We start from the raw sequence: 56391 nt of genomic DNA on the forward strand, positions 1-56391 counted from the left end.
TTCTTGTGAGTATAATTACTCAGTGCCAAACTGAGATGCTCCCAAAGTAACCCTCCTCCTGCCTGTGCTTCTATTACCAAACGAAAAATGTTAGATTTTCGTATTGAATTTTCTCGTGTTACCACTGTCTCAGTATGAGACTCACCTAAGTTTTCTGCACCACTAAGGTATAGGTCTAAGAACTTCCTGTCCATACCTTTTAACCTCTTTCTGAGTCTATCTTTACCCTACTCTGCTTTCCACGTAACATCAGTGATAAGCCTGAGCCTGTATTTGAAATTCTTGATATTCTGAAAGAGGATAGCGTTAAATTTGTTAAAAAGTCTGTTGCGAATAATATAACTGACTATTTAAAAGTTAATTATGAAGCGGCAAGAACATTATTGCTTGAATGGTCTAAATCTGATGATGCAAATACTAAATGGATTATAAATCATGCTACAAGAAAAATATCAATCTAACAACCGCTTCAACTTGACTCACGGGACAAGTCAGGTTGAAGGTTAAGCAAATGTTATACCGAAACCGATAAGGTTGGCTACTTTTAGCCAAGTTTAAGCAATCAAAAATTATTGGCTTTGTTGATGAGTTCCGAGAAGTTATCGGCGATCGCAAAGATAAATAATAGTTAAGCGATCGGGGCATAACACATCATTGGAGCGGACAATATTAGGGATTTTGATGTTGAGTTGAGAAGCGATTGCTTGCCGCTCAACTAGAACGTCATACCAAAACCGAAGCGCCCGTTAAGTTTGTTTGTTTCTAGCCGAGATTAGACAAGCAGAAATGGTTCGCTTCGTTGTTGAGTTTGGAGAAGTTATTGGCGATTACTTTCAGGATGCGTCCAGCCGCAAAGACAAATAATTTTTAAGCGATAAAGTTAGAACACACAATTGGAGCAGACAATATTGTGATATTTTGGAGCTGAGTTGTAGGCGAGCTATTGCCGCTCAATTCAACCGTAATAATTATTTCTGCTTGAAGTTACGCTTTCTTGAGACTTAGCGAGTGGGGTATGGAAGAGAGGTTAGACTACGATTATTGTTAATCACTATGTAGCGAATGATTAATCAATTCTTTGGTAGGTTGCGATCGCCGAAATTAAAAAATGGCGAATATTAACCAGATATTTATCTTTCATCAACTTGCTTATTCATTCTTATGCTACTCACGAAGTTGCCAGTTCTATTCAAACAATTCGTTTGCCTGTTTGCAGGCATCTGCTTAATGCTGTCGCTGTGGTTGAGTTGGGTACCCATTGCTATTGCAATCACTGTTCAAGATGTTCCCAACCCACGCCAGACCTCTGAGGGGTGGGTAACTGACATGGCAGAATTGCTTTCGCCTCAGGCGAAAGCCCAGATCAATCAAATTGCGACGAATCTGGAAGCCGATACGAAAGCTGAGTTAGCCGTCGTCACAGTTCCAACGACAGATCCTGCATTTTCTCCTAAAGCCTTTGCTACGGAACTATTTAATATCTGGGGAATTGGCAAAGCCGATCAGGACAATGGGCTCCTAATTCTTGTCTCCCGCGACGAGCGTCGAGTTGAAATTGAAATTAGGACGAGGAACAGCTAATATTCTGCCAGATGCCAAGATTGCCGCGCTCATTGAAACGGTCATAGTACCGCGTTTCCGCCAGAAGGACTATGCAGGTGGAATTATCCAAGTAACTCAGCAACTAGCAGACGAGATTCATAACCATGCCGATCGCCTTTGGGAGTTTGTGATCCCCACGGTGATTTGGGAATTACTCGGGCTGGGAATTGTGGGCTTGATGGGAATATGTGGGCTTTTGATCTGGCGATCTCACCAACCTACGCCTCTTAAGATGGGAGAACAGCAAACGCGACGGGACGTTCTTGGTCAGACCGATATTCAAAGCTGGTTTGGCGATCATCCCCCGTATCAATTGACAAGGCTATTTCTGGCTCCAGTTCTGATTACCGTTACAGTTGTTCTCTATAGCCTCACCTTTATTGTCTTAATTTTCACTCGTTACTGGGGCGGCTCACTTTTTCACTGCAGCTTGCTGATTCCGATCATAGCTGCCTTACTGATTTTTGGCTGTCTCCTGAAGTTCCTCATTGACTGGCTGATAGGTAAGGAGGGTTTCCTAGTTGCGCTGCGGAAAGCGACTCAACTTGAGCGGGAAGCAGCGCTGGAGATCCCAGTACTTTCGGCAATATTACTATTCCCCCTTCTGGGGTTTTCTGAACTTGGTTGGTTTCCCATCCAGAATATCTGGTTGTGGATTCAGAGGCCAGTTCAAGCGGCTGGGCTGACTGTAGCATTCAGTATTCCGCTCAGTTGGAAGTTGTTGCAAGCGTTTGAACATGATAGTTTATGCTATCTCAGCCAACATCAAGCGTTTTGTTGCGATCGCGACCGAACCGCGCTAAATCTTTTGCAGCCCAACCAGCTAGAACCGCTGCTCACATCAGAGCAAAAAACGTCTTTAGCCGCTAAAACCGTCAAAATTTATGGCTGGCACTGCCCAACCTGCAATGTGGCAATCAATCGAAAAACTACTAATCTTCAAATCGCTCGGATTTATCGCCCATCTCAACCGTTTGGTTCTGAATCATCTGGGCGATCGCGCATGTCCTCTGATTCAAGTTCCGCATCAAGTAGCACCTACGAACCCAGTTACTATCCCGATACGTCGAGCAGTAGTTCTGACTTTGGTGGTGGCAGCAGCGATGGTGGTGGGGCTGGAGATAACTGGTAGAGGTTTACTTATGCCTAATATTTCAGAAGAATGCTGGCAAAGTTTAATCACCCGTTATGGACCGCCGTTGGAGCCAGACAACTTAGATGAAGACACTCTGAAGCTAGCAATTGCGGAACGACGAGCCTTAGTGACAGTCCGAGTATCGGATGGATGTGGGGGTGGTGATGTATATTTCTATCGTGCCCAAATGGGTCATTACAAAGAACGGGCAATATTTGTATTCCTTCGACCTTGTGAAATCACAGATGAGGAAGTAGCAGCCCTAGATTATCCCAACCCTTGGGAGAGCGATTCAGATATTCAGAGATTCACCTGGAGGATCTTGAGTCTAGGTTGCTGGAAAAGCTTGATTACCCGTTATGGCGCTCCCCTCGAACCAGACAGCTTAGATGAGGACACCCTGAAACTGGCCATCGCGGAAAAACGAGCATTAAAAGTAGCCGAAGTACGGAATTACTATCTAGGTGAGTATAAGAGCGGATATGTGCTGTTCTGGCGCACCGAAGTAGGTGATACGATCAAGGGCTTCTATATGCGGAATGGTACCTATTTCTGCATCGCATTCCCTCAACCCTGTGAAATCACTGACAATGAAGCCAACATACTAAGTGTGCCTCGCTGGAAGTCGTGGGAGGAGGTTTGTGAGTTCACTGATGCGATTCTGAGTGAAGGGCTTAATTCTCCATAGCTTTGTAGTCTTGAGGCGAGTCCTCATAAAACGTCAGAACTTGAGGGAAGACAACAGATAGGGTTAAACTTTAGAAGCGGAAAAACAGAGAATTCAAGGAAAGAAAGCTAAGCAATGAATACTGAATCCAGCAATACCCTAGAGGCATTATTTGACCAGATGACTCCAGAACAAAAGCTTTGTTTTAAGCAAGCCGTGGTGCAGCAGACGATTTATTACGTCACCCAACACCTGCCTGCTGAGAACAAGGACGATGGCGAGAGAAATTTTATTTGGGCTGCACAGAAATGGATTGACGAACCCACTAGCGAAAATGCAGCCTTTGCAAACAATATGGTTACTTTAGATTTAATTGATGGGGGGGCAAGGAATCGGGACTACCCATCCTATTTTTTGACACCTGCTGACGCGGCAGGTGCTAACGATGCCATTGCTGCCACAAGTTATGCATTGGAGGCAGCAGGTAATCGAACAGAAATCGCTCGCCAATGGCAAATCGCGGCTGCTGAGGCTATTTTGCAAGTGCAGGCATTGCCTGAGTTGGATCATGCCTAAAAAGGCTCCACCATTTACTTCGTTTCTGGGGAGATTAGCTTTTATTTCCAGTTGGTTGTAGTCCCATCATATTTGCTGGTATCGAATCAGCGCAGATGATCAGTTGCTAAAGCGAATGTAGCATGAAGTGATCGGGAAACTAGGCGAATGGTTTCAAATTGCGATCTTACACAAATCATCCAATTTGCTCTTGGGTAATATTGGGATACGGAGTTACATTGTTACATTAAAAATCCAACAATCGCGGAAGTGGAAATTGGTTTTACTTTGTCTACTAAATATTCCGTCCAGCGATTAAGCCACCTTCTACATTCCATATTGCTCCAGTTACCCAAGCAACGCGATCGCCAAGTAAAAAAGCTACAGTCTCTGCAATATCAATCGGCTATCCAACCCGTCCAATCTGATAGAAATCATTAAAACCTTAAGCGTGTTATGAATTTCTCCACGCTTGATAAAAGCACCATAAAGTGGAGTTTCAACCACTGTGGGAGCAACAGCATTAACGCGGATTTGGTATTGAGCAAGTTCTATTACTAAATGCTGGGTAAGAAAATATAAGCCAGCATTTAGCACCGCTATTACCACCAATAATCAATACGTTCTGCTACTTAAATTCTATATGATCGGTATTTAAGTAACTGTGCAGAATAAATTACCCAAAACCACAAGGTTTCGCCCCTCATGGGGGCGCAACCTTGTGGTTTTGGGTTTGTAATTAATTATGCCATCTACTTATCAGGAATATCTAGGCAAATCACTCGTTTATGTTTAATCCAAGCCAGAAAGTTTGTGTAAATTTTCCTGCGATGAGATTTCTCCATCACAAAAACTAAATTAGCCTAGATAATTGCTTCGCCACTTCAAGGTGTGTCGGCTTCTTGCCCTATTCCTGCTGAATCCACTTCTATACCTCCATAATCCGCAAATACCTTTTCCGCTGTGGGGCTTCGTAATCTGTTTTTCCCACAAACAAATAGCAATTTCATAAAACCAGAAAGTAACATTAGTTAAAATACAGACATAGAGCTTTGCATAAGTAGCTAAGCAAAATTAAATATAAAGCTCCAAAACCTGTACCGCCCACTTAGCGGGCGGTACAGATTTTGAGCCTGTTTTTTTAATTATGCTGAGTTACTTAGATATGTGTTGGGAACCAATATCTAATATTTTGATTCAGAAAGCTACCAGAAGTATTTATGAAGCGATCGCGATTTAATACGCCAAGATTTTGGCTAAAAGTTATATTTCTTATAGCTTCAGTACTTATATTGATAGCAGTTTTTCAGAAGCTGAGCATCAACGATAGAGTCAGTAATCTGCTTCAAAATACTTTGCTTTGGGTCAAGATGCTTGGTGCAATGGGCGCGATCGCTTTTATTGTTATTTTCAATCTAGCAACGATTTTATTTATTCCAGCATCGTTATTGACTTTAGGCGGTGGAGCGATATATGGCGTGGTATGGGGATCAATCTATGTATTTGTTGCAGCAACTTTGGGCGCAATTTTTGCTTTTTTAATCGGTAGATATTTTGCGCGAGGCTGGGTAAGTGAAAAGATTCGCGACAACATGACTTTTCGGGCAATCGATGCGGCTGTAGCGAACGATGGATTCAAAATTGTTTTGCTGACAAGGCTATCACCAATTTTTCCGTTCAATATGCTGAATTATGTTTTTGGTGTCACCCGTGTGGCTTTAAAGGATTACATTCTAGGCTCAATCGGCATGATTCCTGCCACAATTATGTATGTTTATCTGGGTTCTCTAATTGGAGATGTCGCTTTATTGGAAATGCAACCGACCAGCATAGTTGGTAATCCACAAACTCAAATTGCTCAATGGACTATTAAAATTTTTGGCTTAGTTGCAACTTTTGCTGTAACCATTCAAGTTAGCCGCTTTGCCAATAAAATTCTCGCCAGTAAGTTATAACCCTAAAGAAAAGTGGCAGCGTGAAGCGCTGCCACTTTTCTTTAGGTTATTTGGCTAGACTGCGAAGTAGCGATCGCTGATTTTCATTCATACTTTGCAAGACTTGTTTAGCATCGCTGTTTTGTAACATTTGTAGAAGTTCCTCAATTTCTGCATTTAGCGATCTAGAAATTGGCTCTTTTACCTTAGATTTTTCATGGGCTGAAGATGTCTTGTGTGATTCTGCTTGAGGAGCAGGCATTACACAAGTACCGGTTTCACAATCCATACCCAACTCTTGCCAGTAGAGGGTTGGCACGGCTTTTCCATGCTGCCCCATATGCTCATGTTGGATCAAATCACTTTGTAAATAGTTGCGAGGGGAGTCATGAAACTTGACATCACGGGAATAGGGAACTGTATGGCAGCCAAACGCCTTGCGATATTCCTCAGAATAAAAGATTTTATGGAAGAATGCACCTATACCATGCTTTGTTAATACATCCGTATAGACACTAATTTCTTCCTTGTCGTGAGGAGTTCTGCCGAGAAGATGCTTAAAACTCAATTCCATAAACTTCAAATTAGAGCTGTCACGATAAAAACTATCGAGATATAACTCAGATACAACTAGCTCACCGAGAAAATGACGTACATCAAGTTTGCCAGATAGAAAACCTTGCTCTAGATGAGAAATTCCTTTACGTTCAAACTCGTAAGGTTGACGTTCTAGAACTTGAGTATAGATTTGATTAAGCGCATTTTTACGATCGGCAGCAGAATGTACAGAATGGCTCATCGCTGCTGGGTCATGCATCATCTCTTCTGGTATTACACAAGTACCTGTTTCACAATCCATACCTAGCTGTTGCCAATAGATTGTGGGAATTACTTTGCCTCGTTGACCAACATGCTCATGTTGGAGAAGATTCGTTTGTAGATAGTTACGAGGTGAGTCATAGAACTTGACATCACGGGCATAGGGAATTGTGAAGCAGCCAAATGCTTTACGATATTCTTCAGAGCCAAGAACTTCATGGAAAAATACAGATACCCCCTTCGTCATCAGCAAATCCATATACTTGGCAATTTCTTCTTTACCTTGTAGCGCTCTGCCGAGAAGATGCTTAAAGCTCCATTCCACAAATTTGAGATTTGAGCAATCTCGATAGAAACTATTGAGATAAACAGATGACATGACTAGCTCCCCGATGAAGTGGCGCACACCAAGCTTCCCTTTCAGGAAATCCTTTTCGATCTTGGCGATTTCTTTGCGTTCATAGGTATAGGGCTGTCGCTCTAACACTTGAGCATAAATCTGATGAAGCGCGATTTGACGCTCTACTTCTGTGGACTTGCGATCGATGGTTATGGGGGTATAGGTATCCATGGCATCTTCTCCAAAAAATCTCTAAAAAACTTCTGAACATTGATAAATCTGGCTATTAATCACCTAGAGTCTCGAAGGGGTGTAATTAAAAGTGAAATTCGGGATAAAAACAGAGTCTTGAAAACCTTGAAAACTCGTATGCGAAAAGCAACTATTTATTGGGTTTCTTGGAAAAACTTTCACCTTTAATTACGCCCATCTCGGAGGTAAATCTCTATAGATGATGGAGCCAATTCTGGTAAATTGATCTAACTAAGCATTAAGCAATGCAGATGTAGCCATTTCTGAATAAGGCTTTACCAAGGCTGCACATTCAGCAGGTAACATCTCGTCAACGACTGATTGAAATAGGCGATAAGCGGTAGAACATTCTTTAGCAATTTGATAGGAATTGATGATATTTGCTAACCAATCCATCAAAGTTTCACGGAAGAATAGTTCGTCATCACGCAATACTGATAGCGATGTGTAACGAATCATGTTAGACATGTCATATTTGCAGCGTTGCAACTGTTTTTGAACTAATTCAGGATATTGCTGAGCCAAGAGCCGAAGTGCTTTGATCGTGATTTCATCAGCATGATCGCGCAAAATATTGTAGGTCTTGACACGTACTGAAAAACTATTAGCAAAACGTTCTAAATTGTAAAGATCATTATCAGTTAGATAAATATGATCCATATTCGCAATTTTCTCATCCAAAGTCCGATTCATTGTTAGCATAATCTTCTTGTTACCCCTCAAATAAACTCAGTAAATATACTTGTTCGGCTGCCCCAAACTGGAAAAACAAATTCTCGAAGTCCCCTATCACTAAACAATAGAGCTGTATCTACTTATGCATTCAAAAATGAAATCAAAGTTAACTTAAAAATATATTTCGACATATATAGCAATGCAAGAGATAGATAGGACAAATCAAAACCCAAAAGATAAGTGGCGGCGCTTCGCGCCGCCACTTATCTTTTGGGTTTTATGTCCTAAGCAAAACTTACATTGCTATCTCTGTAAATAATTTAAAACTGGTGACAGCTATATGAGAATTTCTGAGAGCTTGCAGCAATTCTCATTATGAAACCAATTTTGGGGTTTGCTTCGTCGAAGGCGGAGCAAACCCCAAAATTGGTTTTATTGAAAGTCCGCCTTCGGCGGACTTTCAATAAAACCAATTTTTATAATGAGAATTACTGGAGAGCTTGAGATTTTATTGCAATTTGAAGAACTACACGGTTAAAATGGTTGTTTAACAGAACGTAATATTTAGATACCTTCATGCAATCGGCAGTACGAATTGAAAATCTTAGGAAAACTTATGGCGATACCGTTGCCGTAGATGGAATTTCTCTAAATGTTACACAAGGGCAAATCTATGGACTATTAGGTCCAAATGGGGCAGGCAAAACTACGACTATGCGTTGCCTTTGCACTCTTACTAAGCCTGACTCAGGGTTGATCGAGGTGGCTGGGGCAACTGAGGCAAGAGCTATTCGCAATCGGCTAGGCTATGTTGCCCAAGAAGTAGCATTGGACAAAGTCTTGACGGGGCGTGAATTATTACAGTTTCAAGCTGCTTTGTATCATATTTCTCCAAAACAAATTGGCGATCGCATTGCCAGTGTCTTAGATTTACTACAACTAGAGTCTTATGCCGATAAACTTTCGGGGACATATTCGGGTGGGTTGAAAAAACGTTTAGATTTAGCTGCGGGTCTACTACATCAACCATCGGTGCTCATTCTTGATGAGCCGACCGTGGGCTTAGATATCCAGAGTCGGTTCGCGATTTGGGAGTTTTTACGCAAGCTGCGAGCATCGGGTGTGACGGTATTAATCTCAAGTCATTACCTTGAAGAAATTGATGCCCTCGCCGATCGCGTGGCAATTATTGATAAGGGCAAAATTATTGCTGAAGGTACGACTGACGAACTAAAAACTAAGGTAGGAGGCGATCGTATTACGGTGAGAATACGTGAGTTTGCGGATCGGCAAGATGCGGAACAGGCGAAAAAGATTTTGCAGCAGTTACCAATCGTGCAAAGCATCACAATTAATTCAGCTCAAGGTAATGCAGTCAATTTATTTGTTACTCCTGATGCTAATGCAATTAACGAAATTCAAAATATGTTAGCAGCGGTTGATATTGAAGTATTTAGTTTGTCCCAGTCACGTCCTAGTCTTGACGATGTATTTCTAGCAGCGACGGGGCAAACTATTCTTGATGCCGAAATCGCGCAGTCAGAGATAATGACAGGAAGTAAAGGTAAAAAGAAGGTCAAGAAATAGATATATAGGACTTACGCAAAAGAACGAAATGTAGGGCAATTCATGAATTGCCGCTACTAGGATAAAATGCGGGTTTAAAGTCATTTTTGTGTAAGTACTAATATATACCCAAAGACGAGATGTGGCGCTAACTGCCGCATCTCGTCTTTGGGGTTTTATGGCGTAACAAGCATTAGGTTTTTAGTAAAGTTTTCTATAGCAAGTACAAACAAAATCTTAACTATTGCTGACTATTTTATAGCTGTAACTGCATTTAATATACGGTGAGGGATTCTTTCCTTAGTTCTTTACATTGAGGTGCAGTATGCGCGAGTTAACTTCTTTCGTCTTGGCTCAAGCCTCGACGACAAAAAGTTTTTCGATAGAAGATGTACTGAGACCAGAAGGAATCGTATTCCAACTTGTCTTTGCGATCGCTATCTTAGTTGGTGGTTGGGTAATTGCCATATTTTTCTCTTCTATGACCGAAGGATTACTGAAACGTACAGATATTGATAATAAACTGTCGAATTGGTTAACAGGTTCTCGCACTAGTAGTCTATCAATTGAGAAATGGGCAGGTATTACAGTTTTTTGGATCATCATCCTATTCACTTTGGTAGGATTTTTCCAATTTCTGAGATTAGATGCAGTCGCGACTCCGCTAAATAGTCTGCTAGCGCAGATTGCGTCGTTCTTACCGAAACTAGGAGGAGCGGCGATTATCGCAGGCATCGCATGGGTCTTAGCAACCATTAGCAAAGTCATTGTCGGACGCTATTTGCGATCGGCTCAAGTTGATGTCAAGGTGAATGAGAGCGTTGGTGACGCAAATACTGAAGTGATGCCTCTTAGTGGGACGCTATCTTCGGCTTTGTATTGGTTTATCTTGCTGCTCTTTTTGCCTTTAATTCTTGATACCCTTGGCTTGGTTCAAGCACTTCAGCCCATTCAAAATCTTGTCAATCAGGTCTTGAGCGCTCTACCAAAAATCCTCAAGGCGCTAATGATTGGTGGGATCGGTTGGTTGATTGCTCAAGTAGTAAAGCGAATTGTCACGAATCTCTTAGCTACTAGTGGTGCAGATCGGTTTCTTCAGCGTTGGACTCCTAATCAAACTGAATATACTCTGTCTCAAGTGGTGGGGAACTTCATCTATGTATTGATTCTGATCCCCACAGCTATATCTACATTAGAAGCATTAGAAGTTGGCGCAATCTCCCGCCCTGCGACAGCAATGCTCGATCAAGTATTGCGCTTCTTACCTCAAGTTTTTGTGGCTAGTGCAATTCTCACTGTTGCTTATTTCCTTGGTCAATTTGCTAGAGACATTATTTCTGGAATTCTTACAGGATTGGGCTTTAACAATATCTTGCAATGGTTGGGATTCTCGACGATCTCATCAGCACCGACTGAATCACGGGTAGATGTCGATTCTGAAAATAGCCCGATCACTTCTCTGCCGCCACAAACACCTTCACAAATTGTCGGTATTATCGTATTCCTAGCAATTATGCTAGTTGCGATCGCTACAGCCACAGATGTTTTACAGATTAATGCACTCACCCGTATTGTCTTTGGAGTGCTGCTAGTAGCAGGTCAAGTTTTAAGCGGCGTAGTTATTTTTGCGATCGGCTTATACCTTGCTAATCTTGCGTTTAACTTGATTACGAGTACTGGCGGCCGCCAATCCCGAATCCTCGGTCATGCGGCTCGAATTTCGATTGTCGCGCTGATTACAGCGATGGCTCTCAAACAGATGGGTATCGCTAGTAATATTGTCGATCTCGCCTTTGGTTTATTGACTGGCGCAATTGCAGTTGCGATCGCAGTTGCCTTTGGTATAGGCGGCAAAGATATTGCTTCCCAACAATTACGTGAATGGCTAGACTCATTCAAACGGAACGACTAAAAACAAAAAAGCGGTAGGGGCAATTCATGAATTGCCCCTACCGCTTTTTTATGCAGTCTAAATTAGCATCGAACCTGAGGAATACATGCCTGAAGCGATCGCGCGATTGACCAGCGAATTTGCTCCGATTAAAGTTTGCGCTGGAATCTGAGCGTCTTTGCCAATGGAAGCATCTTCTCCCACATAACAAGGTGCATTCAAAACTGCTCCCTCGGCTACCTTAGCTGTTTTCGCAATCCAAACACCCTCACTTCTCTGCTCAACGCGATCGCCAAAATCATAGGCAACCTGACCTTCCAAAACATCGACTTGCGCTTGGAAATACTTCTCAGGCGTTCCCATGTCCATCCAATAGCCATCCCATACAAATCCCATCATCTTTAATCCTCGTTCTAAAACATTGGGGAAAACCTTCCGTTCAAAGCTTAGCGGTTCACCCGTGGGATAGATGTCAAAAATCTTTGGTTCGAGAACATAGGTTCCTGCGTTAATCGTATCGATCCCTTGAGCAAGAAATTCTACGGCTTGCTCAGCATTCGGTTTTTCACGAAAAGCTTGTACCTGACTTTGTTCGTTAATCTCTACTAAGCCAAAAGGCGTAATATCGGGGACTTTAGTCAGGGTCAAAGTTGCATCAGCTTGAGTTTCCTTATGAAACTTTATTAGCGCCGTCAAGTCTAAATTAGTAAGAATATCGGCATTGAACACGATCAATGACTCACCTGTGAAATATGGCTCGGCAAGCTTAATTGCACCTGCGGTATCGAGTGGGGTTGACTCTTCGATATAGCGAATTTTCACCCCAAAGCGATCACCATCTCCAAAATAATCGATCACTTGTCGCGCTTGATACTGCACGTTTAGCAAAATGTCGCAGACACTAGCTTCACGGCAACGATTAATCATCCATTCCAGAAATGGGCGATCAATTAGAGGTAGCATTGGCTTAGGACAGCCATAGGTCAAGGGTCTGAGGCGTGTTCCTTTCCCACCAGCAATAATTACAGCTTGCATAGAGTTGTTGACTTGCGGTATATGTTGTTTGTTGAGCATTATAGAAGTTATGGAGTGGTGTGTGAGTAATAGACCGATAACTGCATCCAAAATTCGGTCAGGCGATATCACTAATCGTGCTGATTTGTCTGTTAATACACCACAGCCAACTCTTACAAAAACTATTAATAAAATTAAGCGCATCCCCTTTGCAAAAATTGGTTTTACTTTATCCCTATTAATCTCTGTCGGTGCTGGTGCGTTTTTAGGTCGGATTATCCCAATTAATGCCTTGGATTGGGGCGGTTTGTTGTCGGGGCGCAAACCTGAAGAAGTCTTGATGGAGGGATTAGGTCGTAAGCTAGAGCGTCCCTATCAGATTTTGGTTATAGGTGTAGATCGAGTCCTTGATGCTCGCCTAGGCTCTCCCGAATCTTTTAATGGTCGTAGCGATAGTATGCTTCTAATTCGTCTCGATCCCGTCGATCGCTCTGTACAGATGCTATCAATCCCTCGTGATACGCAAGTGCCTATTCCTGGCTATGGTGTGACCAAAATTAATGCAGCGAATGTCTATGGTGGTGCGTCGCTTGCCCAAGAGGTTGTTTCTGAGAAACTTAATGGTGTTGAAATTGATCGCTATGTGCGTATAGATACCTCTGGGCTATCAGCTTTAGTGAATGCCCTAGGTGGTATTGAGGTGAATGTACCAAAGCGAATGAAGTATAAGGACAATACTCAAAAGCTCAATATCGATCTTTATGCAGGTGTGCAGACTTTAAATGGGGAACAGGCTGAAGGATTTTCTAGATTTCGCAATGATGAAGATGGCGATATCGGGCGGATTAAGCGGCAACAGATTGTATTGAAGGCGGTGAAGGCAAAAATTGCTAATCCTGCGGTTGTGCTGCATCTTCCCGATCTGATTAACGTTATGCAAAAACATGTGGACTCTAATCTCAGCTTTGACGAGATGATGGCGATCTCAACTTTTAGTATGACTTTAAAGCCTGACCAAATCCAATCTACTAGTCTCAAGGGCAGACCCAGTGAGCCAAATGAGTTTCGCTTTAGTTATTGGATTGTGAGTCCTGAGGATGTCGATCAGGCGATCGCGGATAAATTTACAACCAAACAAAAAACTCAATAAAAAAGCAGCGCCTAGCGCTGCTTTTTTTATTATTTAGAACGGGCCAGGAGGGATTCGAACCCCCGACACCGTGGTCCGTAGCCACGTGCTCTAGTCCACTGAGCTACAAGCCCTTAACTCGCGAATCTAATGATAACACAGTGTGCAATATTGACAAGCAAAAAATAAATTTTCTTTTTCCACATAATGAAAACGCCGCCTTCATTATGTGGGTTACAGCAATTTTCGATCAAACGAACCACAATAATTTTTTGAAAGTGTTGCGAACCAACACTTTCAAAAAATTATTGGTTCGGGTTTGAGCGCAAAGCGCTGTAAGTATAATCAGAGCTTAGCCTGCTAAAAAATATGGTTAGCATAGCGATCGCCGATCCACCAATCCCTCCAAAAATCTCTCTTAAGGAATGGGCGATCTCCCACCGTCTGGAATAGAGTGGGTTAATGTTTAGCGGAAACCACTATGTTTTGTTTCAAAACGATCTTTGACGGTTCTTTTTCGCCTACCTACGATCGCTGACGTTTTGCTTCATATAGCAGCAGAGCCGCACAAATAGCCACATTTAAGGATTCCACGCGATCGCTTTGAGGAATCGAAACAGATTCATCCGCAAGTTCAATTAATTCTTGAGACAGTCCATTGCCTTCATTACCTAGCAAAATTAAAGTCGGTTGCGTAAAGTCATAATCCCAATAGGTTTTAGGAGCATTGGCTAATGTGGCGATTATTTTTACACCCTGTGTTTGCAATTTGCGAATATCGGCGGCGATATCTGTGGATGTTTGCATCGCACAGCGAAACCATTGTCCTGCGGTAGCCCGAATAATTTTAGGATTAGTCAAATCCACACTATCACTACTCACCAACATGCCATCAATTCCAACTGCCACAGCCGATCGCACGATCGCCCCGATATTACCTGGATCTTGAATTGTTTCTAACGCCAAACCCAAGGACTTGATCTTGGCAATTTCGCGAGATGGCATTAACGCAGCAGCGATCGCCCCATCAGGATTTTTTGTGGTGGCGATCGCCTGAAGCACTTCTTCAGAAACAATTTCTAATCTTTCAATTTCATCAATGGCAGCAATCTGCTCATACAAATCGGGGTTAACCGCAATCCATTTTTCAGTACAACAGACTATTGAGAGTGGATAAGCTGTGGCGATCGATTCTATTAGAGCATGAGTTCCTTCTACTAAAAATAGCCCTTGTTCCTTCCGATCTTTAGCACTCTCACCAAGCGATCGCAGTTGCTTAACTAATGGATTTTTTGTACTGGTGAGCAATTGCTAATTCCTACAACAAATGTTTTTTATACGCATTTTAGTATATAGCAATGCAAGAAATAGCTAGGACATAAAACCAAAAAGATGAGTGGCGGTGCTTCGCACCGCCACTCATCTTTTTGGTTTTGATTTGTCTTACCGCAGGTTGTTACAAATATGGTAACGGGGTTAAGCAAATTATATTTTGCGGGGTAGTATACAAAATATAGAGTTTCATCAATAGTCTAAAGAGGATTGAGTATGTCTAAAAAATTCTGGAATTCTTTAGCGATCGCTGCTGCCGTTATCATTCCGACAATCTCTGTGGGAGCTTTAGAAGCCTTCGCTCAAAACAGCTATGGAGCGATAGCCCGCTCTCCTTCAACTCAAGACAAAGGCTACTCTTGGAATTATCAAACTCGCGCTGCTGCTGAGAATAGAGCCTTGCAAGAATGTGAAGCTAGCGCTGCTCCAGGGGATTGTGAAATACTGATGTGGACTCGTAATGCCTGTATGTCGATCGCAGAGGGTAGTAATGGTGCAGCGGGAACAGCTTGGTCAACTAGTAGTAGACAAGCAGAATCTAAAGCTCGCCAAGTTTGCCGTGATTATGATGGCGTAGATTGCAGAGTAACTCGCACGATATGCTTGCCTAAATAAATAGACTAAGCCAAGCGATGCTTGGCTTAGTCTATAGCTGTTGCCAACCGTATCGATAAAACAAAAAAAGCGAGTGGCGGCGTGAAACGCCGCCACTCGCTTTTTTTGTTTTATTTTGTCCTAAATCAGATGGCGACAGATATATTATTGATTTAACAACCAGTTTTAAATTTTTTGCTATTAATTGAATCTCTCTTTTTACAATGTTTGGCGATCTCGATTGGGGCTTGTATTGGTAGTTTCTTAAACGTGGTAATTTATCGCGTCCCTGCGGGCTTATCAATTCTTCATCCGCCCTCTCGTTGTCCCCATTGTCTACGTCAACTTGCACCACGCGATAATATTCCGATTATTGGCTGGTTTCTGATTAGAGGCAAATGTCGTTATTGTCATACGCCCGTATCATGGCGCTATCCTGCGATCGAGGCGCTAACTGCATTTCTGTTTTGGAGCGTAGCTGCATATTTCGGAACTTCAGTATCAATTCTGACTTTATGTTTTTATGCTGCATTTCTCAGTTGGTTATTAGTACTTGCTCTGATTGATATCGACACGATGACCTTGCCCAATTCCTTAACGCAATCAGGGCTAGTATTAGGTCTAATTTACCAAGTCAGCCTCGCTTCTCTTGGTAATGGCGATCGTCTAGCTTTTCCTAGTTTGTTGCTATTTGGCATCGGTGGAGCTGTACTCGGTATATGGCTTTTAGATATCATGCGAATTTCTGGCAAAATTTTTCTGCAAAAAGAAGCAATGGGTGGCGGTGATCCCAAGTTAGCTGCGATGATTGGTATGTGGCTAGGTTGGCAAAATGTTTTGCTGACGCTCTTGATTGCTTCAGCGATCGGCACACTTATTGGAGCGATCGCTATAATTACTAAAGATTTAGGAAAACAGCAGCCAATACCCTTTGGACCCTTTCTAGCTCTAGGTGGTGCAATTTCTCTATTCTTTGGTAAGTCGATTCTTTCAGTTTATCTTGGTTGGTTTGGACTAACTTGACATCAAGAAATAAGATGCGGCGTAAAGCTTTGAGCGCAAAGTGCTGTAATGCTCAAGAAGCTTTATGGACAATGGGCAAAATCAAAGTAATGAAGTAGTACACCAAAGGTGCAGTAAAGACATAGCTATCAGCGCGATCGAGAATGCCGCCATGTCCTGGCATAATCTGCCCAGAATCTTTGACCCCAGCATCACGTTTCATCATCGATTCAGTCAGATCGCCTAGCAACCCTGCAATACCGATCAATAATCCTAAAATTGCACCCAACAGCCACCATTCCGCCCATCCCAGACTAAAAACCCAGATAATTGCTGTCACGCAGCAGCAAAGCAACCCTGCGATCGCACCTTCCACTGTTTTCTTCGGACTAATGTCCGAAAGTCGCGTGCGTCCAAATATCTTGCCAAATATATATGCGCCAACATCTGAAGCCCAAATGCAACAAAATGCCATCACTACATAAACAGAGCCATCGGTCACGGGGAAAGTAATTCGCAACCAAGAAAGCTGTTCAATATTGCGTAACTGATTAAAGAAATCAAACTGGTGTAAGCGATCGCTAATTTCAAATATATTGCCATCACCTAGACCTCTGATTCTTACCCAAAAGCTAGGTAAGTATCCCCCATAAAACAAGCCCAATATCGATGCAGAAATATCGGAAATCGTCGCAATTCTGGTTTGAAACAATAGATAAAAGCATATAAAAGTGCCTGCAATAGGGATCACAGCATCCGCGAGATCGACTCTCACTTGCGAAACAATCAGTAATGCTAAACTAACAAAAATTGTAATCTTGCTTGCTGGGACAATCTCCTTGGCTCGTACCAATGCAAAATATTCCATCTCACCAAAAATCACCAGCAATGCAAATGCGGCGGTGAACGCCCATCCACCTAGGGCGATCGCCGCTAGTACGAGTGGTACGACTAATAAAGCACTGATAATGCGAGTCCATTTCATGAAAATAACACAACCGAGGAAGTGGACAATTTATGAAACCGATTTTAGGACTGTTAACGTCGTCGGTGCGAAAAGTCCTAAAATCGGATTCATAATTAAAATTGTTGTTATTAGGCTTTGTTTGTAGATTATATCTGTAAGTGCTATGTCTAAAACCTATTACGCAATCCTAGGTGTCACTCCTTGGGCTAGTGAAATCGATATTCGTCGAGCCTATCGAGATCTCAGCAAGCTCTACCACCCCGACACGACCCAATTGCCTAAAGATGAAGCAGTTGAAATTTTTCGACAAATTAACGAAGCCTATGCCATGCTCAGTAATGCCGATCGCCGCAGTGACTATGATCGCCGCATTCAGTTTTCACGATTTCAGTACACAGTAAATAAAACACCGAAAAACCTCCAGACCAACGACGATGACGGTTTGCCTAGTGAGCGTCCATTATCTGGTGGCGAACTATTTGCACTCATGTTAATTGGTGCTACGCTAGTTGCTTGTTTAGTTCTAGTTGTTTTAGTAGCATGGCTACGTGGCGATCGCCTTTTCCCCGAAGCGATCGCGCCCATATCAACTTTTTGGCTATACTTCCCGTAACCATCCAACAATCATCCCCATAAACTCGTCTGCTATGGCGCTTCCCTCTCCTACTACACCACTCTACAATCATCCCTTGCCTGCACTTGAAGCATGGTTAGATGAGCAAGGATGTTACCAAGATCAGTCTAATCCTAATGTCTGGCGAGTTACGCGATCGTCATGGCAAGCAGAAATTGTTATGGATATTGAAGATATTCGTGTACGCTACATTCAAGATGCTTACGGCGGCAAAGAAATTCAACGGGCATTTCCCTATTCTCTCAGTCGCCAAGATGTCGAAGATGCAATTTTTACAGGACCCTAGTAAAAAATATTAGCAATATTCTGAAAGTTTGTTAATATGTGATTAAGCAAGACATAGAATCAAACTATGAATGATGAAACTATACATAAGTCATTTCATTAAGTAATTTCACGGTCTTAGCAAAAGTTTTCCACCCTAACTTGATGTTTTTATTTTGGAGGTTCATTGAGCAAGAATTATAATGTTGCCATTCTCGGAGCAACAGGCGCAGTTGGTACAGAACTTCTAGCCTTGCTGGAAGAAAGACATTTCCCTTTAGGTAAGTTGGAGCTTCTGGCTTCGGAGCGTTCCGCTGGACAGTCGATTAAATTTGCTAGCGAAGAATTAATCATTGAAGCCGTCACTGAATCTTCTTTTGATGATGTAGATATTGTGCTTGCTTCCGCAGGTGGCAGCATCTCTAAGAAGTGGCTACCGATCGCTACCAAAGCAGGAGCAGTATCCATTGATAACTCCAGTGCTTTTCGGATGCATCCCGATGTGCCATTGATTGTGCCAGAAGTCAATCCTGAAGCCGCCGAGTATCACAAGGGTATTATTGCTAACCCCAACTGCACGACAATTTTGATGGCTGTGGCAATATATCCACTACATCAGGTGCAGCCGATTCAGAGAATTGTCGCCGCTACTTATCAATCGGCAAGTGGCGCAGGCGCAAGAGCCATGGAAGAAGTAAAAGTACAGTCACAAGCAATTCTCAATGGTGAACCTGCCGTAGCTGAGATTCTGCCCTATCCCCTCGCTTTTAATCTTTTCCCTCACAATTCGCCCATGACGGATAACTCCTATTGCGAGGAAGAGATGAAAATGGTGAATGAGACTCGCAAAATCTTTGGCGATCATGATATTCGGATCACGGCTACCTGTGTACGGGTTCCCGTATTGCGAGCGCATTCTGAAGCGATTAATCTAGAGTTTGCCCATCCATTCAGTCCAGACAAAGCTAGAGAGATTCTGGCTAAAGCCGATGGAGTAAGGTTGGTAGAGGATTTCAGTAAAAATTATTTCCCAATGCCCATTGATGCTAGTGGCAAAGATGACGTGTTAGTAGGACGAATCCGTCAAGATATTTCTCACCCTAACGGTTTGGAATTATGGCTATGTGGCGATCAGATCCGTAAAGGAGCTGCACTGAATGCTGTTCAGATTGCCGAATTACTAATTGCCAAAGCTCTTATCTAAAAGTTTATCGACTTTTAATAAACTTTTAGCAAGCTTCTATTTATGAGTATCTATGAGTGAAATCGATTTCGGGCGTTTACTAACGGCAATGATTACTCCCTTTGATATAGAAGGGAATGTTGATTATGCGAAAGCAGAACAGCTTGCCATTCATTTGGTTGAGACTGGAACCAATACGATTGTTGTGTGCGGTACAACAGGAGAGTCGCCAACGCTTAGTTGGGATGAAGAATATAAATTGTTTTCGGTGCTACAACAGACGATCGCTGGTAAAGCGAAAATCATGGCAGGTACAGGATCTAATTCTACTTCTGAGGCGATCTCGGCTACCATAAAAGCCGCGCATCTCGGATTAGATGGTACACTACAAGTAACACCGTATTACAACAAGCCTCCGCAAGAGGGTTTATATCAACATTTTCGAGCGATCGCTGAAGCTGCGCCAGAGCTTCCGATTCTTCTCTATAATGTTCCTAGTCGCACGGGCTGCAAACTAGAACCTGAGACTGTTGCCAAGTTAGCCGAAATCTCTAATATTATTGGGATTAAGGAAGCGACAGGTGATTTAGATCAAGCCAGCCAAATTCGCGCCCTCACACCAGCCGAATTTGCGATCTACTCGGGTGATGACTCGCTAACATTGCCATTAATGGCTGTGGGTGCAAAGGGAGTTGTCAGCGTTGCCTCGCATCTGGTTGGTACGCAACTGCAAGCAATGATGCAATCCTTTGCCGCAGGTAAAGTGCAAGAAGCTTTACAAATTCATATTCAGCTTTTTCCTTTGTTTAAGGCTCTGTTCTTAACCAGTAATCCTATTCCTCTCAAAGTAGCTTTGCACTTGTTGGGATTAGATACAGGCGTGGTGCGATCGCCTCTAGTTGCAGGTAATGCCGAACTCGAAGCCAAGCTGAAAGTTGTATTACAAGAAGTTGGGATTCTTGTTTAACAAAAGTTGACAACTTCAGTCTAGAGACATAGAACTTGATTACTTCTGATCATGATGAACTTGTGGGGGAACTAAACCTTTCTAGTCATTCTATCTAGGTATTTATAACCGCAAAGTTTTCCATCACCAATTAAATTGAATTATTTTCAAGATTCAATTTTCTCATTTTTACCTTTTACCTTTTACTTACCAAACAATATGCCTACAACCAACGCTCCTGCTCTCAAAATAATCGCTCTTGGCGGACTCCATGAAATCGGCAAAAACACATGGGTATTTGAATATAACGACGAAATCATGCTGCTTGATGGTGGTTTGTCTTTTCCCGACAACATGATGCCAGGTGTTAACGTGGTCTTGCCTGACATGACTTATTTACGCGAAAACAAACATAAGATCAAAGGCATGATTGTCACCCACGGTCACGAAGATCATATCGGTGCGATCTCTTTCCATTTAAAGCAGTTTGAAATTCCTGTTATTTATGGTCCACGTTTAGCGATGGCGCTACTCGAAGATAAACTCCGTGAGGCTGGTGTACTTAATCGCACCGAACTGCGCCGCGTCATGCCCCGTGATGTCGTCCGTGTCGGCACTAACTTCTTTGTAGAATTTATTCGTAACACTCACTCGATCGCCGATAGTTTCTCGATTGCTATTAATACACCTGCGGGGATGGTGATTCACTCAGGCGACTTCAAAATTGACCATACTCCCGTTGATGGTGAATTCTTTGACCTCGCTCGTCTCGCTGAACATGGCGAAAAAGGCGTATTGGCTTTGATTAGTGACTCCACTAATGCCGAACTTCCCGGAATTACTCCTTCGGAAAGAGCTGTATATCCCAATCTTGAGAAATACATCATGATGGCAAAGGGTCGCGTAATCATTACCACCTTTGCTTCTTCAGTACATCGCGTCAACATGATTTTGGATATTGCTGATAAGCAAGGTCGTGTGGTTGGTGTCGTTGGGCGATCGATGCTGAACGTGATTGCCCATGCGCGTAATCTTGGTTACATCAAGTGCCGCGATGACCTATTCCAACCTTTACAAAATCTCCGTCACTATCGTGATGATCAAATTCTGATTTTGACTACAGGCTCTCAGGGTGAGCCAATGTCGGCACTAACAAGAATGTCAAATTCCAGTCATAGACAATTGGAAGTCCGTCAAGGCGATACAGTGATTTTCTCGGCAAATCCGATTCCAGGCAACACTATTCCAGTTGTTCGTACCATTGATCGCTTGATGGCGCTTGGGGCAAATGTAATCTATGGTAAGGACAAAGGCATTCACGTTTCGGGACATGGTTCTCAAGAAGAACATAAAATGATGTTAGCCCTTGTCCGTCCGAAGTTCTTCTTCCCTGCTCACGGTGAATTGAGAATGCTGAAGCAACATGCGAAGATGGCGGAAGCAATGGGCATTCCTAGCGAAAATATCGTGATCGCTGAAAATGGTGATGTTGTCGAAGTTTGTCAAGATTATATGCGGATTGTGGACAAAGTTCCTTCTGGTGTAGAACTAGTTGATTCTTCTCGCGATGGCATGGTCAAGGGCGATGTATTGCGAGATCGCCAACTGATTTCTGGCGAAGGTATCTTTACGATCGCGGTATCTGTTGGGCTTGATGGTAAGCTCTCCACGACTCCTGACATTCAACTAAGTGGCGTGGTTCTACCGATGGAACATTCCCAAATTATTGCTTTGGTTGCGAAGGCGATCGATAATTCTTTGGCTAATTCTTGGGGTAACTATGCTCGCAATGTCGGTTCTTTAGAAATTGATTGGATCGGTTTACGTGGTCAGCTTGAGCGCGACCTTACCCGTGTCTTGCGTCAACATATCCAAAGCAAACCAGTGATCGTGTTCCTATTGCAAACACCTCCCAATTCCACTCAATCTGCTCCTGCTCCTGCCGCAAAGCCTAATGCCTTAGGTGTGACCTTAAAATCAGGCAGCACTAAGGTTATTCCTAAAGTTGATCAAGAAAGTATCAATGGTAATAGCGCTCCTATTGAAGTACCCGTTGCTACTGGCGCTGCTACGGCTAGTGTTGGCAGACGCAAGCGTACTGCAGCAGCGGTTTAAATCTAAAGCCAATTGAACCGTGTTTTGCACGGTTCAATTAGTAGAGAAGGTGCATGAAGAAGTTGGTTAAGGTCAAGCCTAACTCTAGAAAGCAAGCCATTATTGAAGAATCAGATGGAAGTCTGACGGTGCATTTAAAATCACCGCCCGTTGATGGCAAAGCCAATAAGGAATTAGTTGAGCTTTTAGCCAAAAAGTTTAGCGTGCCGAAATCTCATATCACGATTCAATTGGGATTATCTGGGCGGAATAAATTAATAGACATAAAAGAGTAAAGGGAGCGCTAGGCGCTCCCTTTACTCTTAAGATTTGCTGTATATTGATGATGTTTAACCATCTTCGTGCGCTAAGCTCATGTCAGAACCTATTTGGTCTTATGTCACCCCCGGTATACCTGACGAATTATTCGATCGCTTGCCAGGAATACCGATGAGCAAATGCGAGACGAGGCTATTAATTATCGGTCAGTTGCGTCTTAAAGCAGACTCGATACTGTGGGATATTGGAGCAGGTACTGGGACTATCCCCATTGAGACTGGGTTGCTCTGTCCTAAAGGGAAAATTGTCGCGATTGAACGTGATGAAGATGTGGCGGGATTGATTGCCAAAAATTGCCAAAAATTTGGCGTAAATAATGTTGAGATTAAAATTGGCAGTGCACCAGAATGCCTGACAAGTCTGTCAACCGATCCCGATCGCATTTGTATCGAGGGTGGGCGATCTGTATCAGAAATTCTAGAATACTGTTGGGAACGTCTGCAAAATGAAGGCAGAGCGATCGCAACTACAAATAGTCTGGAAGGTTTATATGCAATTTCTGAAAGTTTTGCCAAACTACAAGCGCGAAATGTGGAAGTTGTGCAATCATCAGTGAACCGTTTAGAGACTCGTGGCAACCGTCAAGTTTTTGCGGCAGTTAGTCCCATGTTTATCATTAGTGGCGAGAAAATATAAAAAATGGGGCGCGAAGCGCCCCCCTTTTTTAGGAAATTTCGCGAATTTGAGGTTTTCCGTCTTTAAACTCACCAACTAAAATCAGATCGGTAACACCGACAAATAGACCATTCTCGACAACGCCAGGGATATTGTTCAAGGTTTTCTCAAGTTCGGCAGCATCTGCGATCGCATCAAAGGTGACATCTAAAACCATGTTGCCTTGATCGGTAATCACGGGGCCATCTTTCTTCACACCCATCCGCAAGTCAGGCTTGCCACCTAACTTTTCTACAGCTCTGGTTACAGGAGAAACTGCCATCGGCAATACTTCGATTGGCACGGCAAAAGTCGAGCCGAGCTTATCGACCAATTTCGACTCATCGACAACAACGATAAACAGAGCCGCAAGTGAATCGACAACTTTCTCGCGGGTATGCGCTGCGCCACCACCTTTAATCAAAGTTTTATTGGGGTCAACCTCATCAGCACCATCGATCGCTACATCAACGCGATCAACGTCATCAAGACTCCGAATCGGAATGCCATATTTTTTACCCAAGACTGAAGCTTGGAAAGAAGTGGGGATGCCGACAATATCGGTTAGTTCACCCGCTGCAATGCGTCTTCCTAGCTCCTCGATCGCAAAGGCAGTAGTTGAGCCAGTGCCCAATCCGACCACCATACCCGACTTCACCCGTTGTGCCGCTGCGATGCCAACTTCTTGTTTTAACTTTTTAATATCTTCAGCAGAAATACTCATAGGAAATACTTATTTATAAACTTAAAAGTAGTAATTTTAATCCTATCGCAACCTGTGAGCTGCAACTGAGAATCCACTTAAACAAAATGTGCTGTATTATACATTTGTATGCTGTGCTGCTCCAAAAACAGTTAAGTCATATGGCTGATTACACTGCTGACATTATTTAAGTTACAAGTAAAGTGGGTGGGCTTAAAGATTAACTTAAAGATTAACTTTTTATCTAAATGTCACAAAGATTGAATTCTTTTGTTATTTAAAATATCGCAATTTTATGAAAAGGCTAACCTATATTAGTAAGTTTGCGCGATCGCTTACCAAAAAGGAAATTGAGAGCATTGGTAATATTTCGCAAACAAATAATTCTAGAGACGGTATTACAGGAGTTTTACTGTGCTGTAGTGGTATATTTTTTCAGATTTTAGAAGGTGAAGAAGATAGAATTGATGTCCTCTACAAAAAGATTTTAGAAGATGATCGCCACGATCAAATTTTGTGTCTAAAATCAGAACTAAACGTTGCACAGCGAAGATTTCCAGATTGGTCAATGGAAGTAATCGTCCTTGATGAAAATAACGATATTTTGTTGCAACCAATTAAGATTTTGCTGCAAACTTTGGCAGACTCACAAACAATCTTAGCAAGCTATACGCAGTCGGGAGTTTTGCAAGCCATAGCGAACGGAATTAATCCACTTACACTAGTTCCTCGCTATACAGAAAAGATCATTTTCTTTGCCGATATTATTAGTTTTACAAGCATCACCGAAAAACTAGAGGTAACAGAGGTTGTCGATTTACTCAATCAATTTTTTACTATTTGTACTAAGGCGATCGCATCTAGGGGTGGTGAAGTCACTAAATTTATTGGTGATTGTGTGATGGCATATTTTGACGGTGATCGAGCTGACGAATCTCTGCAAGCTAGTTTAGATATTCTTGCAGAATTAGAAATACTTCGCAATCAAGCTTCAGTGAATAGTCCGTTACGAGTTCTCTATATTGGCATTGGGCTATCGAAAGGAACAGTATTGGAAGGAAATATTGGTTCTCAAACTAAAAAAGAATATACTGTCATCGGTGACGCAGTTAATGTTGCCTCAAGGATTGAAGCGCTCACTAGACAGTTAAATCGCTATTTAGTATTTTCCGCTGCTGTGCGGGAAGGTTTAAGCGATCGCTGGCGACCTGTCAGACTAGGTGATTTTAAGGCAAAAGGAAAGGATGCGATCGTAGAAGTTTATTCGATTGATGATATTTTAACTTTCCAAAAGTCAGATTTTCAGAAGCTAAAGCTAGAAATTCAGCAACATCTTGAACTAATTAGCCGTCAGACACCAGAGCTTAATTATTCGTAGGATGCGTTAGTGAAACGTAACGCATCATTTTTGCCTAATTGATGCGTTACGTTTCACTAACGCATCCTACATTTACAGCAATTCTAAAATCCAAAAAGACAAAATGCCCGCGTAGCGCGCGCTTTGTCTTTTTGGATTTAGGGTTGCAAAGCCACACTTTCAAAAAAATATTGTTTTTTGCTGAAGCACAAGGCTCTGTATGCTGTACGATCGCTAATAGCGATGAATATAACTCCATGATGTCAAACCTTTTAGATAACCGCTATCGCGTCACTAGCGTCTTAGGCAGTGGCGGCTTTGGGGAAACCTATTTGGCTGAAGACACCAAAATGCCCTCTAACCGTCGATGCGTGATTAAGCAGCTTAAACCTGTTGCTGACAATCCGCAGATGTATGAATTATTACAGCAACGATTTCACCGTGAGGCAGCAGTCCTCGAAACATTAGGAGAAGAAAGTCGCTACATTCCCAAACTCTATGCTAACTTCGCAGAAAATGGATTATTCTATTTAGTCCAAGAATGGATTGATGGCTTAACGCTTACTGAAACGATTGAACGTAACGGTAAATGGAATGAGAATGCTGTGCGACAATTGATGACTAGCATCCTTCAAACCCTTATCTATGTTCACGATCGCGGCATTATTCATCGAGATATTAAGCCCGACAATATTATTTTGCGTTCTGGTGAACCTGTATTAATTGATTTCGGCGCAGTTAAAGAGACTATCAATGTCAGCACAATCCGCAGTTCGGCTCAACAGGCGCATTCGATTGTGATCGGTACACCGGGATTTATGGCTTCAGAGCAGGCCGCAGGTAGACCATTTTTTGCTAGCGATCTTTACAGTCTTGCTCTGACCGCTATCTTTGCACTTACGGGTAAATATCCGCAGGAACTCGGTACTGACCCGCAAACAGGAGAAGTACTCTGGCAGCCTCATGTTATGGCAATTAGCATGTATTTAAAAGCAGTATTTACTATAACTCTGCAGTTTGATCCACGCGATCGCTATAGCTCTGCGAGAGAAATGCTCGAAGCATTGCAACCAAATCAAACTAATTCTGGTAAATTAGTTCCTATTCCGCCAGCCATGTCGAATATGCAGACGGTGGCGGTCACACCTAGAGGCTATACTCCGCCTACTATTCCTGATCAATCTGTGTATGTATATCAGCCTCAACAAGATCCTAAAAAAAAGATATTTGGTCAATTACTAGTAACAATAATTGTCGGTGGGGCTGTCGGGGCTGCGATCGCACTAGGTGTAGTCATCTCTCAGAATGGCGGCATCGTAGCACTATGGAACAAGATCTCTTCCTTTAACAAACCCGTTGCTAAAGTTCCATTTTATTTTCTGGCTGATTCTGCTTTTGAAGATATTGAAAAAGCAAATCTCAGAGTGGAAAAATTAAAATCTCTAGGATATAAAGAAGCAGGAGTGTTTTGGATACCTGACTATCCCAATTTAGGAAGCAATAAATTTCAACAGGTATATACCAGCCAATTCAAAGATATTGAAAGTTGTAAGTCTAAGCTCAAGGAGCATCTCAAATTTGTTGAAGATGCGTATTGCGCTCAGGCTAGTCCCAACGAGAAAGATCCAGTGGAAAGAATCTCTGGGAGCGATTTACAACAACCCACTGTTTCACCTTCACCTATGCCAACAGCAACTCCATCTAAAACGCCAACGGCAACTCCTTCACCAACTAAACCTTCTCCTGAACAAGCAATTCGAGACTATTACAGTCTGATCAACGATCGCCAATTTCAAAACGCATGGCAAAATCTCACGCCCAAATTTCAACGAGATCGAGCTGGTGGATACAAAACCTTTACTGATTGGTGGCAAACTGTCAGTCAAGTTTCCGTCAATGGGGTACGTCTTGTTGAATCTAAAGAGAATTCGGCAATTATTGATATTGACCTCACTTACCGTAAAGATAAAGCTATTTTCCCCGAAACTTTGCGGATGAGTTTAGTTTGGAATGAATCCTCAAAACAATGGCAAATCAATGAAACCCAAAGACAGTAACCTAAAATTTGCCAAACAGACAAACATAGAGTTTAATTTATAGTAGATAGCTAAACCATTAGATCTATAAATGAAAATCTTTGTTTATCACACGCCTGAGTTAGTGCCTGCTGAAGGAAATCCAGATTGTGCGATCGCTGTTGATATTTTGCGAGCAACCACTACGATCGCCACAGCCCTAGCTGCGGGAGCTGAGGGAGTACAAGTATTTTCCGATCTTGATGAGCTAATGCGCGTCAGCGAAGCACACCCACCAGAGTTACGGATTCGCGTTGGTGAGCGCGGGGGAAAGACTGTAGAAGGTTGTGATTTGGGAAATTCGCCCTTTGACTTTACGCCAGATGTGGTGAAGGGTAAGCGGATTTTTATGAGTACTACTAATGGCACGCGATCGCTGCAAAAAATCGCCAAGGCAAAGAGTGTTTTGGCTTGTGCAATGATTAATCTCGGCTCAGTATTGAGGTATCTCCGCGAAACTAAACCTGAGACTGTTTGGATTGTTGGTTCTGGCTGGGAAGGTAGCTATTCGCTCGAAGATACAACTTGTGCGGGTGCGATCGCCGCTAATCTCGAAGATGAGGCTGATTTTGGGAATGATGAAGCGATCGCTGCTGCGGCTTTGTACAAAGCTTGGAAAGGTGAAGTTGAAGAATTATTTTATCAAGCGAGTCACGGCAAACGCTTGTTAAACCTCAATGGTGCGGAAGATATTGCCTACTGCGCCAAGATTGATGTTGTCGATGTGCTGCCAAAACAATCCAGTGCAGGCTTGCTAGTTGCCGCCTAGTGGTACTAGATTGAATAAGCATTAATTTCCCTTGTCGCCATGCCGCCGTCTCACCGTTCATCTCTGCTCATGACTCCCTTGGCAAAACAAGTGGCAAATATTACTGGATCGGCCTCAAAGCCAGAACGTCTTACGCCTCCTCTGAAATGGGCTGGCGGTAAGCGTTGGCTTGTGCAGCATTTGCAGCACACTTGGCAAAAACATAGCGATCGCCGTCTTGTGGAGCCATTTTGTGGCGGATTGGCGATCTCCTTGGGATTACAACCTCTCAAAGCTTTACTGAATGACATAAATCCTCATGTTGTCAACTTTTATCAATGTTTGCAAAAGGGATTAAAGCTAGAAATTGACGTTCAAAACGATCGCGAATTTTATTATGCTCAGCGTGTGGAATTTAATCGCCTAATTCATTCAGGACAAGCTGAAACTCCTAAAGCAGCGCAACTCTTTTATTATCTCAATCGCACGGGCTATAACGGGCTGTGCCGATTTAATCAAAAAGGTGGTTTTAACGTTCCCTTTGGGAAATATAAAACCATAAACTATAATCCAGATTTCACAGCTTATAAATCGACACTTTCACAATGGAAGTTTACAAATCTAGATTTTGGCAAAATCAAGATTGCTGCTAACGATCTAATTTATGCCGATCCTCCCTACGATGTCGAGTTTCGACAATATTCTAAAAATGGCTTTGAATGGTCAGAGCAAGAGCGCTTAGCCCAATGGCTAGCAAATCAAAACTGCCCTGCGATCGCCTCAAATCAAGCCACTGATCGCATTCTGACACTGTATAAAGATTTAGGATTTGAATATCAAATTCTCGATGCACCAAGACGAATTAGCTGCAATGGCGATCGCGTTCCTGCAAAGGAAATGCTAGCCTATAAAGGATTTGATGGGGGCTTAGAACTATCATGAGTCTTCGCAATACCGAAACTGGCGCAGTTCTGGAGCAGATGGTATTGCATTCCTTAATTTATGGTGGATATCTCTCGCAGTCCCAGCAATATATTGGCAGTCGCCCTGGGGGAGGTAGACACAAAATCGATGTGGTGGCAAATCGTGGCGATCGCAATGTTTTGATTTCCCTGAAATGGCAACAGGTTGGCGGCACTGCGGAACAAAAGGTTCCATTTGAGGTAATTTGCTTAATGGATGCAATGGATCAAAATCCTAATTATCAAAAAGCTTATTTAGTCCTTGGCGGTGAAGGGTGGACTTTGCGCGAATTCTATATTTCGGGTGATTTACAGCAATATATTCCCTATGGCGATCGCGTAGAAATTGTCACTCTTGAAAGATTTATTATGAAAGCAAATATGGCAAAGCTTTAAGGATGTTTTTCTAGATCAAAAAAAATGATCGGGTTTTTATGTCAAATACCTAAGTACAGGACAAAAAGTTACAAAAGTAAGGAGGAAGGGGTTTTATAAAAGATAACCACATCGCAACTGAACCACTATGCACTTCCAGTGCATAGTGGTTCAGTTGCTCCTTTTCCCTCTGACACAATCTAATTTACAGTCTCAGGAATTTATCCCCTGCGCAGCAATCCAAGCCGTAGTCCATGCACTTTGGAAATTAAAGCCACCTGTCACACCATCTATATCCAAAACTTCACCAGCAAAAAATAAACCTTGGCAAATCTTACTTTCCATCGTCTGAAAATTAACATCTTGCAAACGAATCCCACCACAAGTTACAAACTCTTCTTTAAACACACCTTTGCCCGCGATCGCATATTCACTCGCGCTTAGTACATTCACAATTTGCTGAATGGCTCTGTTAGAAATATCTGCCCAACGTTTCTCTAGTTCCACTTCAGATTTGTCGAGCAGATATTCCCATAGACGCAAAGAGATATCGACAGGACAATAATTAGATATGAATTTCTTGGGTTGCTCAGTCTTCGCACTTAGCAAAATCTGCTTGATTGCTTCTACCTTGAGTGAAGGAATCCAATTAACCGCTAATTTTGCTTGATAGTTGCATTCATGCAATTCTCGCGCAGCCCATGCTGACAACTTTAAAACGGCAGGGCCACTCAATCCCCAATGGGTGATTAACAGAGCGCCCGATTGTTCTAATTGATTGCGAGCAGATTTTTTCTTTTCAGGATTAGAATTTGATATTAATAGTTTAACTGTGGCAGGATTAACGCTAACTCCAGCCAGTTCATGCAGTTTAGAATCTTTAATATTAAATGTGAAAAGTGAAGGGACGGGAGGTTCTAGTTCATGTCCTAGCGATCGCGCGATCGCGTAGCCAGATGGACTACTACCCGTGGCAAGTAATAGGCGATCGCAAATTATATTTTCGCCATTTTTGAGAATCACATCAAATTTGCTGTCCCCTTTGTCACCTTCTAAACGCTCAATCTTTTGCACTAAAACATTATTGCGAAGAAACACACCAGCTTTTTTCGCAGCAAACATCAATGCTTCCACAATCGTTTCTGAATCATCGGTGATAGGAAACATTCTGCCATCCGATTCCGTTTTTAGCTTCACTCCCTCTGCATTAAACCAGTGCACTACATCTAGAGCCTGAAACCGTGAAAATGCTCCCCGTAAAGCTTTGCCGCCTCTAGGATAGTTCAGAACTAATTGCGAAGGTTCAAAACAGTGATGGGTAACATTGCAGCGTCCACCGCCTGAAATTCTTACCTTGGCTAGCGGTTGTCTTCCTGCCTCAAATAAAGTTACTCGCGTATGTGGTGCTTGCGCCGCATGGATTGCACCAAAAAATCCTGCTGCCCCGCCACCAATTACTATAACCTCTGTACTTGCCATGTTTAATTCCTAATAAGATAGGCGGCGCGAAGCGCCGCCTATCTTAGATCTTACCATTGCTTAATTCCTAATAAATTCCGCAAAGAGCCCCTCCACCTATTTTATATTTTGCCATTTCGGCAAGATTGAAAAATATTGATTACATCTTGAGGTACTTGTTTGGTTTCTCTGGCTGCTGTGTCAATCTTTAAGAACTCCGCAAAGGTATATTGCGATCGCAATTTATCTAAACTACAAACACAAAATTCTTTGCTATTAGTAAATCCACAACCCTTCATGAAGGTTTTAGTTACTTCTTGAGGATATTCGTACTTCTCTTGATTAGCAGGCTTATTTTCTTCCGCACCTGCCATAGAGATTCCAGAGACAGCTACAACAAATGTGGTGACAGTGAGTAGATAATGGCGCATTTTATGTTGGTGATTTTTGTTGGGCGCGTAGATGATTATATTAGCAATTAGAAGCCGCGCTTTGTAATGTCCCTAAGCCAAGATGTATTGTGTCGCAAAGCGACATATAAGGAACCATTTTTTGTGGCGCGGCTTCGCCGCGCCACAAAAAATGATTCCTTATTAAATCTCATCGACGTAATACCTTTGGCTTGGGTAATTTCTATCATCGGGATGACTGCATAGATTGCGGTTTCATGACAACATCTATATAGTCATCCTGTTTTGCTTGAGCGTTTGAATGAAATCTCCTGACCGTTTATTAATTGTTGATGATGTGCCAGACAATCTATTTCTTGTTCGCACAATCCTTGAAGAAGAGGGTTATGAGATCATCACATCATCAAATGGTCATGATGCGCTAAAGATTGTTGAGTCGGAGCCTCCCGACTTAGTTTTGCTGGATGTGATGATGCCGAAAATGGATGGCTATGAGGTGACTCGTCGCATGAGGGCGATGAAAGATTTGCCATTTATTCCGATTTTGTTAATAACAGCTTACGATCGCGCCAATGCTGTTAAAGGCTTAGACCTCGGCGCAGATGAATTTATACGTAAGCCGATTGAAGCTGATGAGCTATTGGCAAGGGTGCGATCGCTGTTGCGTTTAAAACATAGTATTGCTGAGCGCGATCGCATCGATCGTCAAAGACAGGATTTTGTGTCGCGGTTAACCCATGACTTGCGGACACCATTAGTTGCCGCAGATCGGATGTTGGGATTGCTCCAAGATGGCGTATTGGGGGAAATATCACCACAAATTTGTGAAGCACTGACAATCATGGGGCGCAGCAATCATAATTTGCTAGAAATGGTGAATAAGCTCTTAGATGTCTATCGCTATGAATCTGGAAGTAAAACTATTAATTTGCAGCCATTAGACTTGAAAGAACTACTCGATCAAGTTGTGCAGGAACTTAAGCCAATCGCTATTTCTAAAAATCTTGAACTGATTGCCGATCTTGATCATATTGGTCTGGTCAAGGGCGATCGCTTGGAACTATTACGTGTATTTAATAATCTGATTGGTAATGCGCTCAAATTCACCGAAGCTGGCAGCGTTCATGTTAGCCTAAAATCAAATCAATCCGAGGCAATTATTGCGATCGCAGACACAGGTGCAGGGGTTCCTTTAGAAGAGCAGCCGTTCTTGTTCCAAAGATTTAGTCAAGGCAATCACCAAAAGCAAGGTAGTGGCTTAGGGTTATATCTATCACACTATATTGTCAACGCCCATAATGGCAAAATCTTCGTAAAGTCACCCAACCTAGACTCCCAAAAAGGTTCTACATTCTTCGTGCATTTGCCCATTATTACGCCATGAGTAATCTTCAACTTCAGTACGACTCTCTCCTCAGTCATTACAGCAATCCTCTCGAAGCGATTGCCCTTTTGCGCGAATATCGCCCATATTTTGAGCTGATTCCCAGTCTACGCCGTCCTAGTGATAGTTTGATTTCTATTCCATTGCCAGTAGTCCAGTTTACTAGCCCTAACTTGACTCAAAGCCACGTTCAAATGCAATGCGATCTTGCTTTGATCATGTGCGATCCTGACTGGAAAGTAAAAACTGGTCAAGAAATTTTTGTATTTATTCATCGTCCTAACGAAGACTATTCCGCATTATTGCAGCGCTGGCGACAAGTAGAAGTAGCCCTCGGCGAAGAATACTATTGGCTGTTACCTTGGAAACATCGCAGTATCATTAGCGATCGCGGTGAATATCATTATCCTCTATTTGTCACCTTAGACTATTCTCCAGCAAGAATTACTAAAGGTTTAGAAGGTGCATCGCTTCCTCATGTCAAGGTTGCTAGTCCTGCGATCGAATCACCAGACATTGAAGAAAATCAAGAAGATCGTGTTTGCGATCCGACTCAATAGAGCGCTGTATTTGCATTTTGCGCTCGAACCCAAATCAATAGATTGTTTACAAGTGTTGCTTCGCAACACTTGTAAACAATCTATTGATTTGGGTCATAGTGTTCCCGATCGCAGCTTAGTCCAGAGATCTTTATACTGCGAAAGCGTTGATGGGGACAAAGGTGATATTAACTCACTCTTCGCCAAAATGTCTTGAGAGAAGAACTTGATCGGATCGGCTTTAACACTGGTCGGAACTTTCTCTAACTCACTTGAAACGCTAACTGCATCAGTTAAAGATGTTATCTGAGCAGCAATCTCAGGCGTTAGACAAAAATTCATCCATTCCATAGCCGCGATCGCAACTTCGCCCTTAGGCATTACCCAAATATCGCTCCAAAGCGCTGTTCCATCTTGGGGAATCACCACTTTGAGATTAGGGTTTGTCCTTTGGGCTTTTAACATATCACTCGTCCATCCGACTGCCGCCAACGTATCGTCGGCTAATAGAGACTGCAAGTAATTATCGGAAGAGTAAGTTAAAACCTGAGAGTTAAGACTTTTAAGCTCTTGGGTAAGTTTCGCGAGAACATCGGGACGTTCAACTAAATTTTCTGGTTGATAGGGTTGCCCCATCTTTTTTAAGACCAGACCGATCACTTCTCGGGCATCGTCTGGCAGTGTTAGTTTTAGCTTTAATTCTGGTCGCCAGAGGTCAGCCCATTGAGTAATCTCAAATTTCAGCTTGTCACTGCGATAGGCGATCGCGGTTGCTCCCCACCGATAAGGAATGCCCCATACTTGATTATTGCGCGTAACGCTTTGTTGCCATAGGGGCGAAAGTTTTTGCCATTTTGGAATTTTTTCTAACAGGTTGGGCATGATTGGTTGGATTAAAGATTGGGCGATCGCCTGATCCAACCAACTATCACCGATGCTCATTAAATGCGGCGCTTTATCTTTAGCGATGCTGGGATAATTTTGCAGTTCTTGCCAAAGTTTTGCGGGCAGATTCTCTGCTTTAAATTCGATCTTTGTTTGGGAAGCTGATTCAAACTGATTAATGACTTTACTGGGTATGGCTCCCAGTAAACCAACAATGCGGATGCGATCGCGTTGATCAAAAGGATTTGACCATTGACATCCCCCAATTGATGCGATCGCCGCACCGCCCAAAACTAGAAACTTACGTCTATCCATGACTTAATTATAAAACCGATTTTGGAGTTTGCAGCGCCGAAGGCGCTGCAAACTCCAAAATCGGTTTAAGTAGCTAGACCCAAAAAAGCTGATTCCTTCGCGAAGCGGAGGAATCAGCTTTTTTGGGTTTTGAAGATGGCGCTTTGCGCCGTTTGCAATATTATTTTACAAATGGACGCATCAGCAAATAGCCAGCACCAAAGGAAGTCAGGACAATTGCCACAATTGTGACAGTCAGAACCCAACCACTTAAACCAGATGTTTCGCGAGAGTCTTCTATCGACTCAGTACGAAGAGGACGAGAAGATATTTCTTCACGAATTTCTAACTTAGGCAACACTTTTGTTTTTGGAGTTGGCGCAGGATCAGGGGCTTCAAATGCAGCAAAAGAACTATCGTAATATAATGCTTCGCTTACCGTTGGCTCATGATCATTTTGAGTTGCCGAATCACTGGCGAGCTGTCTTGCTCTAGAAATTGCTTCTTGGATCGCATTGTTTTTCTGCTGTGCAGCTACTTTCCGAGGACTAACCTGTGTTGCGGGCTTATCCGCAGGGCGAGGCTTAGCCGCAGGAGGGCGACCTTGGGGCTGCGGATTGTTTCTTGATGGCGCAGGATTAATTTGCGAAGAAGCACGAATACCTGCTAAAACGTCAGTTAGCTTTGAATCAGGTAAATTAGACTGGGTAAGAATTGTTTGTACTCGCTCTGTGGATTGGGCGATCGATTCAAACTCTTGCAATAGCATTTGATTTTGCTTAGTTAGTTGCTCATTCTGCAACTGAAAAAAAGATAATTTTGCTTGAGTAGATTGCAACTCCGCAGCCAGTTCTCGATACACAGTCACAGGTACTGAAGCCTGATAACCAGATTGAGAGGTCTGATAACCAGAATGAGAAGTTGTAGGTTTAAAGACTGGATTGGCTTGCATAGGCGACAGCACCGTGGATCGTGAAAAATTTAGTCGAGACTATACCATATGATTTGCTGCTTTTAGTTAATTTAAAATAGGATTTATGCTTTTATTACAGTTCAGTACTTCTCACTATTGCCGCAAAGCTAGACTAGCTCTTGGCTATAAGCAAATTCCCTATCAAGTCGAAAATCTCACTCCCGGTCTACATATTTTACGTGTTAAACCCCTTTCAGGCGCATATACTGTGCCAGTGCTATTACCGCAGCAAAAAAATTGTCCCGCCGTAGTCGGTGATTCTACAGAAATTATTCGGTTTCTCGAAGACTATCAACCCGATCCACCACTTTATTTAGAAGATGCTATCCAACAAAAAGAAGCGTTACGGCTAGAAGATCATTTTGATGAATTTGTTGGGACAGCAGCAAGGTTTGTTTACTATCAGTTTCGGGCTAATGAGGGCAAAAAAATTGATCCTTCATTAATGAGTCAAGCTGTGATTACAATCGTCAGATTGCAATATGGCATTAATGCCAATTCGGCAAAGAGCGCCGCCCAGAAAATTGCGGATGCGATCGCGATGCTCAGCGAATTTTGGCAAGATGGCTATTGGGTAGGCGATCGCTTTAGTGTTGCCGACTTGACTGCGGCAGCCTTGCTGTCACCATTGGGGTTAGTTCCAACCTATCGCCGTAATTATCCTTGGCTATTTGATCGTATTACGGAAATTCATCAGATTTGTAATGAGCCACTGCCCAAAAATTGGCAAGCAGGACTTGATTGACCCGCTAGCAACCCAAAAGATGAGAGGCGGCGCGAAGCGCCGATTCTCATCTTTTGGGTTTTGATTTATTGCAAAGTGTTGTAAACATTTTTGGTGTTAGCTTATTGATGTTAAGTTAGAGAATATTTCAAAAAATTTAAAAGCTGAATTTTTCTAATACTTAGAGTGCCAAGCAGCAGTTTTCAGATAGGTTATTAAAGGCGATTAGTGCGGGTAGTTTTATGACTGTTAATGTTAGTGAATCTTTGTTTGAGCAGATTCTCGAATATCTTCGAGTAAGGACTGAAGCAAGTGATCGCATTGCCGAAAATTTGCTCAAAGCACTTAAGAATTTGGCATCTAGCAGTACCGCAGATTCAGTTCATCAGTCAACCAGCGATCGCATCGACGATCTAGCAACACAATTTGGACAAAAACTATTCGACGCATGGAAAGAGCTAGCCGACTTGCAAGTGGGTGAAAACTATTGGAGCTATCCTGTCATGTTTGAAGACCTTGCTGAAACAATGGAAATATCCGTTGATATCTTTGTTCAATATTTAGCAAATGTGCAGATTGGTAGTTTGCAGCTCATCCAAGGACGTGGCTACAACTATCAAGTAAATGGACAACAAGCTGCTTCTTTGACTTTTCACTCTGCCCCAACGCTCAAAAAAGCTGCCATTCCCAATATCAATGATAAAAAACAAGGTGCGGATCATAAATCTTTTGGTAAGACTTTTAAAGTAGGCGATCGCGTTGCCGTAAATGCGAACCGTCAGCAATATGCCAATCATAAAGGTGTCGTTGAGCAGGTAATTAGTGTTAGCTGCCGCGTCAAATTAGACAATGGTTGGACAGCATTTTTACCCAATCATTGTTTAGATCACATCACATAAAACCCAAAAGGGGCGAAACGCGCCTCAAATGCAAGAACCAATTTTTAGTGGCGCGGCTTCGCCGCGCCACTAAAAATTGGTTCTTGGGTAAATCGCAAAAACCTAAGATTGAAAAATATGACCTTTGAAGAGGCGATCGCCTATACAGAAGCTTTGCTTTCGCGCAAAGACATAGATGACTCACAGCTAGAATCAGAAATCTCGTCACTTGTACAAACTTCAAATGGAGCAAGAGGATTCTTTGTGTGCTTCTTGACTGGTGAATGGCAACTAGCGGATGCACCTAGCACTCATATTATTAGGGCTTTGCAATCTGCTCCTCATGCGATCGCAGAACTACTTGTCAAAAATCTAGCTATGTCCACAGCCATGGCGATTGTCCATCGTCGCGCAGGTAATGAAGAACAAGCTCAAGGCTCCGATCGCGTCGCTAGGCGAACTGCACTTTTAATTGAGAAAGTAGAACTGGCTGAAGTTTACGAAATCGCTACGCAAATGCGTAACTCGGCAATCTCAAACGATGGCAACTACGCCTCTTTTCTGGAAAAATGGGGATATGATGCTGAGCAAAAACAAGCGATCGCCAATGTACTAGCCAATGGTTGATCCTGCATTTGAAGAGGCGATCGCCCAGTTTAATAGTGGTGATTATTATGCCTGTCACGATACTTTAGAGGCGATTTGGAATGATTCTTGGCAAAGCGATCGGGCTTTTTATCAGGGGGTTTTACAAATTGCCGTTGGTCTATATCACCTCAAAAGTCAAAATTGGCATGGTGCAGCGATACTCTTAGGTGAGGGAACAAGCCGCTTACCAGCATATCTTCCTGACTATCAATCCATTGATGTTGAAACTTTATTAGCAGATAGTTTACTCATCTTACGTAAAGTCCAGACAAATGGGAAAGAGGGAATCGCGGAGATATGGCAACAAATGGTGCATGGTGATTTAAAGATTCCTAAGATCACCAGATCCAATCTGGAAAATGCTTAGCGCCATCAAAATAATCTTTACAAAATATGACTTGGGAACTCTCTGATCTACTGCGTGCGATCGCCACAACTATTGTCATTGGCATCCATGCTTCGCATCATTGGTGGTTTGGTGTGCATGATACGACGAGTATCAGTTTTGAGATTTTTATCGACACAATCATTAACCAAGTTGGACGCTTTACAGTACCAATATTTGTGATTTTGTCAGGTTTCGCACTAGCGAAGTCAGAAGAGAAAAGACCTTTTGATTTACAAATATTTTTTCAGCGCCGCCTGTGGCGTATCGTGCCGCCCTACGTTCTATTTACTTTACTTAATATCATTGGGCAGAGCCAGTTTCAAAGAGCAGATTGGCTGGAGCGCGGAAAACAAACTATTCAATTGCTTTCTACAGGTATGGGTGACTATCACCTTTACTTTTTAGGGATCATTTTTCAATGCTACATACTATATCCAATTCTTCGGATCATCGTATTTACAAAATGGAACTTATCTATTCTGATGTTTATCACCTTTGCTCTATTTAGCTTGAGATGGGTATCGGCAACTTTTGATTTACTAGTAAATATTACGACGTTCTTACCCAACGGTAATCATGTAATTTATTGGTTGTCCTATTTCCAAATCGGTATTTGGCTAGCTAAGGATCGCGGATGGGCTAGTCTTTTGGTAGCGAAATGGCGATCTCAATCTTGGGGATATTTATTTGCGATCGCGGCAATTATCGAACTAAGCGAATTCTATTGGACAGCTATACTCAAGAACTCTGCTGAAGCAGTTGGTCATTATGCTCGTCCAACAGTAGTTTTGTTGACATTGACCTTCTTGCTATGGTCAATGTCTTGGCAAAAGATAGTGAGGCAGCCCGAAGGGCTGCCTCACTATCTTAGATTTCCCCAAACTATACCTTTCGCCAAGGCAAGCTTTACTACTTATCTAGTTCATGTCTGGGTGCTGCGGGCGATCGCTCCTCTAGAAATAGTTGGAGGAATTCTATATGTTCCATTAGCAACAAGTATTTCTTGGCTAATTGGTATTATGATCTGGCAGCTTTTACAACGCTTTGCGGTGTCACTTTAACCCAAACCGCAATAAATCGCTAAAAGTTTTGCAAAGCAAAACTTTTAGCGATTTATTGCGGTTTGCTTGCTCGAAAACTTCTGTAACACTGCATCTAGTTCGTCTATCTTTATGGGTTTGCCAATAAAATCATCCATGCCATTCAAAATACAATTCTCCCGATCTTCCGCCATGGTATTTGCGGTCATTGCTACGATTTTAACTTTGTTAATTGCCATTGTCTCTTTCTCTTTTAATCGGATACGGCGAGTTGCCTCTAAGCCATCCATCTCAGGCATTTGGATGTCCATCAGAATTAAATCATAAAATTTATGCTCTAGCGCTTTAAGTACTTCCAGACCATTCACTGCAAGATCTGCTTGATAACCAAGCTTTTCCAAAAACTTCAAAGCAATCATTTGATTATAGGTAGTATCTTCAGCCAATAGAATTCGCAAAGAATTAGATACTTCTTGTTTACTAGGCGCTTCTGTAATTTCTATGGCGGGCTGTACAGAAATCGCGATCTGACTTGTTTCAATCTCTACATCAGATAATTGCTCAACCTCAACCTCAACCTCAATATCAAACTGAAAAATCGTACCCTTATTTAAAAAACTACTTGCCGAAATATGACTGCCCATGCAATGAGCAAACTGTTGACTGATCGCTAAGCCTAGTCCTGTTCCAGTTTGCGACTCTTTGCCCGAAGAAGTTTGTACAAAAGCTTCAAATAAATTATCGATTTCTTCTGGAGCTATTCCTATCCCAGAATCTTCTAATTCAAAATGAATAATAGCTTTTGAAGATTCATCTTCTTTATCCATTAAGGACACACGAAGAAGCACATAGCCTTTATCTGTAAACTTGATCGCATTTCCCATCAAATTCAATAAAATCTGTCTGAGTTTTCGCTCGTCAGCTTTAATATACTGGGGAGAATTGGGATGTACTGCAAAGATTAACTGTAAATTTTTATCCTTTGCTTGAATTTGCATCATCTCTCGCAAATTATGCAAAAACAGATGAAGGTCAAACTGATTCTCGTTAAGAATAATCTTACCTGCTTCAATCTTCGACATTTCTAAAATGTCATCAATTAAGCATAGTAAATGCTCGCTGCTATAACTAATAATATTAACGTATTCCCCAATCGCTTGAGTTAGAGAGTTATCAAGATGCATCAACTGAGTGCATCCCAAAATTGCATTGAGAGGAGTTCTCAATTCGTGACTCATTCGTGCCAAAAAGCTGGTTTTAGCCTGACTTGCAACTTGGGCGCGTTCAGCTTCTAGCCTCAGTGCTTGTTGTGACAATTCCAGAGCTGCAAGCATGAGCGTACTTCTCAATTCTGACGCAGTTTCAATTGCTACTTCATCCCAAGGCAAAGACTTCGCTTTGACAGTTTCTTTCCATAACTCAAATGACCGTTGTGGAGTTAGCTCCCATTCATCATCAAGAGCCAATTTATTGGGATCGCCAGCCCAATTAACAGTTTGGATAACTTCACTGCGAAACCAAATAATATGATAGGAAGTATGATTGAGCGAGATAGAAATTGCTAATATTCCACTGGCTATATCCTTAATAGCGATCGCTTCGGGATATAGGTAACTTAAGCAATTGGTATGAAAAACATCCTCAGATTTAGTCTCTAGCCATAAAATTAACGAGCTGATAAATTTTTGAGAAGGGCAAATTCCAATCTCGGAAATGCGATCGCTAAGATAGATGACCACACCTTGAGCATTAACCAAATTCAACAAATCCTCTGCATTTTGAGAGAATATGTCGTTGATAGATTGATGCGGTTTGAGAATATTCTGTTTTATTTTAGCTTGAACGATCTTGACTTTTTCTTGAGCATTCTTTAACTCTTGCTCATATCTGCTGACGATTTCGATGGACATGACTTGCGCTAAAAACTCACAGGCTTTTCTGGCTTCATAGTCAATATATCGAGGAGAAAAGTGGTGGCAGACAATCAATCCCCATAATTTACCTGCATTAATCAAAGAGATACTGAAAGAAGCAGAAACTCCCATCTTTTGTAAATACTTGATGTGACCTAGCGAAACACTTCTTAGCGTACTGAAGCTTAGATCGATGGGTTCCTGAGTAATTGGATTATTTAATGGAACAATTGGGACAGGGTGAGAATTAACATCAATAATTTGACGTAGCCAGTTTTTATAGTAGAGCTTTCGCGCAAGTTCAGGAATGTCAGCAGCAGGAAAATGTAATCCTAGAAAGGATTCTATCTGTTCATCTTTAGCCTCAGCAATGACAATACCGCTATGATCTGGCTCGAATCGATAGAGCATTACGCGATCGCATTGAGTTATTTTGCGAATTTCCTGAGCCAGCAAGTCTGACATTTCAGTGAAGCTATTAGCCTGTCTGACATTAGCTGTTGCAGATCTAGCAAAATGATAAAAACCAAGGCTAGAATCAATACCTGTAGATAAAAGTTCTAATTCTAAAATCAGTAATCCATCGGAGCGATGCATTACTCCCTGAAATAAATACTTCTTCTCCTCTATTTGAACAGTTATTGTTATTGGATTAAATATTTCCAAATCTTTTCGAGCAAGGAAAGAGACTAAGGTGTCAATCTGAGATTTTGGAAATAGAGTGCTTAAAGGCTTCTCAATCAATGAGCTAGCTGGAATATTGAAAAAGTCAATTGTGTTATCACTAATCTGAGCGATTGTCAGATCTAGTTCGTTGATCCCAATCAAGATGCCATGCGACTGAATATGCCCCAATAGATGAATCTGTTCGCGATCGCAGTTTTCGTAGCCAAATGGCTTGGAAAAATTAGAAGCTATAGCTTGTACTGATTCCATTTCCTAACTCTTGCAGCTTAAAGTACTTTGTATGAAAAAAATTAAAAATTTACTGTTTTGAGCAAGTGTTTTGCAATGCCTGTTAAAGCTATCCCACACCTAATTAGAGCGATAAACGCATCACATAAATCTACGTCGCATAGATTTAAATCTATGATATCTACAAATTCTTATACTTAAATTATAGCGATAGTCATTCTTCATTTAGGATCAAGCTCTTAACAATGATTTTTAGACTCAAGAACCACAATTATGTTGCAACAGTGATGGCAACAATTAGCCTGACTTTCTATATTTTTAACTTTTTTCTAAAAACTATAGACAAAACATCTCACATAGAGTTATGATTGCTAATCGTGACTAAAAACAGAAACTAAGTGAAATAAACCAATGCGTTTCCTTCCTTAAGTCTGAGTCACGCTTTGGTATAGCGACATAAAGAAAGTCAAAAGTCTTTTAAACCTATAACAACCAACCCAAGAGATTGAGTTTCTCACGTCTAGTAGTTTGACTAGATATCTTCTGTAAGTCGTCTCGAAGCCCGTTAAACAGCCTTCAAAACCAATACTTCTTACTAAGATCGAAACCGATCTCTTTTGAGCCTGTCAAAAATCGGCAGAAATATTCTGCGCGAAAATTTGAAGTCAAGCAAGCGGAGCTAATTTTAATGACTGTCGGAATTCTCGGCACAAAACTTGGGATGACCCAAGTATTCGATTCGGATGGCAACGCAGTTCCTGTAACCGTTGTCCTAGCAGGTCCCTGCACAATCACACAAGTCAAGACCGAAACCAAAGAAGGCTACAAAGCCATTCAAATTGGTTACGGTAAGACCCGCGAAAAGCTGCTTAGCCAGCCAGAACTGGGGCATTTGAAAGTCTCAGGTGCTGAGCCTGTTAAGCATCTTCGTGAATATCGCCTTGATAATGTTAGTGATTTCACTATTGGTCAGACTCTAGATGTAAGTCAGTTCAAGGATGGCGACATCGTTGACGTGATTGGAACTAGCATCGGTAAAGGTTTTGCTGGTTACCAAAAGCGCCACAACTTTGCTCGCGGTCCAATGGCTCACGGTTCTAAGAACCACAGACAACCTGGATCGACAGGAGCAGGTACTACTCCTGGTCGTGTATATCCCGGTAAGCGCATGGCTGGTCGCCTTGGCGGTAAGCAAATCACCGTGAAGAAGCTAATTATAGTCAAAGTCGATGCAGCGAACAATGTGTTGCTAATTAAAGGAGCAGTCCCTGGTAAACCTGGCGCATTGCTTAACGTCATTCCTACCGTAATTATCGGCAAGGCTAAATAAAGGCGCAATTATAGGCGCGAAATAAAAGACTAAGTAGTTTGTTCGTGAGATCGAGAGAATATAAGTTATGCCTACAGTAATAGATTGGACAGGGAATGAAGTCGGCGAAGTAAGCCTTGAGTTGCGTGTTGCCAAAGAAGCAAGTGCAAAAGGTTTAGTTCACCGCGCCCTTGTCAGACAGTTAGCCAATGCCCGTCAAGGCACAGCCAGCAGCAAGACTCGCGCTGAAGTCCGTGGTGGTGGTCGTAAGCCCTTTAGACAGAAGGGTACAGGTCGCGCCCGTGCTGGTTCGACCAGATCCCCACTCACTCGTGGTGGTGGTGCAATTTTTGGACCTAAGCCTAGAGATTACGAAACCAAGATGAACCGTAAGGAGCGTCGTCTTGCACTTCGTACCGCATTTATCGGTCGTACATCTGATTTGATTATTGTTGAAGATTTTGCCGTAAACCTTGCTCAGCCTAAGACTAAGGAATTATGTCAAGCCCTTGAGCGTTGGGGTGTCACCGTTGGCAAAAAGACCCTGATCATCACCGATCGCAAAGAAGCAAACATTGTTCTTTCTGCTCGTAATATTCAGAACTTACAATTGATTGCGGCCGATCAGCTCAACATGTTCGACATTCTAAATTCTGAAAAGATCGTGGCAACTCGCTCGGCGATCGCCAAGATTCATGAAGTATATGGTGGCGACGCAAAGTTGGTAACTGAGATCGTAACCACGGTCGAAGACGCAGAATAACGGAATCTAAGTAGAAGAAAGAAACACCATGGCTAAGATCCCCACCGAATTCGATCCCCGTCGGTTGCCCGACATCATTCGTCGCCCTTTGCTCAATGAAAAGGCAACCCGACAATTAGAAAGCAACAAATACACATTTGATGTTTTTCATGATGCTACTAAACCTGAGATTAGAGCCGCCATTGAAAGCCTTTTCTCGGTTACGGTCAAAAAAGTGAACACCCATAATCCACCCGCACAAGCGCGTCGTATTGGTAAGTTCGCAGGCAAACGCGCTCAAATCAAAAGAGCGATCGTCACCCTCGCAGAAGGCAGCAAAATCGATTTGTTCCCCGATGTGTAAGCAATAGCTTTTTACAAAAAAGGCAAAATCAGAGAACTGTTCTTTAACAAAATCAGACAATTATGGGCGTTCGTGCATATAAACCGTATACCGCTAGTACAAGACAAACTGTTGTCTCGGACTTCTCGGAAATCACCAAATCAGAACCCGAAAAGTCTTTAACTAGCCATGTCCATCGTAAAAGAGGACGCAATAACCGTGGTGTAATCACTAGCCGCAGACGTGGCGGTGGTCACAAGCGTTTATATCGAATCATCGATTTCAAACGCAACAAGCGTGACATCATCGCTGAAGTAATTGCGATCGAGTACGATCCTAACCGCACTTCTCGGATTGCTCTCCTCCAGTACGAAGATGGCGAAAAGAGATATATCCTCGCACCGAAAGGCATTGCTGTTGGCAACAAAATCCTCGCAGGCGCAAGTAACGTTCCCTTTGAAATCGGTAACGCGATGCCATTGGTAAATATCCCTCTCGGTACGATTGTTCACAATGTGGAACTCGTCCCTGGTAAGGGTGGACAAATTGTGCGATCGGCTGGTGCTGGCGCTCAAATTGCGGCGAAAGAAGGAGATTTCGTTACACTCAAGCTTCCTTCTAGCGAAGTTCGCTTGATTCGTAAAGATTGCTTTGCCACCATCGGACAAGTTGGCAACCTCGATCATAGCAATACCAGTCTTGGTAAGGCAGGTCGTAGTCGTTGGTTGAACCGTCGTCCGAAAGTCCGTGGTATGGCGATGAACCCCATCGATCACCCTCATGGTGGTGGTGAAGGTTGTGCTCCAGTTGGACGCAGTGGTCCTGTTACACCTTGGGGTAAGCCAACCTTGGGTTATAAGACTCGCAAGAAGGGCAAACTCAGTGATGCCTTGATTGTTCGTCGCCGTCGCAAGTCCTCGAAGCGCGGTAAGGGCGGACGTAACGCCTAATTTTTTGCTAAGCGACTGCGAAGCAGTCGCTTAGCGCGAAGACTTATTTAGAGAGTATAAATTATGACGCGATCGCTAAAAAAAGGCCCTTTTGTTGCCGATCACTTAATGACCAAAATTGAGAAGCTGAACGCCAAAGGCGAAAAGCAAGTTATCAAAACATGGTCTCGCGCTTCCACCATTCTTCCGCAAATGATTGGGCATACCATTGCTTGTCACAACGGAAAACAACACGTTCCTGTATATGTCACGGAGCAAATGGTAGGTCACAAACTCGGTGAGTTTGCACCGACTCGCACCTTCCGTGGTCATGCCAAGAGCGACAAAAAAGCCAAGAGATAGGTAGACAGGTAGTTAAAATGATCCTCGCTCAAAACGAAATCCCTGCCGTAGCCAAATATATTCGGATGTCACCCCATAAGGTGCGTCGAGTACTAGACCAAATCCGTGGTCGTAGCTACCGCGAAGCATTAATGATTCTCGAATTCATGCCTTATCGTTCTTGTGAACCAATTACGAAAGTATTGCGTTCGGCAGTCGCTAATGCTGAACATAATGCAGGACTTGATCCCGCATCCCTAGTAGTTAACCAAGCCTTTGCCGATATGGGGCCTAGCCTCAAGCGCTTCCGTCCCCGCGCTCAAGGTCGTGCTTACCAAATCCGTAAGCCAACGTGCCACATTACGATCACCGTCAAACCATCGGAGGAAGAATAGGTATGGGTCAGAAAATTCACCCAACAGGGTTACGCCTCGGCATCACCAAGTCCCATCTTTCCCGTTGGTACGCTGATGTCAATCGCTACGGCATTCTTGCTGAAGAAGATAGCAAAATTCGTAAGTTTATCGAAAAAACTCTGAGTAATGCTGGTATCGCTGAAATCTTGATCGATCGCAAGGCTGATCAAGTAGATCTCGAAATCCGCACTGCTAGACCAGGTGTTGTCGTTGGTCGTGGTGGCGCTGGCATCGAACAATTGCGTGTCGGACTAGTTAAGTACCTTGAACAAGATGGTTCTCTGAAAAAGACAGGTACTAGCCAAGTTCGCATTAATGTCACCGAAGTAACCAGAGTTGATGCGGAAGCGCCTCTCATCGCTGAATACATCGCTCAGCAAATCGAACGTCGTGTTTCCTTCCGTCGTGTTGTTCGCCAAGCTATTCAAAGAGCACAGCGCGCAGGCATCGAAGGGATAAAGGTGCAAATCAGTGGTCGTCTTAACGGTGCTGAAATCGCCAGAACTGAGTGGGTGCGTGAAGGTCGTGTCCCTCTGCATACATTGCGTGCTGACATCGACTATAGCTACAAAACTTCCAGAACTATTTATGGTGTTATTGGCATCAAGGTCTGGATCTTTAAAGGCGAAATCATTCAAGGCGAAGAAGCTCCTGCTCCTGCCGCTCAACCCCGTCGTCGCCAGCAACGTCGTCCCCAATTTGAGGATCGTTCTAGCGCTGAAGGATAAACTTCTGTCATCTAGAGTTTTGAACCATGTTAAGTCCTAAACGTACAAAATTTCGTAAGCAGCAACGCGGTCGGATGGCGGGTCCTGCTACCAGAGGAACTGAAATCAACTTTGGTGATTACGCCATGCAGGCTCTAGAGCCTGCTTGGATTACCGCTCGTCAGATAGAAGCTTCCCGACGTGCCATGAACCGCTATATCCGTCGCGGCGGCAAGATTTGGATTCGTATTTTCCCAGACAAACCTGTAACCATGCGTCCTGCTGAAACCCGTATGGGTTCTGGTAAAGGTGCTCCTGAGTTTTGGGTGTCAGTGGTTAAGCCAGGTCGCATCATGTTTGAAGTAGCTGGTGTGACTGAAGAAACCGCAAGAGAGGCAATTCGCTTGGCAGCAGCCAAGATGCCAATCAAAACCAGATTTGTTATCCGCGAGAAGGAGTAAGAATATGGCACTCCCAAAAGTCCAAGAAACTAGAGAGCTATCTGATGATGAGTTGCAAGCTCAGATCTTGACCGTCAAGAAAGAGCTATTTGATCTGCGTTTCAAGCAGGCTACTAGACAACCCGTCCAGCCACATCAGTTCCAACATGCTAAGCATCGTTTGTCTCAACTGATGACCGTCGAACGCGAACGTCAGTCCAGAGCTTAAGAAAGCTATTTACATAACATAGGAATTTTAGCAATGGCAGTTAAAGAAAAAGTTGGCGTTGTCGTCAGCGACAAAATGCAAAAAACGGTGGTTGTCGCGGTTGAAAACCGTACATCTCACCCAAAATATGGAAAAATCGTGGTCAAAACGACAAAGTTTAAAGCCCACGATGAAGAAGATAAAACCCGTGAAGGCGATCGCGTCAAAATTCGGGAAACCCGTCCCCTCAGCCGTACAAAGCGATGGGAAGTTGTAGAGATTCTCTCATCTAGCTCGGAAGCATAAGCCATGATTCAACAAGAGTCTTATTTAAATGTGGCGGATAATAGTGGAGCTAAAAAACTACTATGTATCCGCGTACTGGCTGGTGGTAACCGTGCCTTTGGCGGAGTTGGTGATGTGATTATCGCCACAGTCAAGGACGCAGCCCCTAACATGCCAGTCAAAAAATCGGATGTCGTCCGCGCGGTCATTGTTCGTACCAGAGCATCCATCAACCGCGAAAGCGGCATGAGAATTCGTTTTGACGACAATGCTGCTGTAATCATCAACCAAGACGGCAACCCCAAAGGAACCCGCGTATTTGGTCCAGTTGCGCGTGAGTTGAGGGATAAAAACTTCACCAAAATTATCTCCCTAGCGCCAGAGGTACTGTAATGTCATTCAAGTCAAAGCCTGTCTATCGCGGCAACCGTAATTCTTTCAAGATTCACGTCAAAAAAGATGATGTGGTTCAAGTAATTTCAGGAAGCTCTAAGGGAACTGTGGCTAAGGTGCTACAAGTATTTCCCAAGGACAGCACCATCATCGTTGAAGGTGTTAATGTCAAGACTAAGCATATCAAGCCTCAGGCTGATGGCGAGTCTGGACAAATTATTACCCGCGAGTTTCCGATTCACAGTTCTAAAGTGTTGTTGTATTCCGAAAAGGAAAAGACCGCTAGTCGCTCTTGCTTCACCTTTACGGATGATGGCAAGAAAGTAAGAATGTTGAAAAAGACTGGCGAAATCGTCGATTCCGTCCAGACCGAAAAGAAATAATTCTATACAACCTGACCAAGCCCAGGAAAACTCATCGAGGAAGATAAAATGCTATCAAGATTTACCGAAGTCTATAAAAATCAGGCTGTTCCCAAGTTGATGGAGCAGTTTAAATACACCAACATCCATCAAGTTCCTACATTTGAAAAAGTAGTGATCAACCGTGGTCTTGGTGAAGCTGCTCAGAATGCTAAGTCCCTAGAAGCTTCTTTAATCGAAATTGCGACGATCGCTGGTCAAAAGCCCGTAGTCACTAGAGCAAAGAAAGCGATCGCTGGCTTTAAATTGCGTCAAGGAATGCCCGTCGGGATGATGGTTACTCTGCGCCGCGATAAGATGAACAACTTTTTGGATCGTCTGATCAACTTCTCATTGCCTCGCATCCGTGACTTTCGCGGTGTTAGCCCAAAGAGCTTTGATGGACGTGGTAACTATACCCTCGGTGTTCGCGAGCAACTTATCTTCCCCGAAATCAGCTACGACAGTATTGAGCAAATTCGGGGGCTTGATATTTCCATCATTACCACTGCCAACACGGACGAAGAAGGACGTGCGCTCCTGAAAGCAGTTGGTATGCCCTTTAGAGAATCATAAGTAGATCGAATTAGGAGATAAGGATGGCTACCAACGACACCATCTCGGACATGCTTACCCGCATTCGCAATGCAACACTTGCAAAGCACCAGACAACCTCTATCCCTGCCACAAGGATGACGTTGAGCATTGCCCGAGTGATGAAACAAGAAGGTTTTATCGCAGATTTTGAAGAAACAGGCGAAAACATCGACCGCGCCTTGGTCGTCGCCCTCAAGTATGAAGGCAAGAATCGTCAATCGATTATCAAGCGCCTCAAGCGCGTTAGCAAACCTGGTTTACGGGTTTACTCAAACTCTAAAGAATTACCCCGTGTATTAGGTGGGATCGGCATTGCGATCATCTCCACCTCTAGAGGGATCATGACCGATCGCGAAGCCCGTAAACAGGGAGTCGGCGGTGAAGTCCTTTGCTATATCTGGTAATTCAGATCTTTTAGATTGCTTAATCTAGATCTGGTAATTCAGGCTGTTAACTCAGCAAATAACATCACAAGCAACGGAAAACAGACATGTCTCGTATTGGAAAACGTCCCATTCCTCTTCCCCCTAAAGTTGCGGTCTCCATCGTAGGGCAAGAGGTTACTGTCAAAGGACCTAAAGGCGAACTTAAGCGTGTGTTGCCAAACACTGTAGAAATTCTGCAAGAAGAAAGCAACTTGATTGTCAACCGCGCTAATGAATCTCGTCCCGCAAAGCAACAGCACGGTCTTTTCCGCACCCTCGTTGCCAACATGGTCGAAGGTGTGTCAACTGGCTTTCAGCGCAAGTTGGAAATTCAAGGTGTTGGTTATCGTGCCAACCTGAACGGAAGCAATATTGTTCTTACTGTTGGCTATAGCCATACAGTTGACATCATTCCTCCCGATGGAGTTTCTTTAGGCGTTGAAGATGCTACAGGCAAAAAAGTCCCTCAAGGAACATTTATTGTCGTCGAAGGAATTGACAAAGAAATCGTCGGTAACTTAGCAGCAAAAATTCGCGCTGTACGTCCGCCTGAAGTATACAAAGGTAAGGGCATCCGCTACCTCGGCGAATTCGTCAGACGTAAGGCTGGTAAGACTGGTAAGAAGTAAGGCTAAGATTTTTCTGGCTTCTTTATTTAATCTTCTTAATTTTCGTAATCTTCATATATAAAAAACATGAGTGCTAATAGTCGTAGACAAGCAACCATAAGCCGCCACAAGCGAATTCGTAAAGGTATGTCAGGCACACCCGAACGTCCTCGCTTAGCAATTTATCGCTCTAACAATCACATCGTGGCGCAAGTGATTGATGATGTAGCACAGCATACTCTCGTCGCTGCATCGACCCTCGAATCCGATGTCCGTGAAGGTCTCAGCACTACTGCCAACTCTGAAGCTTCGGCTAAGGTTGGTGCTTTGATTGCTGAAAGAGCGATCGCGCAGGGAATTACCAAAGTTGTGTTCGACCGTGGTGGAAACCTCTATCATGGAAGAGTCCAAGCTCTCGCTGAAGCTGCCCGCGAAGCAGGTCTAGATTTCTAACGCATCGAATCATCCAGCAGTGAATCAGTAGATAGAAACAAATATGGCTAAGAATAGAGAATCAAGACCAGGTGCTGGTCGCGACAGTGGCAGCGGCGACAGTGGCGATAGCAACCGCGATGAAAAACGTAAAGGCAAGCGCGATAGTAAAAAAAGCGATCGCGCTCGCACTGAGAAAGAATCTGAATGGCAAGAGCGTGTTGTCCAAATCCGCCGCGTAACTAAGGTTGTCAAAGGCGGTAAAAAGCTCAGCTTCCGTGCGATCGTCGTCGTCGGTAATGAGAAAGGACAGGTCGGTGTTGGTGTTGGTAAAGCTGCCGATGTAATTAACGCAGTTAAGAAAGGCGTTGCTGATGCTAGAAAACACGCGATCGACGTGCCTTTAACCAAGAGTAATTCCATCCCACATCCTACCAACGGGATCGGCGGTGGCGCAAAAGTGATGATCCGCCCTGCATCTCCAGGTACTGGGGTAATTGCTGGTGGCGCTGTCAGAACCGTACTAGAACTAGCTGGTGTCAAAAATATTTTGGCAAAGCAACTCGGTTCTAGCAGTCCTCTGAACAATGCTCGTGCGGCAATTAATGCCCTTGCAACCTTGCGTACCTTTGGTGAAGTTGCCAGAGCGCGTGGTATTACGCTGGAACAGCTATTTAACTAATGCAATAACGGCGCGTAGCGCCGTTATTGCACCAACGATAAACGAGAAAAAACTATGAGAATTGACGATCTTCAGCCTCAAGAAGGCTCTCAGCATCGCAAGCGTCGTCTAGGACGTGGTATTGCCGCAGGGCAAGGCGCTAGCGGTGGTTTCGGTATGCGTGGTCAAAAATCTCGTTCAGGTCGTCCCACCAGACCTGGTTTTGAAGGTGGTCAAATCCCTCTTTATAGACGAGTACCCAAACTTAAGCATTTCACAATTGTCAACCCTAAGCATTTCACAATTGTTAATCTCGATCAATTAAGCGGATTACCTAAGGGTACTGTAGTAACTCTTGATTCTTTGATGGAAGCAGGAATTATTACTCAAAACGACGGTGTATTGCGTGTATTAGGAAGAGGCGAAGTAACTGTAGCACTTACAGTCCGCGCTCACTCATTTACAGCATCTGCTAAGAGCAAAATCGAAGCTGCTGGTGGCACTGTAGAAGTTGCCTAGTTATAAAGAGAATATGTGGCGGAGCGCTAAGCGTTTCGCCACATATTCTCTTTTGTTGTTTTAGAAGAACCTCGCGTTACGCTTTTCTCTATGCAACTACAATATTTAAATATCTTAAGTTAGGAGGAGCTTTGCGCCTCCTAACCCAATCACTAGCTTGAGGTAAGTTTAGTTATGGTTGTTAGTAAGGGAAAGAACCCAACAGCACAAGAAACTTTTATGCAAATGGCTCAAGCCGCAGGGCTAAGAGGTCGTTTGTTAGTTACTGTTGGTGTTTTGATATTGGTTAGACTTGGCATTTACTTGCCATTGCCAGGGGTCGATCGCCTGAGATTTACGGAAATTGTTAAAAATAATGCCGTAGTTAACTTCTTAGATATTTTCTCTGGTGGTGGCTTATCACTACTAGGTATTTTTGCCCTTGGTATTTTGCCATTCATTAATGCCTCGATCATCATGCAATTGATGACATCCGCTCTCCCAAGCTTAGAAAATCTTCAAAAGAATGAAGGAGAGGCAGGTAGAAGAAAAATTTCTCAATACACTCGCTATGTTGCCTTTGTTTGGGGTGTAATCCAAAGCTGGGGGCTGGGTGTCTGGGTGCAGAACTCTGGCGTACTTTCAGATCCAAGCACTAACTGGATTACGGTTGGCGATGGTCGAGTTATTTTGTCCAGCTTTATTTTCCAGACGACAGTAGCCTTGGCGGCTGGTTCGATGTTTGTAATGTGGGCTGGTGAGCTAATTACGGAGAAAGGGGTTGGTAATGGTGCATCCTTACTGATTTTTATTAGTATTGTCGCCAACTTGCCAACTTCTCTGGGTGATACAATCGCGCTTGCTCAAAAAGACAGCTCGAGAGTTGGTGGTGTCATCTTACTGCTCGTCATCTTCTTGATTATGATTGTGGGGATTGTGTTCGTTCAAGAAGGAACGCGGCGGATTCCGATTATTTCGGCGCGGCGGCAGGTTGGACGGAAACTATACCGCGAACAAGCTTCTTATTTACCTTTGCGATTAAATCAAGGCGGCGTTATGCCAATCATTTTCGCCTCATCGGTGATGATTTTACCTGCCTACTTAAGTCAAAGCATCAATAACGAAGTGTTTGTGGCGATCGCAACTTGGGTTTCTCCGAGCGGAGCTGGTCATATTCCTGTATATATGTTGCTGATTTTAGGATTTAGCTTCTTTTACTCAACCCTAGTTCTCAATCCTGTCGAACTATCGCAGAACCTAAAGAAGATGGGTAGCAGTATTCCCACGGTGCGCCCTGGTACAGCCACTTCAGACTATATCAGCCGTATTTTGAATCGCTTAACTTTACTTGGCTCGGTCTTCTTGTGTGGCATTGCGATTATTCCTAGCGCCCTCGAAAAAGCCACTGGCGTATCCACCTTTAGTGGCATTGGTGCAACTTCGTTACTGATTTTGGTTGGTGTCGCGATTGAAACCTCGAAGCAAATCCAAACTTATGTGATCTCGCAACGTTATGAAGGCATGGTGAAACAGTAATGCCTAGAGTGATTTTGATGGGGCCACCTGGTGCTGGTAAAGGTACACAGGGCGAGATTTTGGCTGAATCTTGGCAAGTACCGAGAATTGCTCCTGGAGATATTTTTCGGGCTGAGATTAAGCAAGGCTCTAAGTTAGGGCTAAAGGTTAAGTCTTTCAGTGATTCGGGTACATTGGTTCCTGATGCTGTTGTGATTGAGGTGATTGAGGCCAGATTGAGACAACCTGATACTCAAGTTGGTTGGATTCTTGATGGCTTTCCGCGTACAGTAGCTCAAGCTGAGGCTTTAGATACTTTATTAGCTGAGATCGAGCAGCCCTATGATTCGGTGATTAATCTTGATGTGCCAGATCAGTTTTTAATCGATCGCTTGTTGGCAAGGGCGATCGATCAGGGACGTGCTGATGACACGGAGGAAGTCATTAGGAATCGGTTGCAAGAGTACAATTCCAAAACTAGACCTTTGCTAGAATTTTATGGAAAGAAAGTTACCCAAATTGATGGCACACCGTCGATGCCAGAAGTAACTGAGACAATCAAAAAATTCTTTGCATAAATACGGTGATATTTGATTGAGTAATGCTTAATCAAATATCTATCCCATGTTGTAAGCGCTTTGCGCCCGCAACATCATACATAAAGAACTAATACTAAATTTGGGAGAGTTTGTTTGTCAAAAGAAGATTCTATTGAAATGGAAGGGACGGTAACTGAGTCTCTTCCTAATGCTATGTTTCGGGTTGCGCTCGATAATGGCTTTAATGTACTTGCACACATTTCGGGCAAGATCCGTCGGAATTACATCAAGATTTTGCCTGGCGATCGCGTGAAGGTGGAACTAACGCCCTATGACCTTACCAAAGGACGCATTACCTATCGCCTCAAAAATCAAGGCGGCGGCAAGAAATAAAGCAAAAAGCAACGACTGTAAAGTCGTTGCTTTTTGTTAATATCCAAAAAATAATTCGCTGTGCAAAGTATAGCTATAAATCAATTAATACAGCTAGAGAGGTTTCGGCGCGAAGCGCCGAAACCTCTCTAGCTGTATTGTCGCTTGTTAAGTGACTGCAATTGGTAGATATGATAAAACAATTGCCAAAAATATTTTTCGGTCAACCCACAGGTAGAAGCGCCTCGCAGCACTACATTTGAATACCAGTCATTTGGAGCAAGTTCACGAGAAAGCTTATTAACAACACTGTAAGTTCTTACATTTGCAAAAATTTTTTGATCAACGCTAACTGTGATCAATTCATGTTGATAGCCGCCTCTTGATACATCCTCGCGCATGTCAAGCTGATCGCTTAAACGCATGGGCAAGCAATATAAAACGCCCTCAACATAAGAACTTGAATCTTTGACAATATCTAAGCAACCACAATCACGGTGAGGAGATCGATAATAAAAGCCAAGTTTATATCCACTTAATCTTGCTACGCCAACAACATAATGATGGGCTGCCACACCAAGAGATCGCTTCAAATCAACAGGACACATACAAGAGCCGTAAGCAAAATAGTAAAACATCGGCTCGGATTGACATGGCTCTAGATGAGAACTTTCTGAAGTCTGTAAGTGCTGTATTGAATCTGATTTGAGCGAATCTACCATATCTGTAAGTTAGGCAAAAGCTTTCTAGTATTCTGGGATACCTGCAAAAAGTATAAAGCTTTGTGTATGCTCATTTGAATTAACTATTTAGATAATTCAAGCGTTAAAGGCTTTATTACTAATTGATGTGATCAAGTATGTCGCGCCTAATTTTTGAAAAATATGCCTGAGTATACAAAAAAAGATCCAGAACTAGAATCTAACTCTCTATTAGATGGTCAAGTGGCTGATCGAGTCCCAGAAACTCAGTTATCGCCAAAAATTGGATTGTGGGAATTAGCAATAGTTTTTGCTAAGCTCGGTGCGATCGCCTTCGGGGGGCCAGCCGCGCATATTGCCCAGATCGAGTTAGAAATAGTGCAGCGTCGCCAATGGCTCAGTCGCGAAAAGTTATTAGATTTGTTAGGTGTTACCAGCCTAATCCCAGGTCCTAATTCTACCGAATTGACAATTCATATCGGGCTGGAGCAGGCCGGATGGCAAGGGGCGATCGTGGCTGGAGTTTGTTTTATAACCCCTGCGATGTTATTAGTGTGGGGATTAGCGATCGCCTATGTGGAATACCAAACTATTCCCGCCGTTGGTTGGTTACTTTATGGAGTTAAGCCCGTAATTATCGCGATTATTGCTCAAGCCCTATGGAAGTTAGGACATTCAGCATTAAAAAATATCCCAACATGGAGCGCAGGGATTTTAGTCCTAGCTTTATATTTTCTAAAAATCAATGAAATCGTACTGATGCTAGGTGCAGGTATCATTGTCAGCCTCGTCCACAATTTAACATCCTTCCAAAAAAATAAATCTCTCTCAATTTTCCTTGTTCCTTTTTCCCTTTTCCCTTCTCCTTTAGCTTCTATTGCCTCCGAAACTCATTCCAAAACTTGGACAGCCGTATTTCTGAGCTTTCTTAAAATTGGTTCGGTTCTCTATGGCGGAGGCTATGTACTATTAGCTTTTGTGCAACAAGAATTTGTTGATCGTACCCATTGGCTAACTTCACAGCAATTATTAGATGCCGTTGCGATTGGGCAGTTTACCCCAGGTCCTGTATTTACGACTGCAACATTTATCGGTTATCTCGTTGCTGGAAATCTGGGTGCGATCGCAGGGACGATTGGTATATTTTTACCCGCGTTTATTCTCGTTCCATTGATCAATCCATTTGTGGCAAGATTACGCAAATCGCCTTGGACAGCAGGTTTTCTTGATGGTGTGAATGCTGCTTCCATTGGTTTGATGGCAGCCGTTGC

At 43.0% G+C, this 56391-nt stretch carries 65 protein-coding genes, 1 tRNA gene and 1 pseudogene (1 of these 67 only partly in view); 51 read left to right on the forward strand and 16 right to left on the reverse strand.

Annotated elements, in window-relative coordinates; genetic code table 11:
• Positions 1–194: hypothetical protein (locus APA_RS25370; protein ID WP_236580047.1), on the reverse strand; the 194-nt coding region annotated here is incomplete at its 3' end.
• A gap of 967 nt (positions 195–1161) precedes the next feature.
• Here APA_RS25370 and APA_RS24265 point away from each other — a divergent pair.
• The 4 genes from APA_RS24265 (at position 1162) to APA_RS24280 (ending at position 3980) form a co-directional block, all read left to right on the forward strand.
• The gene (locus APA_RS24265; RefSeq protein WP_201324791.1) at positions 1162–1581 is read left to right on the forward strand and encodes a YgcG family protein; all 420 of its coding nucleotides are present in this window, start codon (positions 1162–1164) and stop codon (positions 1579–1581) included.
• Complete coding sequence (locus APA_RS24270) at positions 1556–2734, forward strand: TPM domain-containing protein (RefSeq protein WP_201324792.1); 1179 nt, start codon at positions 1556–1558, stop codon at positions 2732–2734. Before APA_RS24265 ends, APA_RS24270 begins: the two co-directional genes overlap by 26 nt.
• Positions 2712–3425: a hypothetical protein gene (locus APA_RS24275; protein WP_201324793.1), complete on the forward strand. Its 714-nt coding sequence runs from the start codon at positions 2712–2714 to the stop codon at positions 3423–3425. The genes APA_RS24270 and APA_RS24275 overlap by 23 nt, the downstream gene beginning before the upstream one ends.
• Positions 3426–3539: 114 nt before the next feature.
• On the forward strand, positions 3540–3980 hold the full coding sequence (locus APA_RS24280; RefSeq protein ID WP_201324794.1) for a hypothetical protein: 441 nt from the start codon (positions 3540–3542) through the stop codon (positions 3978–3980).
• Between the two features lie 274 nt (positions 3981–4254).
• Here the strand turns inward: APA_RS24280 and APA_RS25935 are convergent.
• Together APA_RS25935 and APA_RS25940 are read right to left on the reverse strand one after the other, a co-directional pair.
• Positions 4255–4559: pseudogene (locus APA_RS25935) on the reverse strand (SDR family oxidoreductase); the annotation flags it as partial.
• 284 nt (positions 4560–4843) lie between these two features.
• Complete coding sequence (locus tag APA_RS25940) at positions 4844–4987, reverse strand: hypothetical protein (RefSeq protein ID WP_374101382.1); 144 nt, start codon at positions 4985–4987, stop codon at positions 4844–4846.
• A 192-nt stretch (positions 4988–5179) separates the two neighbouring features.
• On the opposite strand from APA_RS25940, the gene APA_RS24295 reads away from it, so the two are divergent.
• Entirely contained in the window at positions 5180–5914 is a 735-nt protein-coding gene (locus APA_RS24295; protein WP_201324796.1) for a TVP38/TMEM64 family protein, read from the forward strand.
• Positions 5915–5960: 46 nt separating this feature from the next.
• Here the strand turns inward: APA_RS24295 and APA_RS24300 are convergent, their stop codons facing one another.
• Positions 5961–7283 carry a phycobilisome rod-core linker polypeptide gene (locus APA_RS24300; protein ID WP_201324797.1) on the reverse strand — a complete coding sequence of 441 codons (1323 nt, stop codon included), beginning with the start codon at positions 7281–7283 and terminating at the stop codon, positions 5961–5963.
• 252 nt (positions 7284–7535) lie between these two features.
• A complete protein-coding gene (locus APA_RS24305; protein WP_201324798.1) occupies positions 7536–8006 on the reverse strand; it encodes a phycocyanin in 471 nt (156 codons plus the stop codon).
• Between the two features lie 549 nt (positions 8007–8555).
• On the opposite strand from APA_RS24305, the gene APA_RS24310 reads away from it, so the two are divergent.
• Both APA_RS24310 and APA_RS24315 read left to right on the forward strand, forming a co-directional pair.
• Positions 8556–9566: an ATP-binding cassette domain-containing protein gene (locus tag APA_RS24310; protein WP_201324799.1), complete on the forward strand. Its 1011-nt coding sequence runs from the start codon at positions 8556–8558 to the stop codon at positions 9564–9566.
• A 304-nt stretch (positions 9567–9870) separates the two neighbouring features.
• Positions 9871–11457: a mechanosensitive ion channel gene (locus tag APA_RS24315; protein ID WP_201324800.1), complete on the forward strand. Its 1587-nt coding sequence runs from the start codon at positions 9871–9873 to the stop codon at positions 11455–11457.
• A 57-nt stretch (positions 11458–11514) separates the two neighbouring features.
• On the opposite strand, the gene APA_RS24320 is transcribed toward APA_RS24315, so the two are convergent.
• The gene (locus APA_RS24320) at positions 11515–12471 is read right to left on the reverse strand and encodes a sugar phosphate nucleotidyltransferase (protein WP_201324846.1); all 957 of its coding nucleotides are present in this window, start codon (positions 12469–12471) and stop codon (positions 11515–11517) included.
• Between the two features lie 61 nt (positions 12472–12532).
• Here APA_RS24320 and APA_RS24325 point away from each other — a divergent pair, with 61 nt between their 5' ends.
• Positions 12533–13600 (forward strand): LCP family protein, encoded by a 1068-nt coding sequence (locus tag APA_RS24325; RefSeq protein WP_236580053.1) that lies wholly within the window; start codon positions 12533–12535, stop codon positions 13598–13600.
• Between the two features lie 39 nt (positions 13601–13639).
• On the opposite strand, the gene APA_RS24330 is transcribed toward APA_RS24325, so the two are convergent.
• Together APA_RS24330 and APA_RS24335 are read right to left on the reverse strand one after the other, a co-directional pair.
• Positions 13640–13713 (reverse strand) — tRNA-Arg (locus tag APA_RS24330).
• A 391-nt stretch (positions 13714–14104) separates the two neighbouring features.
• Positions 14105–14887, reverse strand: coding sequence for an RNA methyltransferase (locus APA_RS24335; RefSeq protein ID WP_201324801.1), 783 nt, complete (start codon positions 14885–14887; stop codon positions 14105–14107).
• 240 nt (positions 14888–15127) lie between these two features.
• Between APA_RS24335 and APA_RS24340 the strand changes: the two genes are divergently transcribed.
• Positions 15128–15526, forward strand: a complete 399-nt coding sequence (locus APA_RS24340; protein WP_201324802.1) for a DUF4189 domain-containing protein — start codon at positions 15128–15130, stop codon at positions 15524–15526.
• A 174-nt stretch (positions 15527–15700) separates the two neighbouring features.
• The gene (locus APA_RS24345; RefSeq protein ID WP_201324803.1) at positions 15701–16528 is read left to right on the forward strand and encodes an A24 family peptidase; all 828 of its coding nucleotides are present in this window, start codon (positions 15701–15703) and stop codon (positions 16526–16528) included.
• 52 nt (positions 16529–16580) lie between these two features.
• On the opposite strand, the gene APA_RS24350 is transcribed toward APA_RS24345, so the two are convergent.
• Positions 16581–17492, reverse strand: a complete 912-nt coding sequence (locus APA_RS24350) for a phosphatidate cytidylyltransferase (RefSeq protein ID WP_201324804.1) — start codon at positions 17490–17492, stop codon at positions 16581–16583.
• Positions 17493–17637: 145 nt separating this feature from the next.
• Here APA_RS24350 and APA_RS24355 point away from each other — a divergent pair, with 145 nt between their 5' ends.
• From APA_RS24355 to cbiT, 7 genes are all read left to right on the forward strand, one after another.
• On the forward strand, positions 17638–18087 hold the full coding sequence (locus tag APA_RS24355; RefSeq protein ID WP_201324805.1) for a J domain-containing protein: 450 nt from the start codon (positions 17638–17640) through the stop codon (positions 18085–18087).
• 34 nt (positions 18088–18121) lie between these two features.
• Entirely contained in the window at positions 18122–18394 is a 273-nt protein-coding gene (locus APA_RS24360; protein WP_142657194.1) for a DUF3143 domain-containing protein, read from the forward strand.
• A 165-nt stretch (positions 18395–18559) separates the two neighbouring features.
• Entirely contained in the window at positions 18560–19576 is a 1017-nt protein-coding gene (locus APA_RS24365) for an aspartate-semialdehyde dehydrogenase (RefSeq protein WP_201324806.1), read from the forward strand.
• Between the two features lie 52 nt (positions 19577–19628).
• Positions 19629–20522 carry a 4-hydroxy-tetrahydrodipicolinate synthase gene (gene dapA, locus APA_RS24370; protein ID WP_201324807.1) on the forward strand — a complete coding sequence of 298 codons (894 nt, stop codon included), beginning with the start codon at positions 19629–19631 and terminating at the stop codon, positions 20520–20522.
• A 198-nt stretch (positions 20523–20720) separates the two neighbouring features.
• Entirely contained in the window at positions 20721–22616 is a 1896-nt protein-coding gene (locus APA_RS24375) for a ribonuclease J (protein WP_201324808.1), read from the forward strand.
• Positions 22617–22669: 53 nt separating this feature from the next.
• Complete coding sequence (locus tag APA_RS24380; RefSeq protein ID WP_201324809.1) at positions 22670–22891, forward strand: DUF167 domain-containing protein; 222 nt, start codon at positions 22670–22672, stop codon at positions 22889–22891.
• A gap of 79 nt (positions 22892–22970) precedes the next feature.
• Positions 22971–23570, forward strand: coding sequence for a precorrin-6Y C5,15-methyltransferase subunit CbiT (gene cbiT / locus APA_RS24385; RefSeq protein WP_201324810.1), 600 nt, complete (start codon positions 22971–22973; stop codon positions 23568–23570).
• A 28-nt stretch (positions 23571–23598) separates the two neighbouring features.
• On the opposite strand, the gene rpiA is transcribed toward cbiT, so the two are convergent.
• The gene (gene rpiA, locus APA_RS24390; protein ID WP_181016272.1) at positions 23599–24312 is read right to left on the reverse strand and encodes a ribose-5-phosphate isomerase RpiA; all 714 of its coding nucleotides are present in this window, start codon (positions 24310–24312) and stop codon (positions 23599–23601) included.
• A gap of 274 nt (positions 24313–24586) precedes the next feature.
• On the opposite strand from rpiA, the gene APA_RS24395 reads away from it, so the two are divergent.
• From APA_RS24395 to APA_RS24415, 5 genes are all read left to right on the forward strand, one after another.
• Positions 24587–25669, forward strand: a complete 1083-nt coding sequence (locus tag APA_RS24395; protein ID WP_201324811.1) for a BLUF domain-containing protein — start codon at positions 24587–24589, stop codon at positions 25667–25669.
• A gap of 170 nt (positions 25670–25839) precedes the next feature.
• On the forward strand, positions 25840–27705 hold the full coding sequence (locus tag APA_RS24400) for a serine/threonine-protein kinase (protein WP_236580056.1): 1866 nt from the start codon (positions 25840–25842) through the stop codon (positions 27703–27705).
• Positions 27706–27775: 70 nt separating this feature from the next.
• A complete protein-coding gene (locus APA_RS24405) occupies positions 27776–28492 on the forward strand; it encodes a 2-phosphosulfolactate phosphatase family protein (RefSeq protein WP_201324812.1) in 717 nt (238 codons plus the stop codon).
• A gap of 39 nt (positions 28493–28531) precedes the next feature.
• Positions 28532–29413 (forward strand): Dam family site-specific DNA-(adenine-N6)-methyltransferase, encoded by an 882-nt coding sequence (locus tag APA_RS24410; RefSeq protein WP_201324813.1) that lies wholly within the window; start codon positions 28532–28534, stop codon positions 29411–29413.
• Entirely contained in the window at positions 29410–29829 is a 420-nt protein-coding gene (locus tag APA_RS24415) for a PD-(D/E)XK nuclease superfamily protein (RefSeq protein ID WP_103670165.1), read from the forward strand. Before APA_RS24410 ends, APA_RS24415 begins: the two co-directional genes overlap by 4 nt.
• A gap of 192 nt (positions 29830–30021) precedes the next feature.
• Here APA_RS24415 and APA_RS24420 read toward each other — a convergent pair whose 3' ends face one another.
• Positions 30022–31287, reverse strand: coding sequence for an NAD(P)/FAD-dependent oxidoreductase (locus APA_RS24420; protein ID WP_201324814.1), 1266 nt, complete (start codon positions 31285–31287; stop codon positions 30022–30024).
• 101 nt (positions 31288–31388) lie between these two features.
• The gene (locus tag APA_RS24425; RefSeq protein ID WP_201324815.1) at positions 31389–31697 is read right to left on the reverse strand and encodes a hypothetical protein; all 309 of its coding nucleotides are present in this window, start codon (positions 31695–31697) and stop codon (positions 31389–31391) included.
• Between the two features lie 280 nt (positions 31698–31977).
• On the opposite strand from APA_RS24425, the gene APA_RS24430 reads away from it, so the two are divergent.
• Both APA_RS24430 and APA_RS24435 read left to right on the forward strand, forming a co-directional pair.
• Positions 31978–33060, forward strand: a complete 1083-nt coding sequence (locus APA_RS24430; protein WP_201324816.1) for a cell wall metabolism sensor histidine kinase WalK — start codon at positions 31978–31980, stop codon at positions 33058–33060.
• Positions 33057–33620, forward strand: coding sequence for a hypothetical protein (locus APA_RS24435; RefSeq protein ID WP_201324817.1), 564 nt, complete (start codon positions 33057–33059; stop codon positions 33618–33620). The genes APA_RS24430 and APA_RS24435 overlap by 4 nt, the downstream gene beginning before the upstream one ends.
• 93 nt (positions 33621–33713) lie before the next feature.
• Here the strand turns inward: APA_RS24435 and APA_RS24440 are convergent, their stop codons facing one another.
• Positions 33714–34799, reverse strand: coding sequence for an extracellular solute-binding protein (locus APA_RS24440; protein ID WP_201324818.1), 1086 nt, complete (start codon positions 34797–34799; stop codon positions 33714–33716).
• Between the two features lie 160 nt (positions 34800–34959).
• Positions 34960–35730, reverse strand: coding sequence for a hypothetical protein (locus APA_RS24445; RefSeq protein WP_201324819.1), 771 nt, complete (start codon positions 35728–35730; stop codon positions 34960–34962).
• 85 nt (positions 35731–35815) lie between these two features.
• On the opposite strand from APA_RS24445, the gene APA_RS24450 reads away from it, so the two are divergent.
• From APA_RS24450 to APA_RS24470, 5 genes are all read left to right on the forward strand, one after another.
• Entirely contained in the window at positions 35816–36496 is a 681-nt protein-coding gene (locus tag APA_RS24450; RefSeq protein WP_201324820.1) for a glutathione S-transferase family protein, read from the forward strand.
• 221 nt (positions 36497–36717) lie between these two features.
• Positions 36718–37374 (forward strand): hypothetical protein, encoded by a 657-nt coding sequence (locus APA_RS24455; RefSeq protein WP_201324821.1) that lies wholly within the window; start codon positions 36718–36720, stop codon positions 37372–37374.
• Positions 37375–37491: 117 nt separating this feature from the next.
• The gene (locus APA_RS24460) at positions 37492–37980 is read left to right on the forward strand and encodes a hypothetical protein (RefSeq protein WP_201324822.1); all 489 of its coding nucleotides are present in this window, start codon (positions 37492–37494) and stop codon (positions 37978–37980) included.
• A complete protein-coding gene (locus APA_RS24465) occupies positions 37973–38368 on the forward strand; it encodes a DUF309 domain-containing protein (RefSeq protein WP_201324823.1) in 396 nt (131 codons plus the stop codon). The genes APA_RS24460 and APA_RS24465 overlap by 8 nt, the downstream gene beginning before the upstream one ends.
• Before the next feature lie 26 nt (positions 38369–38394).
• A complete protein-coding gene (locus APA_RS24470; RefSeq protein ID WP_201324824.1) occupies positions 38395–39450 on the forward strand; it encodes an acyltransferase in 1056 nt (351 codons plus the stop codon).
• A gap of 44 nt (positions 39451–39494) precedes the next feature.
• Here the strand turns inward: APA_RS24470 and APA_RS24475 are convergent, their stop codons facing one another.
• Positions 39495–42278 carry a response regulator gene (locus tag APA_RS24475; RefSeq protein WP_201324825.1) on the reverse strand — a complete coding sequence of 928 codons (2784 nt, stop codon included), beginning with the start codon at positions 42276–42278 and terminating at the stop codon, positions 39495–39497.
• A 667-nt stretch (positions 42279–42945) separates the two neighbouring features.
• Between APA_RS24475 and rplC the strand changes: the two genes are divergently transcribed.
• The 21 genes from rplC to infA all read left to right on the forward strand — a co-directional run bounded on the left by rplC (position 42946) and on the right by infA (position 54440).
• Entirely contained in the window at positions 42946–43587 is a 642-nt protein-coding gene (gene rplC / locus APA_RS24480; RefSeq protein WP_201324826.1) for a 50S ribosomal protein L3, read from the forward strand.
• Between the two features lie 67 nt (positions 43588–43654).
• Positions 43655–44329: a 50S ribosomal protein L4 gene (gene rplD, locus APA_RS24485; RefSeq protein WP_201324827.1), complete on the forward strand. Its 675-nt coding sequence runs from the start codon at positions 43655–43657 to the stop codon at positions 44327–44329.
• Between the two features lie 28 nt (positions 44330–44357).
• Positions 44358–44672: a 50S ribosomal protein L23 gene (locus tag APA_RS24490; protein ID WP_201324828.1), complete on the forward strand. Its 315-nt coding sequence runs from the start codon at positions 44358–44360 to the stop codon at positions 44670–44672.
• 62 nt (positions 44673–44734) lie between these two features.
• Positions 44735–45601 (forward strand): 50S ribosomal protein L2, encoded by an 867-nt coding sequence (gene rplB / locus APA_RS24495; RefSeq protein WP_201324829.1) that lies wholly within the window; start codon positions 44735–44737, stop codon positions 45599–45601.
• Positions 45602–45664: 63 nt separating this feature from the next.
• Positions 45665–45943: a 30S ribosomal protein S19 gene (rpsS, locus tag APA_RS24500; protein WP_094530961.1), complete on the forward strand. Its 279-nt coding sequence runs from the start codon at positions 45665–45667 to the stop codon at positions 45941–45943.
• 17 nt (positions 45944–45960) lie between these two features.
• Entirely contained in the window at positions 45961–46317 is a 357-nt protein-coding gene (rplV, locus tag APA_RS24505) for a 50S ribosomal protein L22 (protein ID WP_009625485.1), read from the forward strand.
• A 2-nt stretch (positions 46318–46319) separates the two neighbouring features.
• Positions 46320–47066, forward strand: a complete 747-nt coding sequence (gene rpsC / locus APA_RS24510) for a 30S ribosomal protein S3 (RefSeq protein WP_142653722.1) — start codon at positions 46320–46322, stop codon at positions 47064–47066.
• Positions 47067–47092: 26 nt separating this feature from the next.
• Positions 47093–47506, forward strand: a complete 414-nt coding sequence (gene rplP, locus APA_RS24515; protein WP_201324830.1) for a 50S ribosomal protein L16 — start codon at positions 47093–47095, stop codon at positions 47504–47506.
• A gap of 4 nt (positions 47507–47510) precedes the next feature.
• Positions 47511–47714: a 50S ribosomal protein L29 gene (rpmC, locus tag APA_RS24520; RefSeq protein WP_094530967.1), complete on the forward strand. Its 204-nt coding sequence runs from the start codon at positions 47511–47513 to the stop codon at positions 47712–47714.
• Positions 47715–47747: 33 nt separating this feature from the next.
• Complete coding sequence (rpsQ, locus tag APA_RS24525) at positions 47748–47999, forward strand: 30S ribosomal protein S17 (protein WP_094530969.1); 252 nt, start codon at positions 47748–47750, stop codon at positions 47997–47999.
• Positions 48000–48002: 3 nt separating this feature from the next.
• Positions 48003–48371 carry a 50S ribosomal protein L14 gene (gene rplN / locus APA_RS24530; protein ID WP_094530971.1) on the forward strand — a complete coding sequence of 123 codons (369 nt, stop codon included), beginning with the start codon at positions 48003–48005 and terminating at the stop codon, positions 48369–48371.
• Positions 48371–48754, forward strand: coding sequence for a 50S ribosomal protein L24 (gene rplX, locus APA_RS24535; RefSeq protein WP_201324831.1), 384 nt, complete (start codon positions 48371–48373; stop codon positions 48752–48754). The genes rplN and rplX overlap by 1 nt, the downstream gene beginning before the upstream one ends.
• A 48-nt stretch (positions 48755–48802) precedes the next feature.
• Positions 48803–49348, forward strand: a complete 546-nt coding sequence (gene rplE / locus APA_RS24540; RefSeq protein WP_201324832.1) for a 50S ribosomal protein L5 — start codon at positions 48803–48805, stop codon at positions 49346–49348.
• Positions 49349–49371: 23 nt separating this feature from the next.
• A complete protein-coding gene (rpsH, locus tag APA_RS24545; RefSeq protein ID WP_201324833.1) occupies positions 49372–49773 on the forward strand; it encodes a 30S ribosomal protein S8 in 402 nt (133 codons plus the stop codon).
• A gap of 86 nt (positions 49774–49859) precedes the next feature.
• On the forward strand, positions 49860–50423 hold the full coding sequence (gene rplF, locus APA_RS24550; RefSeq protein ID WP_201324834.1) for a 50S ribosomal protein L6: 564 nt from the start codon (positions 49860–49862) through the stop codon (positions 50421–50423).
• Positions 50424–50489: 66 nt separating this feature from the next.
• Positions 50490–50855, forward strand: coding sequence for a 50S ribosomal protein L18 (gene rplR, locus APA_RS24555; RefSeq protein ID WP_201324835.1), 366 nt, complete (start codon positions 50490–50492; stop codon positions 50853–50855).
• Between the two features lie 43 nt (positions 50856–50898).
• Positions 50899–51516: a 30S ribosomal protein S5 gene (rpsE, locus tag APA_RS24560; RefSeq protein WP_103667430.1), complete on the forward strand. Its 618-nt coding sequence runs from the start codon at positions 50899–50901 to the stop codon at positions 51514–51516.
• Positions 51517–51570: 54 nt separating this feature from the next.
• Entirely contained in the window at positions 51571–52014 is a 444-nt protein-coding gene (gene rplO / locus APA_RS24565) for a 50S ribosomal protein L15 (RefSeq protein WP_201324836.1), read from the forward strand.
• Between the two features lie 174 nt (positions 52015–52188).
• Positions 52189–53529, forward strand: coding sequence for a preprotein translocase subunit SecY (gene secY, locus APA_RS24570; protein ID WP_201324837.1), 1341 nt, complete (start codon positions 52189–52191; stop codon positions 53527–53529).
• Positions 53529–54086, forward strand: coding sequence for an adenylate kinase (locus tag APA_RS24575; protein ID WP_201324838.1), 558 nt, complete (start codon positions 53529–53531; stop codon positions 54084–54086). The genes secY and APA_RS24575 overlap by 1 nt, the downstream gene beginning before the upstream one ends.
• A gap of 114 nt (positions 54087–54200) precedes the next feature.
• Positions 54201–54440, forward strand: a complete 240-nt coding sequence (gene infA, locus APA_RS24580) for a translation initiation factor IF-1 (RefSeq protein WP_094530993.1) — start codon at positions 54201–54203, stop codon at positions 54438–54440.
• 128 nt (positions 54441–54568) lie between these two features.
• Here the strand turns inward: infA and APA_RS24585 are convergent, their stop codons facing one another.
• Positions 54569–55141 carry a gamma-glutamylcyclotransferase gene (locus APA_RS24585; protein WP_201324839.1) on the reverse strand — a complete coding sequence of 191 codons (573 nt, stop codon included), beginning with the start codon at positions 55139–55141 and terminating at the stop codon, positions 54569–54571.
• Between the two features lie 162 nt (positions 55142–55303).
• Between APA_RS24585 and APA_RS24590 the strand changes: the two genes are divergently transcribed.
• Positions 55304–56391: the 5' portion of a chromate transporter gene (locus APA_RS24590; protein WP_201324840.1), read on the forward strand. Its footprint extends 154 nt past the window's final position; the window shows 1088 of its 1242 coding nt (coding positions 1–1088); it begins with the start codon at positions 55304–55306; the stop codon falls past the right edge of the window.

The organism is Pseudanabaena sp. lw0831 (genome assembly GCF_016584665.1).
In the GTDB taxonomy this organism is placed as follows: Bacteria; Cyanobacteriota; Cyanobacteriia; order Pseudanabaenales; family Pseudanabaenaceae; genus Pseudanabaena.

Bases quoted from the DNA above. Each gene is read 5' to 3' on its own strand.
- APA_RS24375 (WP_201324808.1), top strand. From the start codon at position 20,721: ATGCCTACAACCAACGCTCCTGCTCTCAAAATAATCGCTCTTGGCGGA.
- APA_RS24575 (WP_201324838.1), top strand. From the start codon at position 53,529: ATGCCTAGAGTGATTTTGATGGGGCCACCTGGTGCTGGTAAAGGTACA.
- rpiA (WP_181016272.1), bottom strand. From the start codon at position 24,312: ATGAGTATTTCTGCTGAAGATATTAAAAAGTTAAAACAAGAAGTTGGC.
- rplO (WP_201324836.1), top strand. From the start codon at position 51,571: ATGAGAATTGACGATCTTCAGCCTCAAGAAGGCTCTCAGCATCGCAAG.
- rplB (WP_201324829.1), top strand. From the start codon at position 44,735: ATGGGCGTTCGTGCATATAAACCGTATACCGCTAGTACAAGACAAACT.
- rpmC (WP_094530967.1), top strand. From the start codon at position 47,511: ATGGCACTCCCAAAAGTCCAAGAAACTAGAGAGCTATCTGATGATGAG.
- APA_RS24410 (WP_201324813.1), top strand. From the start codon at position 28,532: ATGCCGCCGTCTCACCGTTCATCTCTGCTCATGACTCCCTTGGCAAAA.
- APA_RS24300 (WP_201324797.1), bottom strand. From the start codon at position 7,283: ATGGATACCTATACCCCCATAACCATCGATCGCAAGTCCACAGAAGTA.
- APA_RS24320 (WP_201324846.1), bottom strand. From the start codon at position 12,471: ATGCAAGCTGTAATTATTGCTGGTGGGAAAGGAACACGCCTCAGACCC.
- APA_RS24490 (WP_201324828.1), top strand. From the start codon at position 44,358: ATGGCTAAGATCCCCACCGAATTCGATCCCCGTCGGTTGCCCGACATC.
- APA_RS24280 (WP_201324794.1), top strand. From the start codon at position 3,540: ATGAATACTGAATCCAGCAATACCCTAGAGGCATTATTTGACCAGATG.
- rplE (WP_201324832.1), top strand. From the start codon at position 48,803: ATGCTATCAAGATTTACCGAAGTCTATAAAAATCAGGCTGTTCCCAAG.
- APA_RS24405 (WP_201324812.1), top strand. From the start codon at position 27,776: ATGAAAATCTTTGTTTATCACACGCCTGAGTTAGTGCCTGCTGAAGGA.
- rpsH (WP_201324833.1), top strand. From the start codon at position 49,372: ATGGCTACCAACGACACCATCTCGGACATGCTTACCCGCATTCGCAAT.
- APA_RS24450 (WP_201324820.1), top strand. From the start codon at position 35,816: ATGCTTTTATTACAGTTCAGTACTTCTCACTATTGCCGCAAAGCTAGA.
- APA_RS24430 (WP_201324816.1), top strand. From the start codon at position 31,978: ATGAAATCTCCTGACCGTTTATTAATTGTTGATGATGTGCCAGACAAT.
- APA_RS24455 (WP_201324821.1), top strand. From the start codon at position 36,718: ATGACTGTTAATGTTAGTGAATCTTTGTTTGAGCAGATTCTCGAATAT.
- rplP (WP_201324830.1), top strand. From the start codon at position 47,093: ATGTTAAGTCCTAAACGTACAAAATTTCGTAAGCAGCAACGCGGTCGG.
- rplV (WP_009625485.1), top strand. From the start codon at position 45,961: ATGATCCTCGCTCAAAACGAAATCCCTGCCGTAGCCAAATATATTCGG.
- APA_RS24415 (WP_103670165.1), top strand. From the start codon at position 29,410: ATGAGTCTTCGCAATACCGAAACTGGCGCAGTTCTGGAGCAGATGGTA.
- rpsE (WP_103667430.1), top strand. From the start codon at position 50,899: ATGGCTAAGAATAGAGAATCAAGACCAGGTGCTGGTCGCGACAGTGGC.
- APA_RS24355 (WP_201324805.1), top strand. From the start codon at position 17,638: ATGTCTAAAACCTATTACGCAATCCTAGGTGTCACTCCTTGGGCTAGT.
- APA_RS24465 (WP_201324823.1), top strand. From the start codon at position 37,973: ATGGTTGATCCTGCATTTGAAGAGGCGATCGCCCAGTTTAATAGTGGT.
- APA_RS24445 (WP_201324819.1), bottom strand. From the start codon at position 35,730: ATGCAAGCCAATCCAGTCTTTAAACCTACAACTTCTCATTCTGGTTAT.
- dapA (WP_201324807.1), top strand. From the start codon at position 19,629: ATGAGTGAAATCGATTTCGGGCGTTTACTAACGGCAATGATTACTCCC.
- cbiT (WP_201324810.1), top strand. From the start codon at position 22,971: ATGTCAGAACCTATTTGGTCTTATGTCACCCCCGGTATACCTGACGAA.
- rplR (WP_201324835.1), top strand. From the start codon at position 50,490: ATGAGTGCTAATAGTCGTAGACAAGCAACCATAAGCCGCCACAAGCGA.
- rplC (WP_201324826.1), top strand. From the start codon at position 42,946: ATGACTGTCGGAATTCTCGGCACAAAACTTGGGATGACCCAAGTATTC.
- APA_RS24475 (WP_201324825.1), bottom strand. From the start codon at position 42,278: ATGGAATCAGTACAAGCTATAGCTTCTAATTTTTCCAAGCCATTTGGC.
- rpsS (WP_094530961.1), top strand. From the start codon at position 45,665: ATGACGCGATCGCTAAAAAAAGGCCCTTTTGTTGCCGATCACTTAATG.
- APA_RS24340 (WP_201324802.1), top strand. From the start codon at position 15,128: ATGTCTAAAAAATTCTGGAATTCTTTAGCGATCGCTGCTGCCGTTATC.
- APA_RS25940 (WP_374101382.1), bottom strand. From the start codon at position 4,987: ATGTTACTTTCTGGTTTTATGAAATTGCTATTTGTTTGTGGGAAAAAC.
- rplF (WP_201324834.1), top strand. From the start codon at position 49,860: ATGTCTCGTATTGGAAAACGTCCCATTCCTCTTCCCCCTAAAGTTGCG.
- rplD (WP_201324827.1), top strand. From the start codon at position 43,655: ATGCCTACAGTAATAGATTGGACAGGGAATGAAGTCGGCGAAGTAAGC.
- APA_RS24460 (WP_201324822.1), top strand. From the start codon at position 37,492: ATGACCTTTGAAGAGGCGATCGCCTATACAGAAGCTTTGCTTTCGCGC.
- APA_RS24380 (WP_201324809.1), top strand. From the start codon at position 22,670: ATGAAGAAGTTGGTTAAGGTCAAGCCTAACTCTAGAAAGCAAGCCATT.
- secY (WP_201324837.1), top strand. From the start codon at position 52,189: ATGGTTGTTAGTAAGGGAAAGAACCCAACAGCACAAGAAACTTTTATG.
- APA_RS24315 (WP_201324800.1), top strand. From the start codon at position 9,871: ATGCGCGAGTTAACTTCTTTCGTCTTGGCTCAAGCCTCGACGACAAAA.
- rplN (WP_094530971.1), top strand. From the start codon at position 48,003: ATGATTCAACAAGAGTCTTATTTAAATGTGGCGGATAATAGTGGAGCT.
- APA_RS24295 (WP_201324796.1), top strand. From the start codon at position 5,180: ATGAAGCGATCGCGATTTAATACGCCAAGATTTTGGCTAAAAGTTATA.
- APA_RS24585 (WP_201324839.1), bottom strand. From the start codon at position 55,141: ATGGTAGATTCGCTCAAATCAGATTCAATACAGCACTTACAGACTTCA.
- APA_RS24305 (WP_201324798.1), bottom strand. From the start codon at position 8,006: ATGCTAACAATGAATCGGACTTTGGATGAGAAAATTGCGAATATGGAT.
- rplX (WP_201324831.1), top strand. From the start codon at position 48,371: ATGTCATTCAAGTCAAAGCCTGTCTATCGCGGCAACCGTAATTCTTTC.
- APA_RS24360 (WP_142657194.1), top strand. From the start codon at position 18,122: ATGGCGCTTCCCTCTCCTACTACACCACTCTACAATCATCCCTTGCCT.
- APA_RS24350 (WP_201324804.1), bottom strand. From the start codon at position 17,492: ATGAAATGGACTCGCATTATCAGTGCTTTATTAGTCGTACCACTCGTA.
- APA_RS24470 (WP_201324824.1), top strand. From the start codon at position 38,395: ATGACTTGGGAACTCTCTGATCTACTGCGTGCGATCGCCACAACTATT.
- APA_RS24395 (WP_201324811.1), top strand. From the start codon at position 24,587: ATGAAAAGGCTAACCTATATTAGTAAGTTTGCGCGATCGCTTACCAAA.
- rpsC (WP_142653722.1), top strand. From the start codon at position 46,320: ATGGGTCAGAAAATTCACCCAACAGGGTTACGCCTCGGCATCACCAAG.
- APA_RS24425 (WP_201324815.1), bottom strand. From the start codon at position 31,697: ATGCGCCATTATCTACTCACTGTCACCACATTTGTTGTAGCTGTCTCT.
- APA_RS24265 (WP_201324791.1), top strand. From the start codon at position 1,162: ATGCTACTCACGAAGTTGCCAGTTCTATTCAAACAATTCGTTTGCCTG.
- APA_RS24440 (WP_201324818.1), bottom strand. From the start codon at position 34,799: ATGGATAGACGTAAGTTTCTAGTTTTGGGCGGTGCGGCGATCGCATCA.
- APA_RS24310 (WP_201324799.1), top strand. From the start codon at position 8,556: ATGCAATCGGCAGTACGAATTGAAAATCTTAGGAAAACTTATGGCGAT.
- APA_RS24435 (WP_201324817.1), top strand. From the start codon at position 33,057: ATGAGTAATCTTCAACTTCAGTACGACTCTCTCCTCAGTCATTACAGC.
- rpsQ (WP_094530969.1), top strand. From the start codon at position 47,748: ATGGCAGTTAAAGAAAAAGTTGGCGTTGTCGTCAGCGACAAAATGCAA.
- APA_RS24420 (WP_201324814.1), bottom strand. From the start codon at position 31,287: ATGGCAAGTACAGAGGTTATAGTAATTGGTGGCGGGGCAGCAGGATTT.